This is a genomic window from Streptomyces sp. NPDC047017 (assembly GCF_040644175.1).
Taxonomy (GTDB): Bacteria; Actinomycetota; Actinomycetes; order Streptomycetales; family Streptomycetaceae; genus Streptomyces.
The window spans coordinates 57,136-112,733 of the sequence record NZ_JBEYVW010000023.1; the positions used below are offsets into that span (position 1 = coordinate 57,136).

At 72.1% G+C, this 55,598-nt stretch carries 52 protein-coding genes and 1 riboswitch (2 of these 53 only partly in view); of the genes, 18 read left to right on the forward strand and 34 right to left on the reverse strand.

The genetic code is table 11. From position 1 onward, the window contains the following. The 12 genes from lanKC to ABZ858_RS31350 all read right to left on the reverse strand — a co-directional run. Positions 1–1,703 carry the 5' portion of a class III lanthionine synthetase LanKC gene (lanKC, locus tag ABZ858_RS31295; protein ID WP_361386168.1) on the reverse strand. It extends 811 nt beyond the left edge of the window, so the window shows 1,703 of its 2,514 coding nt (coding positions 1–1,703); the start codon lies at positions 1,701–1,703; its stop codon lies beyond the left edge, outside the window. A 38-nt stretch (positions 1,704–1,741) separates the two neighbouring features. Further along, complete coding sequence (mpaP, locus tag ABZ858_RS31300) at positions 1,742–3,397, reverse strand: daptide biosynthesis intramembrane metalloprotease (RefSeq protein WP_361386171.1); 1,656 nt, start codon at positions 3,395–3,397, stop codon at positions 1,742–1,744. Beyond that, positions 3,394–4,137: an ABC transporter permease gene (locus ABZ858_RS31305; RefSeq protein ID WP_361386174.1), complete on the reverse strand. Its 744-nt coding sequence runs from the start codon at positions 4,135–4,137 to the stop codon at positions 3,394–3,396. The genes mpaP and ABZ858_RS31305 overlap by 4 nt, the downstream gene beginning before the upstream one ends. Next, entirely contained in the window at positions 4,130–4,864 is a 735-nt protein-coding gene (locus ABZ858_RS31310) for an ATP-binding cassette domain-containing protein (protein ID WP_361386177.1), read from the reverse strand. Before ABZ858_RS31310 ends, ABZ858_RS31305 begins: the two co-directional genes overlap by 8 nt. Continuing rightward, entirely contained in the window at positions 4,861–5,058 is a 198-nt protein-coding gene (locus ABZ858_RS31315) for a hypothetical protein (protein WP_361386180.1), read from the reverse strand. Before ABZ858_RS31315 ends, ABZ858_RS31310 begins: the two co-directional genes overlap by 4 nt. A 92-nt stretch (positions 5,059–5,150) precedes the next feature. Then, the gene (locus tag ABZ858_RS31320; protein WP_361386183.1) at positions 5,151–5,315 is read right to left on the reverse strand and encodes a daptide-type RiPP; all 165 of its coding nucleotides are present in this window, start codon (positions 5,313–5,315) and stop codon (positions 5,151–5,153) included. Positions 5,316–5,333: 18 nt separating this feature from the next. Next, positions 5,334–5,504, reverse strand: a complete 171-nt coding sequence (locus ABZ858_RS31325) for a daptide-type RiPP (RefSeq protein ID WP_361386186.1) — start codon at positions 5,502–5,504, stop codon at positions 5,334–5,336. Between the two features lie 86 nt (positions 5,505–5,590). Beyond that, positions 5,591–6,769 (reverse strand): daptide-type RiPP biosynthesis dehydogenase, encoded by a 1,179-nt coding sequence (mpaC, locus tag ABZ858_RS31330; RefSeq protein ID WP_361386190.1) that lies wholly within the window; start codon positions 6,767–6,769, stop codon positions 5,591–5,593. After that, entirely contained in the window at positions 6,766–8,034 is a 1,269-nt protein-coding gene (gene mpaD / locus ABZ858_RS31335) for a daptide-type RiPP biosynthesis aminotransferase (RefSeq protein WP_361386193.1), read from the reverse strand. The genes mpaC and mpaD overlap by 4 nt, the downstream gene beginning before the upstream one ends. Beyond that, positions 8,031–8,837, reverse strand: a complete 807-nt coding sequence (mpaM, locus tag ABZ858_RS31340) for a daptide-type RiPP biosynthesis methyltransferase (RefSeq protein ID WP_361386196.1) — start codon at positions 8,835–8,837, stop codon at positions 8,031–8,033. The genes mpaD and mpaM overlap by 4 nt, the downstream gene beginning before the upstream one ends. A gap of 5 nt (positions 8,838–8,842) precedes the next feature. After that, positions 8,843–9,931 carry a daptide biosynthesis RiPP recognition protein gene (mpaB, locus tag ABZ858_RS31345; RefSeq protein ID WP_361386199.1) on the reverse strand — a complete coding sequence of 363 codons (1,089 nt, stop codon included), beginning with the start codon at positions 9,929–9,931 and terminating at the stop codon, positions 8,843–8,845. Between the two features lie 30 nt (positions 9,932–9,961). Continuing rightward, positions 9,962–10,930, reverse strand: a complete 969-nt coding sequence (locus ABZ858_RS31350) for an LLM class flavin-dependent oxidoreductase (protein WP_361386202.1) — start codon at positions 10,928–10,930, stop codon at positions 9,962–9,964. 260 nt (positions 10,931–11,190) lie between these two features. Between ABZ858_RS31350 and ABZ858_RS31355 the strand changes: the two genes are divergently transcribed. Beyond that, positions 11,191–12,288: a glycosyltransferase family A protein gene (locus tag ABZ858_RS31355; RefSeq protein ID WP_361386205.1), complete on the forward strand. Its 1,098-nt coding sequence runs from the start codon at positions 11,191–11,193 to the stop codon at positions 12,286–12,288. A gap of 51 nt (positions 12,289–12,339) precedes the next feature. Next, complete coding sequence (locus tag ABZ858_RS31360; protein ID WP_361386208.1) at positions 12,340–13,266, forward strand: Cof-type HAD-IIB family hydrolase; 927 nt, start codon at positions 12,340–12,342, stop codon at positions 13,264–13,266. 98 nt (positions 13,267–13,364) lie between these two features. On the opposite strand, the gene cydD is transcribed toward ABZ858_RS31360, so the two are convergent. The 3 genes from cydD to ABZ858_RS31375 are packed head-to-tail and all read right to left on the reverse strand — an operon-like array spanning position 13,365 to position 19,465. Beyond that, positions 13,365–16,883 carry a thiol reductant ABC exporter subunit CydD gene (gene cydD, locus ABZ858_RS31365; RefSeq protein WP_361386215.1) on the reverse strand — a complete coding sequence of 1,173 codons (3,519 nt, stop codon included), beginning with the start codon at positions 16,881–16,883 and terminating at the stop codon, positions 13,365–13,367. A 50-nt stretch (positions 16,884–16,933) separates the two neighbouring features. Further along, on the reverse strand, positions 16,934–17,938 hold the full coding sequence (cydB, locus tag ABZ858_RS31370) for a cytochrome d ubiquinol oxidase subunit II (protein WP_361386218.1): 1,005 nt from the start codon (positions 17,936–17,938) through the stop codon (positions 16,934–16,936). Positions 17,939–17,956: 18 nt separating this feature from the next. Then, the gene (locus ABZ858_RS31375; protein ID WP_361386221.1) at positions 17,957–19,465 is read right to left on the reverse strand and encodes a cytochrome ubiquinol oxidase subunit I; all 1,509 of its coding nucleotides are present in this window, start codon (positions 19,463–19,465) and stop codon (positions 17,957–17,959) included. A gap of 212 nt (positions 19,466–19,677) precedes the next feature. On the opposite strand from ABZ858_RS31375, the gene ABZ858_RS31380 reads away from it, so the two are divergent. Then, on the forward strand, positions 19,678–20,052 hold the full coding sequence (locus ABZ858_RS31380) for a cyclophilin-like fold protein (RefSeq protein WP_361386224.1): 375 nt from the start codon (positions 19,678–19,680) through the stop codon (positions 20,050–20,052). Between the two features lie 72 nt (positions 20,053–20,124). Here ABZ858_RS31380 and hisC read toward each other — a convergent pair whose 3' ends face one another. After that, complete coding sequence (hisC, locus tag ABZ858_RS31385; protein WP_361386227.1) at positions 20,125–21,204, reverse strand: histidinol-phosphate transaminase; 1,080 nt, start codon at positions 21,202–21,204, stop codon at positions 20,125–20,127. 419 nt (positions 21,205–21,623) lie between these two features. Here hisC and ABZ858_RS31390 point away from each other — a divergent pair, with 419 nt between their 5' ends. From ABZ858_RS31390 to ABZ858_RS31400, 3 genes are all read left to right on the forward strand, one after another. Further along, positions 21,624–22,736 carry a LacI family DNA-binding transcriptional regulator gene (locus ABZ858_RS31390; protein WP_361386230.1) on the forward strand — a complete coding sequence of 371 codons (1,113 nt, stop codon included), beginning with the start codon at positions 21,624–21,626 and terminating at the stop codon, positions 22,734–22,736. A gap of 198 nt (positions 22,737–22,934) precedes the next feature. Continuing rightward, the gene (locus ABZ858_RS31395) at positions 22,935–24,038 is read left to right on the forward strand and encodes a metallophosphoesterase (protein ID WP_361386233.1); all 1,104 of its coding nucleotides are present in this window, start codon (positions 22,935–22,937) and stop codon (positions 24,036–24,038) included. A 182-nt stretch (positions 24,039–24,220) separates the two neighbouring features. Further along, positions 24,221–25,093: a hypothetical protein gene (locus tag ABZ858_RS31400; protein ID WP_361386236.1), complete on the forward strand. Its 873-nt coding sequence runs from the start codon at positions 24,221–24,223 to the stop codon at positions 25,091–25,093. Between the two features lie 99 nt (positions 25,094–25,192). Here ABZ858_RS31400 and thiC read toward each other — a convergent pair whose 3' ends face one another. Next, positions 25,193–26,995 (reverse strand): phosphomethylpyrimidine synthase ThiC, encoded by a 1,803-nt coding sequence (gene thiC / locus ABZ858_RS31405; RefSeq protein WP_361386239.1) that lies wholly within the window; start codon positions 26,993–26,995, stop codon positions 25,193–25,195. Continuing rightward, a riboswitch (TPP riboswitch) is annotated at positions 26,988–27,165 on the reverse strand. It overlaps the preceding gene by 8 nt. A 71-nt stretch (positions 27,166–27,236) precedes the next feature. Here thiC and ABZ858_RS31410 point away from each other — a divergent pair. Further along, positions 27,237–28,652: a YibE/F family protein gene (locus tag ABZ858_RS31410; protein WP_361386242.1), complete on the forward strand. Its 1,416-nt coding sequence runs from the start codon at positions 27,237–27,239 to the stop codon at positions 28,650–28,652. Between the two features lie 98 nt (positions 28,653–28,750). Here the strand turns inward: ABZ858_RS31410 and ABZ858_RS31415 are convergent, their stop codons facing one another. The 4 genes from ABZ858_RS31415 to ABZ858_RS31430 all read right to left on the reverse strand — a co-directional run bounded on the left by ABZ858_RS31415 (position 28,751) and on the right by ABZ858_RS31430 (position 31,090). Then, complete coding sequence (locus ABZ858_RS31415; RefSeq protein ID WP_361386244.1) at positions 28,751–29,188, reverse strand: SsgA family sporulation/cell division regulator; 438 nt, start codon at positions 29,186–29,188, stop codon at positions 28,751–28,753. 98 nt (positions 29,189–29,286) lie between these two features. Beyond that, positions 29,287–30,081, reverse strand: a complete 795-nt coding sequence (locus tag ABZ858_RS31420; RefSeq protein ID WP_361386419.1) for a helix-turn-helix domain-containing protein — start codon at positions 30,079–30,081, stop codon at positions 29,287–29,289. Between the two features lie 300 nt (positions 30,082–30,381). Further along, positions 30,382–30,594, reverse strand: coding sequence for a DUF5326 family protein (locus ABZ858_RS31425; RefSeq protein WP_361386247.1), 213 nt, complete (start codon positions 30,592–30,594; stop codon positions 30,382–30,384). Positions 30,595–30,772: 178 nt separating this feature from the next. Beyond that, positions 30,773–31,090 (reverse strand): cupin domain-containing protein, encoded by a 318-nt coding sequence (locus ABZ858_RS31430; protein WP_361386422.1) that lies wholly within the window; start codon positions 31,088–31,090, stop codon positions 30,773–30,775. A 46-nt stretch (positions 31,091–31,136) separates the two neighbouring features. Between ABZ858_RS31430 and ABZ858_RS31435 the strand changes: the two genes are divergently transcribed. From ABZ858_RS31435 to ABZ858_RS31450, 4 genes are all read left to right on the forward strand, one after another. Next, complete coding sequence (locus ABZ858_RS31435; protein ID WP_361386250.1) at positions 31,137–31,514, forward strand: phage holin family protein; 378 nt, start codon at positions 31,137–31,139, stop codon at positions 31,512–31,514. 41 nt (positions 31,515–31,555) lie between these two features. Continuing rightward, positions 31,556–32,737, forward strand: coding sequence for a cystathionine gamma-lyase (locus tag ABZ858_RS31440; protein WP_361386253.1), 1,182 nt, complete (start codon positions 31,556–31,558; stop codon positions 32,735–32,737). Between the two features lie 256 nt (positions 32,738–32,993). Further along, on the forward strand, positions 32,994–33,899 hold the full coding sequence (locus tag ABZ858_RS31445; RefSeq protein WP_361386256.1) for a LysR family transcriptional regulator: 906 nt from the start codon (positions 32,994–32,996) through the stop codon (positions 33,897–33,899). Positions 33,900–33,964: 65 nt separating this feature from the next. Further along, positions 33,965–34,447: an NUDIX hydrolase gene (locus ABZ858_RS31450; protein WP_361386259.1), complete on the forward strand. Its 483-nt coding sequence runs from the start codon at positions 33,965–33,967 to the stop codon at positions 34,445–34,447. Between the two features lie 55 nt (positions 34,448–34,502). Here ABZ858_RS31450 and ABZ858_RS31455 read toward each other — a convergent pair whose 3' ends face one another. Then, positions 34,503–35,135, reverse strand: a complete 633-nt coding sequence (locus ABZ858_RS31455) for a haloacid dehalogenase-like hydrolase (RefSeq protein WP_361386262.1) — start codon at positions 35,133–35,135, stop codon at positions 34,503–34,505. A gap of 159 nt (positions 35,136–35,294) precedes the next feature. On the opposite strand from ABZ858_RS31455, the gene ABZ858_RS31460 reads away from it, so the two are divergent. Next, the gene (locus ABZ858_RS31460; RefSeq protein WP_361386265.1) at positions 35,295–36,158 is read left to right on the forward strand and encodes a GNAT family N-acetyltransferase; all 864 of its coding nucleotides are present in this window, start codon (positions 35,295–35,297) and stop codon (positions 36,156–36,158) included. An 82-nt stretch (positions 36,159–36,240) separates the two neighbouring features. Here the strand turns inward: ABZ858_RS31460 and ABZ858_RS31465 are convergent, their stop codons facing one another. Beyond that, on the reverse strand, positions 36,241–37,461 hold the full coding sequence (locus ABZ858_RS31465) for an MFS transporter (protein ID WP_361386268.1): 1,221 nt from the start codon (positions 37,459–37,461) through the stop codon (positions 36,241–36,243). A 150-nt stretch (positions 37,462–37,611) separates the two neighbouring features. Here ABZ858_RS31465 and ABZ858_RS31470 point away from each other — a divergent pair, with 150 nt between their 5' ends. After that, positions 37,612–38,076 (forward strand): MarR family transcriptional regulator, encoded by a 465-nt coding sequence (locus ABZ858_RS31470; RefSeq protein ID WP_361386271.1) that lies wholly within the window; start codon positions 37,612–37,614, stop codon positions 38,074–38,076. Between the two features lie 60 nt (positions 38,077–38,136). Then, positions 38,137–38,589: a GNAT family N-acetyltransferase gene (locus tag ABZ858_RS31475; RefSeq protein ID WP_361386274.1), complete on the forward strand. Its 453-nt coding sequence runs from the start codon at positions 38,137–38,139 to the stop codon at positions 38,587–38,589. Positions 38,590–38,719: 130 nt separating this feature from the next. Here the strand turns inward: ABZ858_RS31475 and ABZ858_RS31480 are convergent, their stop codons facing one another. The 5 genes from ABZ858_RS31480 to dnaB all read right to left on the reverse strand — a co-directional run bounded on the left by ABZ858_RS31480 (position 38,720) and on the right by dnaB (position 44,342). After that, positions 38,720–40,108 (reverse strand): serine hydrolase domain-containing protein, encoded by a 1,389-nt coding sequence (locus ABZ858_RS31480; protein WP_361386277.1) that lies wholly within the window; start codon positions 40,106–40,108, stop codon positions 38,720–38,722. Positions 40,109–40,257: 149 nt separating this feature from the next. After that, a complete protein-coding gene (locus ABZ858_RS31485) occupies positions 40,258–41,040 on the reverse strand; it encodes an oxidoreductase (RefSeq protein ID WP_361386425.1) in 783 nt (260 codons plus the stop codon). A gap of 77 nt (positions 41,041–41,117) precedes the next feature. After that, positions 41,118–41,696, reverse strand: a complete 579-nt coding sequence (locus ABZ858_RS31490) for a TetR/AcrR family transcriptional regulator (protein WP_361386280.1) — start codon at positions 41,694–41,696, stop codon at positions 41,118–41,120. A 706-nt stretch (positions 41,697–42,402) separates the two neighbouring features. Next, positions 42,403–42,693 carry a barstar family protein gene (locus tag ABZ858_RS31495; protein ID WP_361386283.1) on the reverse strand — a complete coding sequence of 97 codons (291 nt, stop codon included), beginning with the start codon at positions 42,691–42,693 and terminating at the stop codon, positions 42,403–42,405. Between the two features lie 170 nt (positions 42,694–42,863). Continuing rightward, positions 42,864–44,342 (reverse strand): replicative DNA helicase, encoded by a 1,479-nt coding sequence (gene dnaB, locus ABZ858_RS31500; protein WP_361386286.1) that lies wholly within the window; start codon positions 44,340–44,342, stop codon positions 42,864–42,866. 461 nt (positions 44,343–44,803) lie between these two features. On the opposite strand from dnaB, the gene ABZ858_RS31505 reads away from it, so the two are divergent. Next, a complete protein-coding gene (locus ABZ858_RS31505; protein ID WP_361386289.1) occupies positions 44,804–46,141 on the forward strand; it encodes an MATE family efflux transporter in 1,338 nt (445 codons plus the stop codon). A gap of 162 nt (positions 46,142–46,303) precedes the next feature. Here ABZ858_RS31505 and rplI read toward each other — a convergent pair whose 3' ends face one another. The 4 genes from rplI to rpsF all read right to left on the reverse strand — a co-directional run bounded on the left by rplI (position 46,304) and on the right by rpsF (position 48,056). Next, positions 46,304–46,750, reverse strand: coding sequence for a 50S ribosomal protein L9 (gene rplI / locus ABZ858_RS31510; RefSeq protein ID WP_361386292.1), 447 nt, complete (start codon positions 46,748–46,750; stop codon positions 46,304–46,306). Positions 46,751–46,767: 17 nt separating this feature from the next. Next, positions 46,768–47,004 (reverse strand): 30S ribosomal protein S18, encoded by a 237-nt coding sequence (gene rpsR, locus ABZ858_RS31515; RefSeq protein ID WP_003949403.1) that lies wholly within the window; start codon positions 47,002–47,004, stop codon positions 46,768–46,770. A gap of 84 nt (positions 47,005–47,088) precedes the next feature. After that, positions 47,089–47,688 carry a single-stranded DNA-binding protein gene (locus ABZ858_RS31520; RefSeq protein ID WP_361386295.1) on the reverse strand — a complete coding sequence of 200 codons (600 nt, stop codon included), beginning with the start codon at positions 47,686–47,688 and terminating at the stop codon, positions 47,089–47,091. Positions 47,689–47,765: 77 nt separating this feature from the next. Next, on the reverse strand, positions 47,766–48,056 hold the full coding sequence (rpsF, locus tag ABZ858_RS31525) for a 30S ribosomal protein S6 (RefSeq protein WP_019324683.1): 291 nt from the start codon (positions 48,054–48,056) through the stop codon (positions 47,766–47,768). 310 nt (positions 48,057–48,366) lie between these two features. Between rpsF and ABZ858_RS31530 the strand changes: the two genes are divergently transcribed. The 3 genes from ABZ858_RS31530 to ABZ858_RS31540 all read left to right on the forward strand — a co-directional run bounded on the left by ABZ858_RS31530 (position 48,367) and on the right by ABZ858_RS31540 (position 51,145). After that, positions 48,367–48,690, forward strand: coding sequence for a hypothetical protein (locus ABZ858_RS31530; protein ID WP_361386298.1), 324 nt, complete (start codon positions 48,367–48,369; stop codon positions 48,688–48,690). A 210-nt stretch (positions 48,691–48,900) separates the two neighbouring features. Continuing rightward, complete coding sequence (locus ABZ858_RS31535; RefSeq protein ID WP_361386301.1) at positions 48,901–50,022, forward strand: peptidoglycan bridge formation glycyltransferase FemA/FemB family protein; 1,122 nt, start codon at positions 48,901–48,903, stop codon at positions 50,020–50,022. 91 nt (positions 50,023–50,113) lie between these two features. Then, on the forward strand, positions 50,114–51,145 hold the full coding sequence (locus ABZ858_RS31540; RefSeq protein ID WP_361386304.1) for an alanine racemase: 1,032 nt from the start codon (positions 50,114–50,116) through the stop codon (positions 51,143–51,145). 144 nt (positions 51,146–51,289) lie between these two features. On the opposite strand, the gene ABZ858_RS31545 is transcribed toward ABZ858_RS31540, so the two are convergent. Together ABZ858_RS31545 and ABZ858_RS31550 are read right to left on the reverse strand one after the other, a co-directional pair. Continuing rightward, positions 51,290–52,825, reverse strand: a complete 1,536-nt coding sequence (locus tag ABZ858_RS31545) for a glycosyltransferase 87 family protein (protein WP_361386428.1) — start codon at positions 52,823–52,825, stop codon at positions 51,290–51,292. A gap of 111 nt (positions 52,826–52,936) precedes the next feature. Next, positions 52,937–55,598: the 3' portion of a transglycosylase domain-containing protein gene (locus ABZ858_RS31550; protein WP_361386307.1), read on the reverse strand. It continues 41 nt past the right edge of the window; the window shows 2,662 of its 2,703 coding nt (coding positions 42–2,703); the start codon falls outside the window, past its right edge; its stop codon occupies positions 52,937–52,939.

The following is a 55,598-nucleotide window of genomic DNA, read 5'->3' on the forward strand; positions in this document are numbered from 1 at the left end:
GCCGGGTCCCGGGCGGTGCGCGCCCGCTCGGCCAGCCAGTCGAGGTGGCCGGCGCCCGCGGTGGCGCCCGCCCGGTCCAGCGCCCACAGCACGCCGGCCGCCCCGTAGGCGAACCCGGCGCCGCCCAGGGGGGTGAAGAACTGCTCCGCGTCGCCCGGGAAGAGGCGGTCCGTGCGTTCGGGGGAGGCACCGGCGAGGACGCCCTGGACCAGCTCCGCCCGCAGCGCGGGCCAGTCGCCCGCCCGGGGCGCGGTCCACACCGGCCGGCCCGGGTCGTCCAGGCCGAGGTCGGCCCGCACCCGCCCGGCGAAGCCGGCCGGCACCGGGAAGTGCCCGGCGATCATGTCGAGCAGTTCCTGCGCCCTGCCCGGTGTCCACGGCACCGCTGCCGCGAGCGGGGCGAACAGCGCCAGTCGCAGGCACCCCAGCGCGTACCGGTCCACGGCGCGGCCCATGTACCCGGCCGGTGCCATGAAGCCGACCGCGCCCATGTGCTGGACCGCCTCGTCGGCCGCGTCGCTGGCGGTCTCGAAGTCGATGAAGGTGACCTCGGCGCCGTCGTCGCCGGGGCCGATGAGGATGTTGCCCGGGTGCAGGTCGCCGAAGACCACCCCGCGGTCGTGCAGGCCGCGCACGCCCTCCTCGATCCTGGCCAGGACCCGCAGCGCCCAGTCGGTGTAGGCGGCGAACACCTCGGGTTCGGCGGCGGAGTCGCGGCCCCGCAGCAGCGGGTTGCGGTCCAGGAGTTCCTTGGACAGGGCCCGGCCCTCGACGTAGGCGCGGACCAGGAAGTAGTGCTCGTGCCCCTTGCGGTAGTCCAGCAGTTCGGGGACGCAGGGCAGGCCCTGGAGCCGGTCCAGCGCCCAGTGCTCCTGCCGGTGCCGGGCGACCGCGTCCCGTCCGTCGGCGTCCAGCCCGGCGTGCGGGCGGGCCTCGCGCAGCAGGACGTCGGCGCCGGTGCGGGTGTCGACGCCGCGGTAGACGCCGCCGCCGTTGGAGAAGTGCAGGGCGGAGGTGACCCGGTAGGGGAAGTCGCCCAGCGTGCCGGAGTCGCGCGCGGCGACCGCCTCGGCGAGGCAGTCGGGCAGCGTGACCCACTCGGGCGGGCGGAAACCGGGGCCGCGGCGGTCGGGCACCAGCTCGCCCTGGGGGTCCTCGATGCAGTAGACCAGCTCGCCGTTCTCGGCGCGGACCGCCTGCAGCACGAACCCGCCGTAGCGCACGTACAGCGGTCCGCCGCGCCAGCGCAGGTCGCTGAGGATGTACGGGCCCTCCTGGCCCTCCAGCAGGCCGCCCAGCTCGTCGAGGACCCGCGCGAGATGGCCGTCGTCCACGGGATACACGGTGACGAACTTGCCGCTGGCGCTGCGGTCGCCGTACTTGCTGTTGCGGCGCTTGAGCACCCCGGGTCCGCGCAGGTACTTGAACATCACGCCCTCGGCGACGCAGTACCGGTGCACCACGTCGAGGATGTGGCCGGCGTTGCCGAGGGTCGCCGAGACGTGGATCTTCCAGCCCTGCCGGGGCAGGCCGGCGTTCGGCGGGGTCATCACGACCCACTCGGCGCCCGGGGCGCGCGTCCAGCCCTCCGGCAGGTCCTGGCTCGTGGCCGGGAAGTCGTCCTCGTGCGCGGCCGCGGTGGCGGGCAGGTCGAAGTACGGCGTGCCCGCGGGGCAGTAGCCGAGGTGTCGCATGATGTCCATGGGTGGTCCTCTTCTGGGCGCTTCCGGGCTCTTCCGGGTCAGCGCCAGGCCGGAGCGAGGTAGGTGAGGTAGAGCCACTCGCCCAGCGGGCGGGTGCCTGCGGCCACATGGGCCGTGCCGGTGCCGTCGGGCAGCGCGCCGCGCACGGTCACCGGGACGCGGTAGGCCGGTACCGGGACGCCGTCACCCACCCGCACCGGGACGAACGCCGACAGCGGCGCCGTACCGCGCACCGCGTGGGCGTCGTCCACCCGCGCGGTGCCGATCCGCTCCCGTGTGACCATGCCGCGCCGCACGAGGGCCACCTCGGCGCCCGCGCGCAGCGCCTGCCGGTCCGCGGCGTCGGACAGCACCAGCGTGGTCCGGCCGTGCTCGCGCACATAGCCGCCGGTGACCTGGTACGGCACGGTGACCAGCGTGGCGGCCGCGGCCGCCGCGCCCGCCAGCAGCAGCCACACGGCGATCAGCCGTCCCCGGCGGGCACCCGCCGCGGTCGCCTCCCGCACCAGGGCGCGCCCGCCGGCCCACGCCCGGTACGCGAGCCAGCCGGCTCCGGCCACGACCAGGGCGGCGCCGACGAGACCGGTGCCCTGCAGCAGGTCGAGCCAGAGCGCGCAGGCCAGCGCGACGAGGTACAGCGGGAAGGCCATGCAGGCCAGTCCGAACGGCACCGACCAGCGCAGCCGCGGGAGTTCGCGCCGGTAGGCGCCGCCGCCGAAGAGCAGCCGGGCCAGGAAGCGGCGGGCGTCCGTCATCGTCCGGTCCCGCAGATGCGGCACGTCCAGGTGGGTCATCAGCGCGATGTAGCCGTCGAGCTTGACGAACGGCAGCGCGTTGAGCAGTGATGTGACGTACGTCGACGCCGCGAACACCAGGGCCGCGTCCCGCACCCCGGGCGAGGGCACCACGGCCGCGGCGAGCGCCGCCGAGCCGGCGATCACGGTCTGGGTGACGATGCCGGCCAGGGCGACCTGCACCCGCTGCCTGCGGTGCGGCAGCCGCCAGCCGTCGGAGACGTCGCAGAAGAAGGCGGGCGTGAGGTAGAAGAGCATCACGCCCATCCGGCTGGGCCGCCCTCCGTGGTAGGTCAGGACGGCGCCGTGGCCCATCTCGTGCAGGGCGGTGGCCACCACCGAGGCGCAGGCCAGAGCGAGCAGCACCGTGAGCGGCAGCGGCTCGCCCAGCGCCCGGTGCGCCGCGGGTGCCTGCACCGCGAGGGCCACCAGTCCGCCCACGGCGAGCAGCAGCCCGAGGACGGCGCCGGAACGGCCGGCGAGCAGGCCGATCGGCCCGGCCAGCCGGCGCAGCAGCCGCTCCGGCCTGAGCACGGTGAACTGGAAGGTCAGCGGCGGCACGAACTTGAACCAGGTGCCGCTGTGCCGGCGCGGGATGCCGTCGTCCAGCAGTTTCTTCTGCCGCAGGCTCGCCACCGCCACGCCGACGTGCCCGGCCGTCCACGGCGGTCCGAGGGTCTCGGCCAGTCCGGCGTGGTCGTGCGCGCCGTCCAGGACGCGCAGCAGCCGCACCATGTCGCCGCCGACCCGGATGTACTGCTGCGCGCCGCGCTGCACCACCCAGGGCGCGCCCTCGGTGATCGGCTCGTGCAGCCGTACGTCCGGGGCGAGGCGGGGCCGTTCGAGCAGTTCCGGGCGCGTGGGCGCCGGGGCCGCACGCTCCTTCAGCAGGGATCTCACAGCACGTCCCGGGAGAGGAACACCTTGCGGGCGACGGCGTACGCGGCGGCCAGCCAGGCCGCGATGACGACGAACGCCCACGGCTCGGAGAGCAGTTCGGGCTTGCCGTCGCGGTAGACCGAGCTCATGGCGATGGTCAGGGTGAACCTGCCGACGGCCGGCAGCACGCGCAGCAGCGCCTCGTCCACGAACAGCGTCAGCCCGAGCAGGGTGGACACGGCGGCGGCCTGGTTGCGGATCGCCCAGCCCAGCAGCACGCCCCAGGGCGCGCCGAGCACGGTGACCACGAACACCCCGGCCAGGGTCAGGGTCGTCTCCCGCGTCCACACCGGGTGATGCTCCGTCCCGGCGAGGAACACCCAGGGGGACACGGCGGCGCAGGCCACCGCGAGCAGGCCGAAGAGCACACCCGCCGCCGTGCCGGCGGCCAGCTTCGCCGTCAGCAGCCGGGATCGCCCGCCGCCGAGCAGCACCGAGCGGCCGATCGCCCCGGACTGGTACTCGCGGGTGACGCACACCGCGCCCAGCAGGGCGGAGAACAGCAGCAGCATGAACCAGGAGCGCACCAGCTGGTCGGTGACGGCCGACGCGTCGGTGGTGCCCTTGGCGATGTCCTCGTCGGCGGTGGCGGCGAAGCCGCTGCTCGCCAGGACGCCGAGGGCCACGCCGATCAGGGCCAGGGACCACCAGGCGCGGCCGGTCCAGGTCTTCGCCCACTCGGCGGCCAGCAGATCACGCATGGACGGCCTCCCCGCCGTCGGCCCCGGCCAGCTCGAAGAAGCGGTCCTCCAGCCGGACCTCACCGCCGCGGGTGAGGTCGGCGAGGGGGCCGCTGTAGCGCAGGGACTTCTGGATGATGACGACGTCGTCGACGGTCTGCTCGACCTCCGCGAGGAGGTGGCTGGAGATCAGTACCGTGCGGCCCTCGTCGGCGAGCGACCTGAGAAAGACGCGCAGCCAGCGGATGCCGTCCGGGTCGAGGCCGTTGGCGGGCTCGTCCAGCACCAGCAGTTCGGGGTCGGCGAGCAGCGCGGACGCCAGGGCGTGCCGCTGCTTCATGCCGGTCGAGTACCCCTTGATCTTCCGGTCGGCCCGGTCGCCGAGGCCGACCCGTTCCAGGACCTCGTCGACCCGGCGGGCGGGCAGCCCGAGCATGCCGGCCCAGATCTTCAGGTCCCGGCGTCCGGTGACGCCGGGCAGCGCTCCGATGCCGTCCATGCTGACGCCGATCCGGTGGGCGGCTTCGGGCAGTTCGGCGTAGGGCCGGCCGAAGACGGTGGCGCTGCCGGCGGTCGGCGCGGCCAGGCCGAGGAGCATGCGCAGTGTGGTCGTCTTGCCGGCGCCGTTGCGTCCCAGCAGTCCCACGACGCGGCCGGCCCGTACGTCGAAGGTGACGTCCTCGACGGCGGTGACCGGGCCGTAGGTCTTGGTCAGCCCCTGGCATGCGGCGACGGCGGCGCCGCTCATGACTTCCTCGACGCGAGGACGTTGCGCGTGATCGCGGCGACGCAGCCCAGCAGGCCGAGCGTGCACACGCCCTGCCCGACCAGGGCCGCCGTCCCGTGCAGGGAGAGCTGGCTGAGGGAGAGACCGACCACCAGAAGCGGAATCAGGTAGGCGATCTTCTGGTTGGAGTTGAACCATGCCTGGGGGTTCGACATTGTGTTCCTTCCGGAAAAGCCCGGTTCCGGGCGGTCAGCTGCCCGCCCGGAACCGGTGATGATGTCCTGCTGATTCCGGTTCGGTGACCGGATCAGGTGACGGCGACGGCCGAGGCCACACCGCCGTACACGGCACTGACGGCGACCGAGACGGTCACCCCGTCCTTGAAGTTGGACCAGAACCCGGGGGCCTCCATGGCCTCCAGCTCCTGCATGTCCAGCTCCAGCGCGGACAGGTCCTTCAGGTTGTCCTGCATGACTTCACCTCCTTGTGATCACGTGATGACGGTGGCGACGACGCTGTACGTCACCGCACCGCCGACGCCTGCGCCGCTGATGTAGCCGGTGACGGACCAGAAGCCCGGGGCCTCCATGGCCTCCAGCTCCTGCATGCCCAGCTCCAGCGCGGGCGCGATGTCCTGCGTGGTGGTCTCCATGGCCTGCATGTCGATTCCCCCCTTTCCCCGTGTCGTCGTGCGTGGTGGCATCCGGTGCGCTCCGCGGACGGAGGCGCCGGAAGTCTGTGTGCCGCTCAGGCGGCGGCCGGCCGCGGTGTGCGGACGGCCTGCCGGATCAGGTCCGCCAGGTCCGCCGCGGACAGTCCGTCCAGCATCGGCAGGCCCGCCCCCCAGGCCCGTACGGCGCGGGCGGCGACGGCGTCCGGGGCGGTGGCGTCGGCGGTGATCCGCCGGTCCACTCCCCAGGCGTCGATCAGCGCGGCGATGCCCGCCGCCGGGTCCGCGGGCAGCCCGGCCGGTCCCGCGGTGCGCAGCAGGCTCCACAGCCGGGCCAGCCGCCGCGCCGATCCGAGCCGGGTGTCGCCGGCCGCGACGGCCCGCCACAGCGGCGGCCACAGGGCGGCGATCGCGGTCATCTTGCGCAGCCCCAGGGCCGACGAGAGCTCGTTGGCGAGGTACCAGCCCTTGCCGGCGTACGGCGCCCGTCCCAGCACCACCCAGCCGGCGTGGCTGAGTCCGCTCACCTTGGCGATCTCCGCGCGCACCGCGTCGCCGGGCGCCCGGACGAGTTCGTCGCCGAGCCGCACCGTGCGCAGGGCCAGCGCCTCGGCCAGCGCGTCCTCGGTCGGCAGGTCGCGGTGGTCCCCGACGTACAGTCCGGCGATCCGGAACAGGACCTCCAGCACGCCCTCGGCCCTCAGCCCGTCCGGCAGGGAGGCCGTCGCGACCGGGTCGACCACGGCGGCCTCCGCCCGGAGCACGCCGCCCATGACCAGCCGCTTGCCCTGCGGGGTGTCCAGGCAGGCCACCGCGCTGGTCTCCGACCCGGTGCCCAGGGTGGTGGGCACGGCGACCAGCGTCGGCCGGGGCGCCGCCGCGGGTGGCAGCAGGATCAGTCCGCTGCGCTGCGGCACCTCCAGCCGGGCCCGGGAGCGCGGGTCCGACCGCAGCAGGACCGCCAGCTTGGCCCGGTCCAGCAGGGAGCCGCCGCCGACGGCCACGACCAGAGCGCCGAGGCGGCCGGCCAGCCCGGTGAGGCCGGGCAGCCCGCCGGGTCCCGTCACGACGACGGTGCCGGTGTCGGCGCGCCCGGCGCGGGCGAGCTGCTTCCGTATCCGCGCGACGATCTCGGCGTCCGCGACGGCGGGGTCCACCAGCAGGGTCGTGGAGCGCTCGGACCGCCCGGTGAGCCAGGGGGCGAGGCCGTCGCAGCCGTACATCATCAGCGTCGGGCTGTGCCAGCCGGAGGTCATGCCCGCACCCCCGCCCCGAGGAAGGCGTCGAGTCCGGCCCGTACGCAGCCCATCAGTTCGCGCAGTTCGCCGTCGGTGCAGACGAGGGCCGGGAAGAGCTGGACGCCGTGCAGTCCCGGGTGGACGAGGGCGCCGGCGTCGCGGATCGCCGACACCAGGCCGGGCACCTCGCCCTGGGGGAGCGGGCCGCCGTCCGGGCCGGCCACGCGCACCGAGCGGAAGCAGCCGAGCCCCGTCGTCGCGGTCACCCGGTGGTGCTCGGCCACGAGCCGGTCGAGTTCCCCGTCCAGCAGACCGGCGAGCCGGCGGCCGCGGGCCACGGCGTCCAGGCGGCGCATCTCGTCCATCGTGGCCACGATGGCCGCGCAGGTCACCGGCGTACCGGCCTGGGTCTCGCCGTGCGACAGCACCGCCCCGGCCTCGTCGAACACCGCCGCCACCGCCCGCGAGACGACCGCGACGGCCGCCGCGGAGGTGCCGTTGGTCAGTCCCTTGGAGGCGATCAGCACGTCCGGCGGTGCGGGCCAGCGGTCGGAGGCGAAGAAGTCGCCGGTGCGGCCGAAGCCGGTGGCGACCTCGTCGGCGACCAGCAGGAAGCCGTGCTCCTCGCGCAGCCGCAGCAGTTCGGCGACGTACGCCGCGGTCAGCGGTACGGCGCCGGTGCCGAGGACCGGTTCGACGACCACGGCGGCGATCTGCCCGCCCTGCCGTGCCAGGAGTGCCGCCAGCTCGGCGGGCTCGTTGGGCGTGACGTGCCGGACCAGGCGCTGGTCGACGCCGTACAGCTGCTGCCCGAGGTCGTCGCCGGTCAGCGCGAAGCCGCCGAACGTCAGCCCGTGGTAGCTGCCGCGCAGGCCGACCACGACCTTGCGCCGCTGCTCGCCGCGCAGTGCGTGGTGGTGCCGTGCCAGCTTCATCACCAGGTCGTTGGCGGCACCGCCCGAGGTGGAGAACAGCACCCGGCTGTAGTGGTCACGGCCGCACACGTCGAGCAGGGCCTCGGCGGCCCGGCGGGCGTAGGCGTTCTCGTAGCGGAAGACGCTCAGGTAGGAGGCGTCCCGCAGGGCCTGCGCCGCGGCGTCCGCGATGACCGGATTGCCGTAGCCGAGGTGGGTGTTCCACAGTCCGCTGGAGCCGCACAGCAGTTCCCGTCCGTCGGCGAAACGGACCCGGACGCCGTGCGCGGCCACCGCGCACAGGTCGTCGCGGCCGTGGTCGGCGGGGCCGAGCAGCGAGGGCCACAGGGCGGTCGCACGGTGGTTCATGCCGCCGCCTCCGCTTCCAGCAGGACGTCACGGTGGCGCCAGCCGCCGGCGGGCAGCGGGTGGCGGGCCGTCACCGGCAGCCCTGCGGCGGCCAGTTCGGCGGCCAGCCGGTCGGCGGGCAGCACGCCCACCGACGTGGTGCACACGCTCACGGGTCCGCTGTCCGGCAGTTCGGCCGGGAAGACGGTGACCACGCGGGTGGGGCCGCCGGGCGGCCAGTGCTCGTGCATCCGGTAGCCGCGCCCGCTGGCGCCGACGACGTCGATCACGGCCTCGGCCTCGGTGCCGCCGTCGGCGAGGTCGTCGACGGTGGAGAGCAGGAACCGTCCGCCGGGGGCGAGATGGTCCCGCACACAGGCGTACAGGCCGGCCCGGCCCGCCGCGTCGAGCAGGGAGACCGAGGTGGTGCCGAGCACGACGACAGCGAAGCGGCGGCCGAGGTCGAAGGCGCTCATGTCGGCCCGCACCGGCGTGCACGCGTTCCGCAGCCGGGCCGGCGCCTGCGCGAGCCGGTCCCCCAGCAGCGCGAGCATCCCGGCCGACAGCTCCAGCGCGGTGACCTCCCGTCCCAGCGCGAGCAGGGGAAGGGTCAGGCGCCCCGAACCGGCCGCCAGCTCCAGCACGTCACCCGGCGTCCCGCGGACCAGGCCGACCAGCTCGCGCACCTCGTGCGTGTCGCGTACGGACACATCGTGGTACACGGACGCGCCGACCTCGTCGTACACATCGTGCAGGACGGCCCTGTCGCCCAGGCCGGCCAGCAGCGCCCCGGCCCGCCCGGGCACCCGCACCGCGGTCCTCACGGCGGTCACCTGCCCGCACCGGCGAGTTCGCCCGCCACCAGCGGCACACCGGCACCGGCGAAGAACGCGGCCACCTCGGTGAGCGGGCCCTCCGCCACGGAGGGCGCGGCAGCCGCCTCGGCCGGCGAGCCGTGCACCAGCAGGGCCTCGGCCAGGCGGCCGGCGGCGAGGCTCACCTGGAAGGTGCGGCCGGCCAGGGGGCTGTGCACGTACGCGGCGTCCTCGGTCCACAGCAGCAGCGGCAGCCGGGCGTCGGCGAGATCGCGGCCCTCGGTGTCGAGGCCGGGCAGGAGGCGGCCGCCGAAACCGGAGACGCGGACGTCCCCGACACCGCGGGCGCGCAGTTCGCGCACCGCGTCCAGCGCGGCCAGGCAGCGGCCGGCCCAGGGCCGGCCGGCCAGGGCACGGGCCCGTACGTCCTCGGGCACCGCGCCGCCGAGGGCCACGGCGCAGGGCGCGGCGCTGCGCGCGTTCGCCTGTTCCCAGCCGGCCACCACGTCCGCGAAGCCGTCCCCGAGGGCGCCCAGGGGCAGTCCGGCCGGGGAGAGGGACAGTGCCCCGTCCGCCGTGACGTACAGCCGGGTCCCCGGCCCGTCGCCGTCCGGGCCCGCGCCCAGTGCGCCGACGTCGGCCGGCTGAACGGCGGGGTCGGTGGCGAAGGACGGGAAGACACCCTCGGCGCGGGCCCGGTCGGCGTCCGCGAGGAACGCCTCGAAGTCGGCCTCCTCGAAGATCCGGACCAGGGTGGCGCCGATCACCGACATGTAGGCGGAGGTGGCGTAGTCCTGGGACTGGAGGAAGAAGGAGTCGTCCAGGGAGAGGTCGCTGCCGGGTTCGGCGAGCGAGCCGTCGTAGCCGATGACGAGCGGGCCGGTGCCGCGCTCCTGGTCGTACCGGCCCGGGACGAACACCACGGAGTCCGCGTCCACCAGGTCCGAGGCCAGGAGGTCGCCGAGGTGTCCGGCGTCCTCCAGGACGACGGTCGCGGTGGCCGTCCGGCCCGCCGCGCCCGTGCCCGGCCCGCGTCCCGTTCCCCAGGACATCAGGCTCCGCCGTGCCCGGGAAAGCCGGGCCGCGTTCGCGTTCTCTGTCATCTCCGCCCCCTTGAAGTCACGAGTCACGAATCACGCGGGTCGGGCGACCGCGGCCAGAATCGTCTTGAGATCGTCCATGGCGGCCTTCGCTCCATGGGCATTGAACACACCGGTGAGATTGAGGATGATTTCGTCCACCCCCGCCTTCCGGTATTCGTCGAGCCGCGCGACGATGTCCCCGACATCGCCGTGCGCGAAAGCACCGCCCTCGACCATGCGCCGGGCCGCATCCGGCAATTCCATTCCGGCGATGTCGATTCCCGCTTTGCGCAGCATGTCGATGTAATGCGGTGCCCGCATGTGCGGGGAATTGCTGGCGAGCACCATCTCGTGCGCCTCGCGCTCCGGCCGGGCCAGCGCCACCGGCACGATCGCCGCGAGCCGCGGCACCGGGCGCTCCCCGGCCGCCGCGCCCTCCCGCAGCGCGGGCAGCACCGTGCCCTCCAGGTAGGAGGCGGGTGTCAGCCAGGTGATGGCCACGTCCGCGATCTCCCCGGCCAGCCGTGCCATGGCGGGACGCAGCACCCCCAGCCCCAGTTCGACGCGGGGTGCCACGGCCGGGGTCATCCCGGCCCGGCAGGAGTAGTACTCCCCCTGGAAGTCCACCGTCCGCCCGGCGAGCAGCTCCCGCACCACGGTCAGGTACTCGCGGACCGCGGTCAGCGGGCTGCGGTACGGCGCGCCGAGCAGACTCGCCTGGAACGACCGCCCGCCCGGACCGAACCCGGCCACGACCGGCTCCCCCGTGGCCATCGCCAGCGAACGCGCCTGGTGCGCGGCCTCATAGGGATGGCGCAGCGGCATCAGCGTGACACCCAGCCCGGTCGGTATCCGGAACCCGGCACCGGCGGCGGACACGAACCCCTGGAAGGGCTCGATGTTCATCGCCTGCCCCTGCCACAGCCGACGGGCCCCGGTCCATTCCACCAGAGCGGCGTACGGCAGCAGCTGTTCCGGCCGGCGCGGCAGGAACGGCATGAGCACCGAGTACTCGGTCATGTGTCCCCCGAATTCGTTCACATTCCGTGCCGGGCTGCTCGGACCCGGCACGGAAAATACTGCTGACTTCTCCCGGGAAGCGCCTCCCTCGCGGGGCGGGAATCGCCCCCGTCCCGGGTCGGGGACCGACCTGGACGGAGGGGGAGGGAACGAACGGCACGGAATTCCACCGGCCCGCTGCGCATACGATCCGGAGCCACGGCCCGGCACCTGCCGCCCGGGTCCCCCGCCGCCCGTCCACCCGAGCGAAAGGCTCCGCCATGCCGCGCGTCACGGTGATCTGTCCGACGTACAACCGGAGCACCGCCCTGCGGCGGACCCTGGACTCGGTGCGCTGCCAGTCGGTCCGCGACTGGGAGCTGCTGGTCGTCTCGGACGGCAGCACGGACGACACGGACGCGGTGGCCCGCGCGGCGGCGCGCGAGGACCCCCGGGTCCGCCTGATCCGCACGGAGCGCCACGGTCACCCCAGCGGGCCGCGCAACGCCGGCCTGGCGGAGGGCCGGGGTGAGGTGGTGGCCTACCTGGACCACGACGACCGGTGGCGTCCGGACCACCTGCTCACCGTCCTGACCGCCGTGGGCACCGGGGCGGAGCTGGTGGCCACCGGACACCAGTCGCACGACCGGCACGGCAGGGTCACGGCGGTGTCCGAGCCGCTGGGCCTGTGCTGGCACCCGGAGTTCCAGGTGCTGGCCCCCATGTTCGAGCCCTCGCGCGTGGCCCATCTCCGGGGCCTGGCCGAGCGGGCCGGCGGCTGGCGCGCCGGCCCCGGCCTGGAGGACTGGGACCTGTGGGTGCGGATGGCGGACAGCGGTGCCCGCTTCACGACGGTCACCGCGCCAACGGCGCTCCTGCTGGACGACACGGCCACCCGGCGCCATCGCACGGCCCGCCCGCACCGCCTGCCGCTGGCCGAGTTCGACGATCCGCGCCGGGCGCGGGCGTTCGTGTCCCAGCTGAACGATCCGCTGCACGACGAGGAGTTCCGCGCCGCCTGCGAGGCCGACCTGCGGGCGTGGTTCCGCCGTCTCCTGGACACCCCGGACTTCGTCCTCCCGCTCGACCGGCCGGACGTCCGGGACACCGGCGTCCTCGACACGGAGATCGCCCGCCTGGTCCGTGCCACGGCTCCGCTCTGGCCGGATCTGGTCGTCGTGCCGCGCCGGGGCGGCGCCGTCGTGGCCCAGCGGCTGTGGTGCGCCACGACCGCCCACGCCACGCGGATACGGGAGCTGGCCCGCCGCAGCCATGCCCGGCAGTTCGCCCTCCTCGCCGAGCTGGCGGTACGGCCCGCCCGGGACTCGGCCCCCGACGGGGGGCTCGCCGTGGAAGCCACCGCCCGGCCGACGACGTGACCGGGACGGACCCCGCCGGAAGTACGCGGTCCCGCACACCCGTGCGGGCATATGCGGAACAATGACCCGGTGACCTCAGTGACCCGACAGCCCGAGCCCCCGGCCTCCCCCCAGCTCGCGACCTCGCCGGCTCCGGGGGGTGCCCCTTCCGTGCCGCCGCGGCTGATCGCCACCGATCTTGACGGAACGTTGCTGCACGACGACCAGTCGGTCTCGCCCCGCACGGTCGCCGCGCTCGCCGCCGCCGAGGAGGCGGGCATCGAGGTCTTCTTCGTCACGGGCCGCCCGGCCCGCTGGATGGGGGTCGTCAGCGACCATGTGCACGGGCACGGCCTGGCGATCTGCGGCAACGGCGCCGCCGTGGTCGACCTGCACGGCGGCCCCGGCGCCCACCGTTTCGTGAAGGTGCGCGAGCTGGCCCGGGAGAACGCCCTGGAGACCGTGCGGCTGGTGCGCGAGGCGGCGCCCGGCACGGTGTACGCGGTCGAGCAGACGTACGCCTTCCACCAGGAGCCGGACTATCCCCGGCTGCACATGGAGGTGCCGGACACGCTCGCGCCCGCCGCGGAGCTGCTGGCACCGGACGGTGCCGCCGCCGCGCAGCCGATCCTGAAGATCCTCGCCTCGCATCCGACGCTCGACCCCGACGCGTTCCTCACCGTCGCCCGCCTCGCGGCCGGCCCGCGCGCCACCATCACCCGGTCCAGCCCGAGCGCCCTGCTGGAGATCAGCGGCCCGGAAGTCTCCAAGGCCAGCACCCTCGCCCTGTGCTGTGCCGAGCGCGGTATCTCGCACGAGGAGGTCGTCGCCTTCGGTGACATGCCGAACGACGTCGAGATGCTCACCTGGGCCGGCCAGTCCTACGCCATGGGCAACGCGCACCCGGCCGCCGTCGCCGCGGCGACCGGACGGACCGCGGCCAACAACGAGGACGGGGTCGCACTCGTGATCGAACGGCTCCTGGGGGAGCGGCGGTAGTTCCGGCGGTGGCGCCGGCTGTGTAGGCCCAGCGTGGTACTTCCGCGCCACCGCGTCCATCGGCATCTCCGCTCCCGCTGCTCCCACCAGCCCCTCCGCTACCGCGCGCCCACCAGTCCCTGGGACGCCGCCTCCCGTTCGGCCGTCCGTCGCAGCGGGCCGTCCACCGCGGCCAGTTCCGCGTACGGGCCGCGCTGCACCACCCGGCCGCCGTCCAGCACGATCACCTCGTCCACGGCCTCCAGGCCGGCCAGCCGGTGCGTGATGAGCAGGGTCGTACGGCCCTCGGTGGCGGCCAGCAGGTCGGCGGTGAGGGCGTCGGCGGTCGGCAGATCGAGGTGCTCGGCGGGCTCGTCGAGGACCAGGACGGGGAAGTCCGCGAGCAGCGCCCGGGCCAGGGCCAGCCGCTGGCGCTGGCCGCCGGACAGCCGCGCGCCGTGCTCGCCGATCAGGGTGTCCAGCCCGTCGGGCAGGGTGTCCGCCCAGTCCAGCAGCCGGGCCCGGGCGAGCGCGTCCCGCAGTGCGGGCTCGGTCGCGTCCCTCTTCGCCAGCAGCAGGTTCTCCCGCACCGAGCTGTCGAACAGGTGCGCGTCCTGGGCGCACAGGCCGACGAACCGTCGTACGGCGTCGCCGTCCAGGGCGCGGGCGTCGGTGCCGCCGAGGGTGTACGAGCCGTCCGCCGGGTCGAGGAAGCGCAGCAGGACCTGCGCGAGTGTCGTCTTTCCGGCGCCGGACGCGCCGACCACGGCGACCCGGCGCCCCTCGTCGAGGGTCAGGTCGAGACCGGTGAGCGCGTCCCGGTCCTGCTCCGCGTGCCGGGCGGTCAGTCCCCGGACAAGGAGCGGGAACGGGGTCGCGGGCACCGGCCGTGCCCGTCCCGGTCCGGGCTCGCGGACCGGGACGGGGGCGTCCAGGACCTCGTGGACGCGCTGCGCGCTGCGCCGCACCCGCTGGCGGTACTGCGCGGCGAGCGGCATGCCGAGGACCGCCTCGAAGGCGGCCGGCGGGGTGAGCACGACCACGGCCAGGGCCACTCCGCTCAGCCGTCCGTCGAGCACCGCCCGGGCGCCGGCCAGGGCGGACGCGGCGACGGTCAGTCCGGAGAGCAGGGCGGTGAGCCCGTCGCCGAGCGCGGTGGCGGTGGCGGCGCGTGAGGCGATCCGGGTGAGCACCGCGTCGGCCTGCCGGGTGGCCCCGAGGCGGGCGGGCAGGGCGCCGGCGACCGTCAGCTCGGCGGTGCCGGTGAGCAGGTCGGCGACGCGGGTGGCGAGGACACCGCGCGCGGGGGCCAGCCGGTGTTCGGCGCGCCGGGCGACGGCACCGGTGACCAGCGGGACCCCCGCGCCGGCCGCCAGCAGTCCGGCCGCGAGCACCGCGCCGGCCTCGGGCAGCAGCCAGGCCGTGAAGGCGACGGAGGCGGCGGACACCATCACCGCCGTCCCGGCGGGCAGCAGCCAGCGCAGCCAGTAGTCCTGCAACGCGTCCACGTCCGCGACGAGCCGCGACAGCAGGTCGCCCCGGCGCACCCGGCGCAGCCCGGCGGGCGCCAGCCGCTCCAGCCGCCGGTAGACGGCCACCCGGGTGTCGGCCAGCATCCGCAGCACCGCGTCGTGCGACACCAGCCGTTCCCCGTACCGGAAGACGGCCCGGCCGATGCCGAAGGCGCGGGTCGCCGTCACGGCGACCATCAGATAGAGCACGGGCGGGTGCTGCGAGGCCCGCGAGATGAGCCATCCGGAGGTGGCCATCAGCCCCACGGCGCTGCCCAGGGCGAGGCTGCCCAGCAGCAGGGCGAGGGCGAGGCGGCCGCGCCGGGGACCGGACATCGCGCGGACCCGGGCGAGGGTGCCGCGTACGGCCGGCGCGGTGGCGCTCCCGGGGCCTACCGGGGGCGCGACGGCTGCCACCACCGGCGCGCCGGTCCCGTACGGCCGGGTGTCGCCGGGCACGGCCGCCGCACCCGCCGCGCGGGCCGGCTCCGTGCCGTCCAGCCGCACCACCCGGTCCGCCAGGTCCAGCAGGGCGGGCCGGTGCGCCACGAGCAGCACCGTGCGTCCGGCGGACAGCCGCCGTACCGCCTCGACGACCTCGGCCTCGGTCGCCCCGTCCAGGGCCGCCGTCGGCTCGTCGAGCAGCAGGACCGGCCGGTCGGCGAGGAAGGCCCGGGCGAGCGCGAGGCGCTGGCGCTGCCCGGCGGACAGCCCGGCTCCGTCCTCGCCGAGCACGGTCAGCGTCCCGGCCGGCAGGGCGTCGACGAACTCCAGCGCGCCGGCCCGGTCCAGCGCCTCGCGCAGCGCGGCGTCGTCGGCGTCGGGCCGGGCCAGCCGTACGTTCTCGGCGATCGTCCCGGCGTACAGGTGAGGGCGCTGCGGCACCCAGGCGATGCGGGAGTGCCACTGCGCCAGGTCGGCGCCGGCCAGGTCGGCGCCGCCGACGCGGACCCGGCCGGCGGTGGGCCGGACGAAACCGAGCAGCACGCTCAGCAGCGTCGACTTGCCCGCACCGCTCGGTCCGACCAGGGCCACCGTCTCCCCCGGCCGCACGGCGAAGGACACCTCGGTGACGGCGTCGGCGGACCGTCCCGGGTAGCGGACGCTCACGTCCTCGAAGGAGAGGGTCCCGGTGGGGACGGCTTCCGTACCGGCCGGCGGCACCGGAGTCTCCAGCACGGCGAAGATCTCCTCCGCCGCCGCCAGCCCCTCCGCCGCCGCGTGGTACTGCGCGCCCACCTGGCGCAGCGGCAGATACGCCTCGGGCGCGAGCACCAGGACGATCAGGCCGGTGTACAGGTCCATGCCGCCGCTGACCAGCCGCATGCCGATGGTCACGGCGACCAGGGCCACGGACAGCGTGGACAGCAGCTCCAGCGCGAAGGACGACACGAAGGCGATCCGCAGCGTGCGCAGGGTCGCGCGGCGGTACTCGTCGGTGATGCGCCGGATCGACTCGGCCTGCGCCTTGGCCCGGCCGAACACCTTCAGGGTCGGCAGGCCCGCCACCACGTCCAGGAAGTGCCCGGAGAGCCGGGACAGCAGCCGCCACTGGCGGTCCATGCGGGACTGCGTGGCCCAGCCGATCAGCATCATGAAGACGGGGATGAGCGGCAGGGTGGAGACGATGACGGCCGCCGACACCCAGTCCTCGGTGACGATCCGCGCCAGCACCGCCACCGGGACGACCACCGCGAGCCCCAGCTGCGGCAGGTAGCGCGAGAAGTAGTCGTCCAGGGCGTCGATGCCCCGGGTGGCCAGCGCGACCAGCGAGCCGGTCCGCTGTCCGCCGAGCCATCCGGGACCGAGTCCCGCCGCGCGCTCCAGCAGCCGGCCGCGCAGCTCGGACTTGACCGCCGCGCTCGCCCGGTGCGCGGCCAGTTCGGTGAGCCAGGACACCAGTGCCCGGTCGCAGGCCACGGCGACCAGCAGCAGGAGCGGTGTGCGCAGTGCACCGGCCGTCATCCGGTGCTGGAAGGCGCCGACCACCACCTCGGCGACGAGCATGGCCTGGGCGACGACCAGGCCGGCACCGACCGCCCCGAGGCCGACGACGGCCAGCAGGAAGAACCGGGTGGCCCGGGCGTGACGCAGAAGACGCGGATCGATCGGTTTCACGTGAAACATGCCCTTCGGCCCAGGGGGTGTGTTTCACGTGAAACACACCCCCGGTGGACTCAGTGTGCGGTCTCGGCGAGGTGCTGGGTGCCGATCCGCTTGCGGAACACCCAGTAGGTCCACGCCTGGTAGAGGAGCACGACCGGGGTGGCGATCCCCGCGCACCAGGTCATGATCCTCAGCGTGTACGGGCTGGAGGAGGCGTTGCTGACCGTCAGGCTCCAGTCGGCATCGAGTGTGGAGGGCATGACGTTCGGGAAGAGCGACAGGAAGAGCATCGCCACGGCGGCCACGATGGTGAGACCGGACAGCGCGAACGACCAGCCCTCGCGCCCGGCCTGATTGGCCACCAGCGCGGCGACCAGGGCGGCGACCGCCACGACCAGCGCCACCAGGCTGCGGCCGTTGCCCGACTGGGCCTGGGTCCACAGCAGGAAGGCCAGCGCGAGGACCGCCGTCACCAGGCCCAGACGCAGGGCCAGCCGGCGCGCCCGTTCCCGGATCTCACCGACGGTCTTGAGCGCCGTGAACACCGTGCCGTGGAAGGTGAACAGGGTCAGCGTGACCAGGCCGCCCAGCAGCGCGTACGGGTTGAGCAGGTCGCCCAGGCTGCCGGCGTACTCGAAGTTCCGGTCGATCTTGACGCCTCGCACGATGTTGCCGAAGGCCACACCCCACAGGAACGCGGGGATCAGCGAACTCCAGAAGATCGCCGTCTCCCAGTTGCGCTGCCAGTTCTCCTCGGGCCGCTTGGCGCGGTACTCGAAGGCGACCCCGCGCACGATCAGGCAGACCAGGATGGCCAGCAGCGGCAGGTAGAAGCCGGAGAACAAGGTGGCGTACCACTCCGGGAAGGCGGCGAAGGTCGCGCCGCCCGCGGACAGCAGCCAGACCTCGTTGCCGTCCCAGACGGGGCCGATCGTGTTGATCAGCACCCGCTTCTCGGGCCGGTTCCGGGCGAGCAGCTTGGTGAGGACGCCCACCCCGAAGTCGAAGCCCTCCAGGAAGAAGTAGCCGGTCCACAGGACGGCGATCAGGACGAACCAGACGTCGTGCAGTTCCATGACGGTGTCTCCCTCGGCCTAGTAGGAGAAGGCCATCGGCTTGTCGGCGTCACGTGCCTCGCCGCCGATCTTCGTGGGCGGGTTGAGGTCGGCCTCGGTGAGTTCGGGCGGGCCGCCCTTGACGTACTTGGCCATCAGCCTCACCTCGATGACCGCGAGCACGGCGTAGAGCAGGGTGAAGACGGTCATGGAGGTGATGACCTCGCCCTGCGAGACACCGGGGGAGACCGCGTGCCGGGTCTGCAGCACGCCGTAGACGGCCCACGGCTGGCGGCCCGTCTCGGTGAAGATCCAGCCCCAGGAGTTGGCGATCAGCGGGAAGGCCAGGGTCCAGACGGCGACGCGCCAGTACCAGGTGGTCAGCCACGGGCCGAGCGCCTTGTTCCGGAACAGCACCAGGTGCGGCACCTCGTCCTCGCCGACCCGCAGGTGCTGCGGCAGCAGAAACTTCTTGCGGGTGAGCCAGAGCCCGGCCAGGCCGATGGCGAAGGACGCCATGCCGAAGCCGATCATCCAGCGGAAGCCCCAGAAGGCGACGGGGATGTTGGGCCGGTAGTCGCCGGGTCCGAACTTCTGCTGCTCGGCCTTGTTGACGTCGTTGATGCCGGGGACGTAGGAGCTGAAGTTGTCGTCGGCCAGGAAGGACAGCAGGCCGGGTATCTCGATGGCGACCGAGTTGTGGCCCTTGTCCACGTCGCCGTAGGCGAAGACGGAGAACGGCGCGGGCTGCCGGCCGTCCCACAGGGCCTCGGCGGCGGCCATCTTCATCGGCTGCTGCTTGAACATGACCTTGCCGAGGGTGTCGCCGCTGATCGCGGTGAGCAGGCCGGCGGCGACGACCGTGACCAGGCCCAGCCGCAGCGAGGTCTTCATCACACGGATGTGCTTCTTGCGTGCCAGGTGGAAGGCGGCGATGCCGACCATGAAGGCGCCACCGGTCAGGAAGGACGCGGAGAGGGTGTGGAACGCCTGGCTCAGGGCGGTGTTCTGGGTCAGCACGGCCCAGAAGTCGGTGAGCTCGGCGCGCCCCTTGGCCTTGTTGATCCGGTAGCCGACGGGGTGCTGCATCCAGGAGTTGGCCGCGAGGATGAAGTACGCCGACAGGATCGTGCCGATCGAGACCATCCAGATGCACGCCAGGTGGATCTTCTGGGGCAGCTTGTCCCAGCCGAAGATCCACAGGCCGATGAAGGTGGACTCGAAGAAGAAGGCGATCAGCGCCTCGAAGGCGAGCGGGGCGCCGAAGATGTCGCCGACGAAGCGTGAGTAGTCCGACCAGTTCATGCCGAACTGGAACTCCTGCACGATGCCGGTGACGACACCCATGGCGATGTTGATCAGGAAGAGCTTGCCCCAGAACTTGGTCGCTCTGAGGTACTTCTCCTTCTCCGTGCGCACCCAGGCGGTCTGCAGCCCGGCCGTCAGCGCGGCCAGCGAGATCGTCAGGGGAACGAACAGGAAGTGGTAGACGGTCGTGATGCCGAACTGCCAGCGCGCCAGTGTCTCCGGCGCCAAAGCCAGGTTCACGTCGTCACTCTCCTTACGTCGCCGGATCGGACGGCGGCGGTTTGCCCTGATGTGTCCTGCACAACAAGGCAACAATCGGACTCGCTTGTGAACGCGTTCACATTCACAAGCAATTATGACGTACCGATTCTCAGCCCGGCACCGGGGGGTCCCCCTTCGCCTTCGCGTCAGCCTCTTGGCAAGAACTTCAACAGCTTGTTGAATTGCGCGGCATGCAGATACGGATCTCCTGGCCCGCCGGCCAGCTCATCGCGCAGCTCGACGACACCCCCACCACCCGGGCCCTCGCCAAGGAACTGCCGCTCGTCTCCACCGCCCGCACCTGGGGCGAGGAGGTCTACTTCGACACCGGCGTCCCGGTTCCACGGGAAACCGACGCCCGGCAGGTCGTCGAGCCCGGCACGGTCGTCTTCTGGACCGACGGCGACGCGCTGGCCCTCCCCTACGGCCCCACGCCCATCTCGCAGGCCGACGAGTGCCGCCTCGCGAGCCCGTGCAACGTCCTGGGCCGGATCGACGGCGACCCCCGCCGCCTGGCGACGGTCCGCGACGGCGACCCCGTCCGCGTCGAGCCGGTGAACGACTGAGGGCCCGTCCGGCGGGCCGGGTCACGAAAAGACCACACCGCCGGACAGGCCCCGAAGGAGCGCGGAGGCCGCTCACCCCTCCTTGCGGAACACCTCCGCCGCCTTCAGGAAGATGTCGTTCGCCTCCGCCTCACCGACGGTCACCCGCACACCCTCACCCGGGAACGGCCGCACGACCACGCCCGCCTGCTGACAAGCCTGGGCGAAGGCGACCGTGCGCTCCCCCAGCCGCAGCCACACGAAGTTGGCCTGCGTCTCGGGCACCGTCCAGCCCTGCGCGCGCAGCGCGTCGACCACGCGCGTGCGCTCGCACACCAGCGAGCCGACCCGGCCGAGCAGCTCGTCCTCGGCGCGCAGCGAGGCGATCGCCGCCTCCTGCGCCAGCTGGCTCACGCCGAACGGCACCGCCGTCTTGCGCAGCGCCGCCGCCACCGGCTCATGGGCGATCGCGAAGCCCACCCGCAGCCCGGCCAGCCCGTACGCCTTGGAGAACGTGCGCAGCACACACACATTGGGCCGCTCGCGGTAGAGCATCGCGCCGTCAGGCACCTCGGGGTCGCGGATGAACTCGCGGTACGCCTCGTCCAGCACCACCAGCACATCGCCGGGCACCCGGTCGAGGAAGCGTTCCAGCTCGGCCCGCCGCACCACCGTGCCGGTGGGGTTGTTGGGGTTGCAGACGAAGATCAGGCGGGTGCGGTCGGTGATCGCGTCCGCCATCGCGTCCAGGTCGTGCACGTCGCCCGGCGTCAGCGGCACCTGCACCGAGGCCGCCCCGCTGATCTGGGTGATGATCGGGTACGCCTCGAAGGACCGCCAGGCGTAGACGACCTCGTCGCCGGGTCCGCTGGTGGCCTGGATCAGCTGCTGGGCGACGCCGACCGAGCCGGTGCCGGTGGCGATGTGCGCGGCGGGCACCCCGAACCGCTCGGCCAGTTCCTCGGTCAGCTCGGTGCACGCCATGTCCGGGTACCGGTTGAGGGAGGAGGCGGCGGCCGTCACCCGCTCCATGACACCGGGCAGCGGCGGGTAGGGGTTCTCGTTGGAGGACAGCTTGTACGCCACCGGGCCGCCGGCCGTGGCGGGCCTGCCGGGCTTGTAGCTGGGGACACCCTCCAGCTCGGCGCGCAGCTTCGGGTTGGTCTCGCTCACCGCAGTCCTCCTCGTGAACACCACCGTCTTCAATACTGCATACCTTATGAGGATTGAGCGCCGCTGCGTATGGGCCGGGAGCGATCGAACCGACGAGCACCGACCCCCTCGGACACTCCGGCATCCGGGGCATCACCGTACGAATCCGAACGAACAAGGGGGCGCGACTCACATATATCTACGCGCCGGTGGCTCGCGCCGTGGCGCGCATCCCCCGTGCAGGTGAGTTGAGACCTCTTCGAGACCTCGGGGGCTCGGCAGGCACGCGGGCGCCCCCACATCACCTCCTAGTGCTACATCACCTAACTAGCTTGATTTCTTAGGCAGTTGGACCCCTATGACCATGCAGAAACGTGCCTGTCAACGCGTGCATATGCGTCCGCACTACCCCACTGCGGGAGCCCTACTATCGGCTCGCCATGACAGCAGCAGGGAAGCATCAGGTGAGCCGCGCGGAAACCTCTCGTCGAGGCAGCCGGCCGAGCCGGGCGGGCATCAGAGACGTGGCCGCCGCCGCCGGGGTCTCCATCACAACCGTCTCCGACGCCCTCAACGGCAAGGGCCGGCTCCCGGACGCCACCCGCCGCCATGTCCGCGAGGTCGCCGACCGGCTGGGGTACCGCCCCTCGGCCGCCGCCCGAACCCTCCGTACCGGCAAGTCGGGCCTGATCGGCCTGACCGTCACCACGTACGGGGATGAACCTTTCACCTTCACCGAGTTCGCGTACTTCGCCGAGATGGCCAGGGCCGCCACCTCGGCCGCGCTCGCCCGCGGCTACGCGCTCGTCATCCTGCCCGCGACCTCGCGCCACGACGTGTGGTCGAACGTCGCCCTGGACGGCACGGTCGTCATCGACCCCTCCGACCAGGACCCGGTCGTCAGCGAGCTGGTCCGGCAGGGACTACCGGTGGTCAGCGACGGCCGCCCGGCCGGCGCGCTCCCGGTCACCGCCTGGGTCGACAACGACCACGAGGCCGCCGTCCTCGACATCCTCGACCACCTCGCCGAGGCCGGCGCCCGCCGCATCGGCCTGCTCACCGGCACCACGACGGACACGTACACCCATCTGTCGACCACCGCCTACCTGCGCTGGTGCGAGCGCGTCGGCCAGGACCCGGTGTACGAGGCCTATCCCGCCCACGACCCGTGCGCGGGCGCCGTCGCCGCCGACCGGCTGCTGGCCCGCCCCGACCGGCCGGACGCCGTCTACGGGCTGTTCGACCCGAACGGCACCGACCTGCTCGCCGCCGCCCGCCGCTACGGGCTGCGCGTCCCCGAGGACCTGCTGCTGGTGTGCTGCAGCGAGTCCACGGTGTACGCCAACACCGAGCCCCCCGTCACCACGCTCTCCCTTAAACCGCGCCGCATCGGCACGGCGGTGGTCCAGCTCCTCATCGACGCGATCGAGGGAGTCGACTCGGACCACCCGGTCGAGCAGGTCATACCGACCGAGCTGATCGTGCGCACGTCCTCGCAGCGGCGCCCGCCCCGCACGACCGTCAGCCCCCCGCGCTCACCCGAGGAACAGTAGCGACGGCCCGTCGTGCGACCGCCGAAGACTGCCCAATCGGGGCGAAAGCCGCGGTGAACCAGGGTCCCGTTCCGATTCACCACCCCTGGGTCATCACACGGCGCGATCCGCATTCCTATGATGGGCGCACGACACCGCGGGCCGCTGCGACCAGGCAGTCCGAAGCGGTGCAGAGGCGGCGCGATGGTGGAGGGGTCGATGACTCAGGGGGCCGGTCAGGGACCCGAGGTGGAGCGGACGGCGACGCTGCGCGACTTCCGGGTGCCCGCGTATGTGAACGAGGCCGGTCCGTACCCCGCCGGCCCGCCCTCCGCCCAGACGGTGCCACCACCTCTAGAGGAGGGCGGCCCGGCGGTGGACGAGGGCTATCCGGACGCGTACACGCCCACCCAGCGCGACCTGCCGGTCCTCCAGCGCGCGGACACGGTCCAGGTGGCCGTGGACCCGGCCCCCGCGCCCGTCCAGCAGCAGCCCCCGGCCGGTCCCGGCCCGCTGTACGTCGTCGGTGACGTGCACGGCTATATCGACCAGCTGGTCGCCGCGCTCCAGGAGCAGGGCCTGGTCGACGCGGCGGGCCAGTGGTGCGCGGGCACCGCACGGCTGTGGTTCCTCGGCGACTTCACCGACCGCGGCCCGGACGGCATCGGCGTCATCGATCTGGTGATGCGGCTGTCCGCCGAGGCGGCCGCGGCCGGCGGCTACTGCAAGGCGCTCATGGGCAACCACGAGCTGCTGCTGCTCGGCGCCAAGCGGTTCGGCGACACGCCGGTCAACTCCGGCGCGGGCACCGCCACCTTCCAGGCGGCCTGGCTGCTCAACGGCGGCCAGAAGTCCGACATGGACCGCCTCCAGGACCACCATTTGCAGTGGATGGCCCGCCTCGACGCGGTCGAGGAGGTCGACGGCTATCTGCTCGTGCACTCCGACACCACCGCCTATCTCGACTACGGCGACTCGATCGAGGCGGTCAACGACACCGTCCGCGAGACCCTCACGCGCAACGACGCGGACGAGTGCTGGGACCTGTTCCGCAAGTTCACCAAGCGCTTCTCCTTCCGCGACGAGGGCGGCGCCGACGCCGTGCGCTCGCTGCTCGATACGTACGGCGGCACCCGTATCGTTCACGGCCACAGCCCCATCCCGTACCTGCTGGGCGAGGTCGGCTCCGAGGAGGGCGACGAACCGGCGGCCCCGGTGGTGGAGGGACCGCACATCTACGCCGACGGACTGGCCATCGCCATGGACGGCGGTGTGACCATGGCCGGAAAGCTGCTGGTCCAGCAACTTCCCCTGGACGCCTGACCGTTCCCCGAGCAGGCTGGTGACGCCGGGCCCGCGCGCGGCTCCGCCGCCAATTTGTGAAAACCCCCTGTCACCGCGCGCCGTCGCGGCTCTACCATCGGCTTACCCGTAGCAGGCTCCCCTCCGTTTCTGCCCGACGGCTCGCCGCCGTGCGAGCCCCAAGCCCTACGGAGCATCGGGGGATGCACATGAACAGCGTTCCGCAGCACCTGCTGAGCGAGGACCGCCGGGAATTCGAGCGGATCCTCGATGAGGCGCTGCGCTCCGCCCCGTACCGTCCGGAACCGGCCGCGGTCGGACAGCGGCTCACCACCGAGCAACTGCGCACCATGGCACTCAGCGCGACCGCCCTGATCACGGCGGCCGCGGCGACCGAATACCAGCACTACGTCGAGGTCCGCGAGGAATCACGCCGCCCGGCGCCCGCCGTCCCGTCGGCCGCCCGCGACGCCACGCCGGACGGTACGGCCGGTGCGGCCGGTGCGGGGACGGAACCGGCCGCCGGCCCGGAGGAGACCGGCGGGGCCGACGGCGCGGGAGCGGCCGCCGTGGTCGCGGTCCTCGCCCCCGTCCTCGCCGGGATCGCGGCCGCTGTCTTCCTCCTCGTCGGCTACCTCCTGAAGTTGCTCGACCCGGCACCGGCGTTCGCGCGGACCCTGATCACCGCGGGCTGGGTGTTCGGCGCCGTGACCGCGGCCGCGATCCTCATCGCCGGCGGCGGACTGCTGGCCACCGCCCTGCGCAACCACCCGGCGCCCGGCACCGGTCCCTACGGCGCGCTCGGCGAGGAACTCGCCCGGGCCAGGGACGCCTGGCACAAGGCGCTGCTCGAACGCGGCATCCTGCCCTTCCTGCACGACGCGCTCGCCGCCCCGGGACCCGCCCCCGCGCACCGCGCGGACCCGGCGGCGCCCGACGGCCGCATCCCGCACCTCGGCTACGGCCGCCCCGGCTTCAGCAGCCCCGACGCCGGGGCCCCGGGCCCGCGCCCGAGCTTCTCCAGCCCCGACTTCAGCAGCCCGGACTTCGGGGGCCCGGACCACCGGCCGGAGTGAGCGGTCCACGCCCCCGTGCGGAAGCCGGACCTGACGGCCGGCGCCGAGCGCCCCCGCCCTGGAGGGGGGTCGCTCAGCGTGGGTCCGCCGGGCCGGTGATCAGTCGGCCAGCGGGAGGTACACCCGGTTCCCGCCGGCGGCGAACTCCTTCGACTTCCGCAGCATCCCCTCGGCGATCTCGTCGGGGGAGGCCCCCTCGGCCACCGTGCCGCCGAACCGCTCGTTGATGCTCTGACTGATCTTCATCGAGCAGAACTTCGGACCGCACATCGAGCAGAAGTGGGCCGTCTTGGCGGGCTCCGCCGGAAGCGTCTCGTCATGGAACTCCCGTGCCGTGTCCGGGTCGAGGGCCAGATTGAACTGGTCCTCCCACCGGAACTCGAAGCGGGCGTCGGACAGCGCGTCGTCCCACTCCTGCGCCCCGGGGTGGCCCTTGGCGAGGTCGGCCGCGTGGGCGGCGATCTTGTAGGTGATGACACCGGTCTTGACGTCGTCCCGGTCGGGCAGGCCCAGGTGCTCCTTGGGCGTGACGTAGCAGAGCATGGCCGTGCCCCACCAGGCGATCATCGCGGCACCGATGCCGGAGGTGATGTGGTCGTACGCCGGAGCGACGTCCGTGGTCAGCGGGCCGAGCGTATAGAACGGAGCCTCATCGCAGATCTCCTGCTGAAGGTCGATGTTCTCCTTGATCTTGTGCATCGGGACGTGCCCCGGGCCCTCGATCATGGTCTGTACGTGGAAACGCCTGGCGATCGTGTTGAGTTCCCCGAGCGTGCGCAACTCCGCGAACTGGGCGTCGTCGTTGGCGTCCGCGATCGAGCCGGGCCGGAGTCCGTCGCCGAGCGAGTACGTGACGTCATAGGCCGCGAGGATCTCGCACAGCTCCTCGAAGTGCTCGTAGAGGAACGACTCCTTGTGGTGCGCCAGACACCAGGCCGCCATGATCGAGCCGCCGCGCGAGACGATGCCGGTCTTGCGGTTCGCGGTGAGCGGCACGTACGCCAGGCGCACACCGGCGTGCACCGTCATGTAGTCCACACCCTGCTCGGCCTGCTCGACGACCGTGTCCTTGTAGATCTCCCAGGTCAGCTCCTCGGCCCTGCCGTCGACCTTCTCCAGTGCCTGGTAGAGCGGCACCGTGCCGATCGGGACGGGGGAGTTGCGCAGCACCCACTCGCGGGTGGTGTGGATGTTGCGGCCGGTGGAGAGGTCCATGACCGTGTCGGCGCCCCAGCGGGTGGCCCACGTCATCTTCTCGACCTCCTCCTCGATGGAGGAGGTGACCGCGGAGTTGCCGATGTTGGCGTTGACCTTCACCAGGAACCGCTTGCCGATGATCATCGGCTCGATCTCCGGGTGGTTGATGTTGGCCGGCAGCACCGCGCGGCCCGCGGCGATCTCCTCGCGGACCACCTCGGGGGACACGTTCTCCCGGACCGCCACGAACTCCATCTCCGGCGTGATCTCCCCGCGGCGCGCATAGGCGAGTTGCGTCACCGCCTGTCCGGCGCGGCCCCGGCGCGGCTGGCGCGGGCGGCCGGGGAACACCGCGTCGAGGTTGCGCAGGCCACCGCGCGGCGAGGTGTGCTTGATCCCGTCGTCCTCGGGGCGGACCGGACGGCCCGCGTACTCCTCGGTGTCGCCGCGGGCGATGATCCAGTTCTCCCGCAGCGGCGGCAGGCCCCGGCGGACATCGGTGTCGACGAGCGGATCGGTGTACGGGCCCGAGGTGTCGTACAGCGTGACCGACCGCCCGTTGGTGAGCTGCACCTGACGGACCGGCACCCGCAGGTCGGGGCGTGAGCCCTCGACGTACGCCTTGTGCCAGCCGATGGACTTCCCGGCCTCCTGGGACTGCTCGTCCCGGACGGAGACAGGCGTGCGTGCGTCCTTGTTGGTCATGAGACCTACTCCCTACGCCGGCATTACCCGGTAACAGGTTCGGCGGTCGACGCAGCGGTGTCCGTCTGTCGGCGTCTCCTGCGGAACGGCGTCCGTTCCACGTGAAACATCGCGAAGACGAAGGTCAGCGCCCTCTCAGCCCGGTGCTCCGAGCTCCCGCGTGTGCAAAGGTGCCTCCACGCTAGCGTCATCGGCGGTGGGATGAACAGTGGGCCTCCGCGGTTCTTGCGATGATCGGGCGGTGACCACCACACAGCAGTCCCCCGACCCGCCGCCCCGTCCCGGACGCGGGCGAGGCCACGGGAACGGCTCCGGACCCGGGCACGGCCATGGCCATGGACACAGCCACAGCCACGGGCCGGCCGCTCCCGTCTCGAAGCACCTTCGCCGGGTCATCGCCGCCGTGCTGATCCCGTTCGCCGCCGCGGTCGTCGTCGGACTCGTCGTCCTGTGGCCGGGCGGCGCCCCCGCCCACACCCGCACCGGCGTGGGCTTCGACCGCCAGACGCAGCAGGCCACGGTCACCCGGGTGACGGAGGTGAGCTGCACGTCGGTGAACGCCTCCGGCGGAGCGCCGGCCGACGCCACCCCGGCCGCCCCGGGTTCCGCCGGGCCGGCCCGGCCGTCCGGCACCTGCAAGAAGGCCACGGTCCGCGTCGGCACCGGCAAGGACAAGGGGCGCACCTTCACCGAGATCGTGCAGCCGGACCAGCCACGGCAGTTCCACCAGGGCGAGAAGCTCGTGGTCGCCTACGAGCCCTCCGCGCCGCGGGACCTGCAGTACTCCGTCTCCGACGTCGACCGCCGCTTCCCGATGGCGCTGCTGGCCGGGATCTTCGCCCTCGCCGTCGTGGTCGTCGGGCGGCTGCGGGGCGTCATGGCCCTGGTCGCGCTGGCGATCAGCTTCCTGGTGCTGGAGCTCTTCATCCTGCCCGCGGTGCTACAGGGCTCGAATCCGCTGGTCGTGGCGGTGGTCGGGGCGAGCGCCATCATGCTGATCGCGCTGTACCTGTGCCACGGCCTGTCCGCGCGCACCTCGGTGGCGGTGCTCGGCACGCTGATCTCCCTGGTGCTGATCGGCGTGCTGGGCTCGCTGTTCATCGGCTGGGCCGCGCTGACCGGCAACACCGACGACAACACCGGGCTGATCCATGGCCTGTATCCGTCGATCGACATGAGCGGTCTGCTGCTCGCCGGGGTGATCATCGGTTCGCTCGGTGTCCTCGACGATGTGACGGTGACGCAGACGTCCGCGGTCTGGGAGCTGCACGAGGCCAATCCGGCCATGGGCTGGCGCGGGCTGTACCGCGCGGGCATCCGCATCGGGCGCGACCACATCGCGTCCGTCGTCAACACCCTTGTCCTCGCCTACGCGGGCGCCGCGCTGCCGCTGCTGCTGCTCTTCTCCATCGCGCAGAGCAGTGTGGGCACCGTCGCCAACAGCGAGCTGGTGGCGGAGGAGATCGTGCGCACGCTGGTGGGCTCCATCGGCCTGGTCGCCTCGGTGCCGGTCACCACCGCTCTGGCGGCGCTCGTCGTCTCGGCCGACCGCGCCGGTGCGTCGGCGGCTCCGGGTCCTGGGGCTACGGGCCCGGCCGCCCCGGCTGCTCCGCTCGCGCCGACGCGCGGCAAGCGGGGCCGGCGCCGTAAGCGGTGAGCCGGCCGGCGCGCAGGGGAGCCTTCCGGCGCCGTGTGCGCGGGCGGCGTACGCGGTGAAGCGTCACGCCACCCCGTGCGCCCCGGTGCAGAAACGCTTCATCCTGCGCTCTGTTCTTCCGCGAGGATGCGGTCCAGGGCCTCGTCGAGGTGGGCGTCGAAGTCGGCCAGAGCGCCCTCCTGGCCGAGCGGCACCAGTTTGTCCGTACGGTCCAGGAACGCCACGAGGGGCGCGGTGGAGGAGCGGAACAGCGCCCGGTCACTGCCGACCTGAAGGCGGATCAGCACCTCGGCCAGGGAGTCGTCGGCGGCGGGAGCGATCCGCACATCGCCGTCCCCGCACGGCCGGCCCACCCCGTCGATCAGCAGCTCACGGCCGAAGGCCCAGGTGACGGGGGCGTCGCCGGGCAAGTGGAAGGTCAGCCGTACGGCGTAGGGATCACAGGTCTCGTACCGCAGTTCCACCGGAATGCGGAAGGAGAGCTCCTCGGAGACGAGAAAGCTCATCATGACCTCTGCCTGTACGGACTCGCGCATCGCTACCCCGTCATCTGCCGTCGACTGGCCGGGAATCACCCAGAAAATACTGGTGGCATCTTGCTGAACGTATATGGCAGATCACAAGGAGTGAGTTTTCAGATACTGATAGCGAGCGCCAGCGACCCGACACGCCGCCCCACCTCGCTCTCCAGCCGCCGTGCCGCGGGCAGCAGCCGGTCGGCCTGGTGTGCGGGAAGGGAAAGGGCCATCGTGGCGGCCGTGTCGCCCAGGGTGATGGGGACGGCCGCGCAGACCGCGCCCAGCGCGTACTCCTGCCGCTCCGTCACCGGCCGCATCCGCACCGTCCGGTCCAGCCGCCGCAGCAGCGTGTGATCGTCACGGACGGTGTACGGGGTGAGGGAGCGCACGGGGTAGCGGGCCAGGTGGTCGCGGCGGGCGTTCTCGTCCAGCTGCGACAGCAGGCACTGGCCGACGGCGTGCGCGTGGCCCGTCTCCCGGAAGTCGGCCCACTCCTGGACCGCCGGGCTGCCCGGGGTGTCGGAGACGCACATGACCTCGATCTCCCCGTCCCGGTACATCGCGTAATAGATGGGCGCACCGATCAGATCGCGCCATTGTGCGAGCGCGTCGACGATCGTGGTGCGACGTTTCTGCGCGGCGCCGCTGCTACTCAGCCGCTCGGCCGCCTTCCCGAGGAAGAACAGGCCCCTGTCGCGGTGCAGATAGCCCTCGTGGACCAGGGTCCGCAGCAGGTGGTAGGCGGTGGGCAGGGCGAGGCCGGTCTCGCGGGCCAGCTGCTTGGCCGGGGCTCCGTGCTCGTGTTCCGCGACGGTCTCCAGCAGGCGCATCGCGCGCTGCACGGACCCGATGAGGGTCTGGGAGGGCTGGGCGGGCGGCTGCTCCGGGACGCCTGCGCGGGGCCGCTCCACCGGCGGCGCGGAGCGCGGCTGCACGGGCAGTGCCGTGGAGCGGGAGGGCGTCCGGGGGGCCGGGGGGCCGTGTGGTTCTGCGGGTGCGGTGTCAACCGTGGCCAAGGGTCACTCCCGTAGCGCGAGGGGGCAGCCCGTGCGGGGAGACACGGGTGGGGGTTCGCTGCCCGCGGGGGCCGGCCCCGCGTCGATTCCCGGACCCTATCGGCCTGTCACCGCTCCAGGCCGTCCCAGCGGGGAAACTTCCCTCCCGCGAGGGAACCGGCGACACCTGTCACCGGTCGCCGGGTCCCCGTGTGCTCACCAGTCGCCGCGTGAGGACGAGCCGGCCATGAACTTGCGCACGATGTAGATCAGTCCGCCGACCAGCGCCACGAAGATCAGCAGCTTGAACAGCAGTCCGATCACGAAGCCGACCACGGTCGCCAGCAGGCTGCCGAAGACGACCAGGGCGATGACCGGCACCGCGATCCACTTCACCCACCACGGCAGACTCGTGAAGATCTCTCGCATCGCCTTCGTCCTTACCTCTCCGCCGGCCCTGCGCCGGGTCCCGTCGACCTCCCGCACCGTCGTGGCGGGTTCTGTCGTTGTCCTGCACCCGATGCTATGGCCGCGAAGGGCCCGGTGGGGGGCCTGGCATCCCTTGTCCTCCCCTGACCGATCCCCTAGGGAACCCTGAGACGGCGGCTCAGGCTTCCGGGGGAGAGAACACCACCAGGACCCGCAGGTCCTCGCTGATGTGGTGGAACTTGTGGGCGACCCCGGCCGGCACGTACACCACGCTGCCGCGCGCCACCTCGGTCGTCTCCAGGCCGACCGTGATGGAGGCCCGGCCGCTCACCACGAAGTACACCTCGTCCTGGCCGTGCGGGTCCTGCCGGTCGTGCTCGCCCGCGTCCAGCGCGTACAGCCCCACCGACATGTTCCGCTCCCGCAGGAACTGCAGGTAGGCGCCGTCATTGGCGGCCCGCTCCGCCTCCAGTTCGTCCAGCCGGAATGCCTTCATCGCCTCGCCCGTACTCGTCGCCGATCCGTCTGCCACGATCAGACACATGATGAATTTCGTAGTCAAGACGCTCGCCAACGCGGGGGCCCTGGCCGTCGCCGTCTGGCTGCTCGACAAGATCACGCTCACCGGCGACAGCACCGCCAAGAAGGCCGGCACGCTCATCGCCGTCGCCCTGGTGTTCGGTGTGGTGAACTGGCTGGTCAAGCCGGTCCTGAAGGTGCTGACCTTCCCGCTGTTCGTCCTGACACTGGGCCTGTTCACCCTGGTCGTCAACGCGTTGTTGCTGCTGCTGACCTCCTGGGTGTGCGGCAAGCTCCAGCTGAGCTTCCACGTCGAGGGCTTCTGGACCGCCGTCGTCGGCGGCCTGATCGTCTCGGTGGTCTCCTGGGCGCTGCACCTGGCCCTGCCGGACGAGGACTGAGTGCCCGCCATGGCACGAGAGCGTGTGAAGGGACGGACGGCATGAGCGATCCGGCCGCGGACGGCACGGACAGCGGGCCCGGGCGGGCCGGTCTGCCGGCCGGCGCCGGTGACGGCACCCGCGCGGTGCGCGCCGGACTGCCCGAACCGGTCAAGCACGAACCGACGCTGCCGGGACCGGTGTTCGCCGCCCACTTCCACCTGCCGGGCGACCCCACGGGTCCCTACACCTACGGCCGCGACGAGAACCCGACCTGGACGCTGCTGGAGCGGGCCATCGGCGACCTGGAGGCCCCGGGGCAGGACGGTGTCGAGACGCTGGTGTTCGCCTCCGGCATGGCGGCCATCTCCTCCGTGCTCTTCTCCCAGCTGCGCGCGGGGGACGCGGTCGTCCTGCCCGACGACGGCTATCAGGCCCTGTCCCTGGTGCGCGCCCAGCTGGAGGCGTACGGGATCGAGGTGCGCACCGCGCCGACGGGCCGCGACGCCCAGCTGGAGGTGCTGGACGGCGCCCGGCTGCTGTGGATCGAGTCCCCCTCCAACCCCGGGCTCGACGTGTGCGACATCCGGCGCCTGGCCGAGGCGGCGCACGCGCGGGGCGCCCTGGTCGCGGTCGACAACACCCTGGCGACGCCGCTCGGGCAGCGGCCGCTGGACCTCGGCGCCGATTTCTCGGTGGCCAGCGGCACCAAGCAGCTCAGCGGGCACGGCGACATCCTGCTCGGCTACGTCACCGGACGCGGCCGCGAGGCCATGGCGGCCGTACGCCGCTGGCGCAAGATCGTGGGCGCGATCCCGGGGCCGATGGAGTCCTGGCTGGCCCACCGCTCGATCGCCACCCTGCACCTGCGCGTGGACCGGCAGGCCGCCTCCGCGCTGGCCGTCGCCGAGGCGCTGAGCGGACGGCCCGAGGTGACCGGGCTGCGCTACCCGGGGCTGCCCGGCGACCCCTCGCACCCGGTCGCCTCGCGGCAGATGCGGCGCTACGGCTGCGTGGTGTCGTTCACGCTGCCCACGCGCGCGCGTGCCGAGCGCTTCCTCGGGGCGCTGCGGCTCGTGGACGACGCGACGAGTTTCGGCGGGGTGCGCTCCACGGCCGAGCGGCGCGGCCGCTGGGGCGGTGACGCGGTGCCGGAAGGCTTCATCCGGCTCTCCGTGGGCGCCGAGGACCCGGCGGACCTGATGGCCGACGTGCTGCGCGCACTGGACGAGTCGGCGCGCTGACCGCGTCGCGGACGCCATAACCGGTGTCCGGTTCTGTGCGGTGAACACTGTCCGGTTCCGTACGGTGGACGGTCCGAGCCTCCCCCCTCGTGGCTCGGACCGCCCTCGGTTCCACGCGCGAAGAACCGCTTGACCAAGGCTAGTTGACTGTGAGTCAGTGTCCAATCACGGTAGCGACAGAGACCTATCGCCATATTTATGGTTGGCGTCCTACGGGCTTCGGACAGACGGCCCGGAGAAGAGGGGTGGGCATGCCATGGATCTGGCATTGCTGCGTACCTTCGTGACCGTCCACCGGGCCGGTTCCTTCACCCGGGCCGCGGCGCTGCTCGGCCTCTCGCAGCCGGCGGTCACCTCCCAGATACGCACCCTGGAACGGCAGCTGGGCCGTCCCCTGTTCCTGCGCCAGGCCCGTGGTGTGACGCCGACGGCCATGGGCGAGGAGCTGGCCCACAAGGCCGCGCCTCATCTGGACGCCCTGGTGGAGATCGCCGAGGCCGGGCTGGACGACGAGGCCGCCCCGCGCACCCTGCACCTGGCCGGACCCCCCGAGTTCACCGCCGAACGGGCCCTGCCCGCGCTGAGCGGGCTGACCGGCGACGACGGACAGGGCTTCGATTTGCGGGCCTCCTTCGGCAGCACCGAGGACGTCCTGGAGGGACTGGCCGCCGGCCGCCACGACCTGGCCATCAGTACGGTCCGGCCGCGCGGCGCGCTGCTCACCGCCACCCCGCTGTGCGACGAGGAGCATGTGCTGGTCGCCGCCCCGCGCTGGGCCGACGTGACCGGTTCCGCGCGGCGGCAGGGCAGGGGCGCGCCCGTCCTGGAGGCGGTGCCCGTGGTCGAGGTCCACGAGTCGCTGCCGTTCGTCTCCCGCTACTGGGGCTCGGTCTTCGACTCCCGGCCGGCCGGTTCCGGCACGGTGGTCGCGCCCGATCTGCGCGCGGTGCTCGCCTGCGCGGTGGCGGGCGCCGGGCTCGCCGTGCTGCCCCGCTATCTGTGCGCCTCCGCGCTGGCGCGGGGCGACGTGGTGGCCCTCCACGAACCGGCGGTACCGCCCCTGCGCACGTATTTCCTGGTGGCGCGCGCCGGCACCCTCGCGCTGCCGCACATCGCCCGGGTCCACGAGTGGCTGCTGCGGGCCGCGTCCGACTGGTGCTGAGCCGATGTTTCACATGGAACCAACCGGGCCACATTTCTCCCATGACCGTCCGACCCGTGTCTTCCATGCCCGTCCGACCCGTGGTCAAGCGCACCGCCCGCGCCGTTCTCCTCGACGGTGACGACCTGGTCCTGATCAAGCGCACCAAGCCGGGCGTCGATCCCTACTGGGTCACTCCCGGCGGCGGGGTGGAGCCGGGGGACCCGACCGTCGTCGACGCCCTGCACCGGGAGGTGGACGAGGAGCTGGGCGCGAAGATCACCGATGTGGTGCCCTGTTTCGTGGACACCGTGGAGCACATCGGCGCGGACGGGGGCGCGACCGGCGTGAAGGTGCAGCACTTCTTCGTCTGCCGGCTGGCATCGATGGACCTCTCCCTGCGCCACGGCCCGGAGATGGACGAGCCGGCCGGTGAGTACGAGATCGTGCGGGTGCCGTTCACCCGGGTGGGCATCGCCTCGGTCCACCTCGTCCCGCTGTCGCTGCGACACTACCTGGACGGGAACATCGAGGGCGTCCGGGCCCTGCACGCACCCGACCTGGGCTGACGCCTGCGGCGAGGGTGCGGCGGCGAGGGCGCGGCGGTCCTTCGTGCCGCGGCCGTCAGGGGCTGCCGGACACCAGCGCGTAGGCGTCCCACAGGTCCCGTCCGGTGTAGGCGTGGGTGGCGAGGCCGGACAGCTGCTGGTCGGCGTTGACCGCGACCGAGACGGGCACCACGCCGAACAGCTCCCGGTCCGACGAGGAGTCCCCGTAGGCCACGCAGTCCGCCCTGCGCACCCCGAACTCCGCGCACAGCCGGTCGGCGATCCGCACCTTGGCCGCGGCGTTCAGCACTCCGGCGGGGTCCACCGGCTCGGTGAACGGCACGGCGGGAAAGAGCGACCCGTGGGCCGCGTGCGCGCCCCAGGCGGTGAGCCGCTCCACGAAGAAGGAGGGGGAGAGGGACACGACGGCGCAGTACTCCCCCCGCTTCCTGATCTCCGCCCAGACCTCGCGGATACGGGCCAGCCACGGCGCCCCTTCGAAGGCCGCCGTCACGTGCGCCTCGGTGAGCCGCGCCCACAGCGTGTGCACCCGCCGGGCGTACTCGGGCGGTTCGATGCGCCCGGCCGCGATGGCCCGGTCGAGCGCCACCGCCTCCGCTTCCAGGCCGAGCTGACGGGATATCTCGACCGGCGCGGTGGTTCCCGGCAGCAGCGTGCCGTCGAGGTCGAAGAGGTGAAGTCTCGCCATGCGCCCTGATCGTAGGGCGACCGCCGTGTTTCACGTGAAACAGCGGCGGCGGCCCCCGCGCGCACGGGCTGCGCCGCGGGCCCCGGCATGGCCAAAAGCACGTATGCATGCCGGGAAACGGGTGGACGCCGACGGCACCGGTCGGACAGCCTGACCTGCGTGTCGACTCCTTCCCCCACCGCACCGCCCATCCGCCCGCTGACGCTCCGCGATCTCACCGCCTGCGCCGACCTGTCCGAGAACCGGGGGTGGCCGCGCGAGGAACACAAGTGGGGCCTCCTCCTCACCGCCGGGACGGGGTACGGCATCGACGACCCCGACGGAGGACTCGTCGCCGCCTGTGTCGTCACCGAATACGGGGCGCCGGGCCGTACGGACCTGGGCGCCGTCGGCATGGTGCTGGTCGCCGAGCGGCATGCGCGCCAGGGCATCGGCAGACGGCTGATGCGGTATGTCCTGTCGACCATGGGCACCGTCCCGCTGACCCTGCACGCCACCCCGAACGGCCGCCCGCTCTACGAGGAACTCGGCTTCAAGGTGACCGGCCGGGCGGAGATGCTGCGCGGGCGCTTCACCCCCGGGGCGACGGAGTCCCGTGTCGCCACGCGGGCGGTCACCGCCGAGGACCTGCCCGGCATCCTCCGGCTGGACGAGGAGGTGTTCGGCACCGACCGCACGCCCCTGATCACCCGGCTGCCCGCGTTCGCCGACCGGCTGCGGCTCGCCGAGGAGAACGGCCGGATCACCGGATACGCGGCGGCCTGGCCCAACACGGACACGCAGGTGGTGGGCCCCCTCATCGCCCGGGACACCAAGACCGCCAAGGCGCTCGTCGCCTCCCTCGCCGCCGGTACCGACCGCCCGCTGCGCACGGACATCGACGTACGCCACGAGGATCTGCGGAACTGGCTCAAGCGGCGCGGGCTCGCCTCGGTCGCCTTCAACGCGGTCATGACCCATGGCCTCCCGGAGCTGCCCGGGGACTGGACCCGCCGGTTCGCGCCGCTGACCGTGGCGGCGTGACCGGGCCGGTTCACCACGGCGCGCGGACAGCGTCGCCCCGGCCGTACGGCGGCCGGGGCGACGGTTGCGCGGGCGGTGCCGGTCAGCGGTGCGCCGGGGCCGGCCGCTCGGCCGGGGCGGCGCCGACGACGGTGCTCGCGACGACGGTGCCGGGGGCGCTCTGCCGGCGTTCCAGAGCGGCGGAGAGGACCGCGAGCACGAGGGCGCCCGCGGCCAGTGCGGCGCCGACCCAGTCGGGCGCGGTGTAGCCGTAACCGGCCGCGATCACCAGGCCGCCCAGCCAGGCGGACAGCGCGTTGCCGAGGTTGAAGGCGCCGATGTTGACGGCCGAGGCCAGTGTCGGCGCGCCGTGCGCCTGGTCCAGGACGCGCTTCTGCAGCGGCGGCACGGTGGCGAAGCCCAGGCCGCCGATCAGCACGAGGGTCACGACCGCCGCGATCTCGTGGCGCGCGGTGACCGTGAAGAGGGCGAGGACCACGGCGAGGCCGCTCAGGGCGACGTACAGGAGGGGCATGGCGGCGCGGTCGGCGAGCCGGCCGCCGACGAGGTTGCCGCCGAGCATGCCGAGGCCGAAGAGAGCCATCAGCCAGATGACGGAGCCGTCGGCGAAACCGGCGACGTGGGTCATCATCGGCGCGATGTAGGTGATGGCCGCGAAGACTCCGCCGAAGCCGAGCACGGTCATCGCCATGGCGAGCAGGACCTGGACGTTCTTGAAGGCGGCCAGTTCGTGGCGCAGGCGTACGCCTTCCTGCCGGGGCAGATCGGGGACGAGCAGGGCGACACCGGCCAGGCCGATGACACCGAGAGCGGCGACGGCGGTGAAGGTGACGCGCCAGCCGGCGGCCTGGCCGAGCAGGGTGCCGAGCGGGACGCCGAGGACGTTGGCGCCCGTCAGCCCGGTGAACATCGTCGCGATGGCACCGGCCCGCTTGTCCGGGGCGACCAGATCCGCCGCGACCACCGAGCCGATGCCGAAGAAGGCACCGTGGGCCAGCGAGGCGACCACCCGGCCGGCGAGCATGACGGAGAAGGCGGGAGCCAGCGCGGAGAGCAGGTTCCCGGCGATGAACAGGACCATGAGCAGCATCAGCATCCGCTTGCGGGAGATCCTGGTGCCGAGCACGGTCATCACCGGGGCGCCGAGCATGACACCCAGCGCGTAGCCGGAGACGAGCAGACCGGCGGTGGGGATGGACACCCCGAAGTCGTGCGCGACGTCGGGCAGCAAGCCCATGATCACGAACTCTGTCGTGCCGATCCCGAAGGCCCCGATCGCGAGGGCCAGGAGCGCGAGAGGCATGGGAGAGAACCTTCCGGAGAATGCGAGGGCGAGTGCAGATGCGCTTTACGATCGTCCACAATAATTGCAGGCGCGGGCTATAGGCAAACGAAGGCTATTTCATGGTTGCCCTATCCTGGAGGCAGCCGCCCCGGGATGGAGGAGACGCACATGACGGCGACGGACCCCGCGCTCACCGCCCTCTCCCAGGGCTGGTGCGCCCTGTCCCTGCTGCACGGCAGGATCGAGAGCCACATCGAGCGCGCCCTGCAGAAGAGCCACGCCCTGAGCGTGCGCGAGTACTCCCTGCTCGACGTGCTCAGCCGGCAGCACGACGGGGAGGGCGGCCATCTGCAGATGAAGCAGGTCGCCGACGCGGTCGTCCTGAGCCAGAGCGCCACCACCCGGCTCGTCACCCGGCTGGAGGACCGCGGGCTGCTGGAGCGGTACCTGTGCCCCACCGACCGCCGCGGCATCTACACCAACGTCACCGAGGCCGGCCTCCGGCTGCTGGCACAGGCCCGGCCCACCAACGACGCCGCCCTGCGCGAGGCGCTCGACCGGGCCTCGGACAACCCGGAGCTGGCCCCGCTGGTCAGGGCCGTGGAGTCACTGCACGCACCCGCGCCGGCCTGATCCCCGCCACGGCCCCGCACGGCCCGCCACCGGCCCGGACCGCCGCATAGGGTGCGGGACATGGCAGATCTTGAGATACGCCCGGCCACCGCCGAGGACGTCCCCGCGATCGTCGGCATGCTCGCGGACGACCCCCTGGGCGCCCGGCGCGAGTCGCCCGAGGACCTCACCCCGTACCTGGCCGCGCTGGAACGGCTCCGGGCCGACCCCAACCAGCATCTGATGGTCGCCGTGCGCGCGGACCGCGTCGTCGGCACGCTCCAGCTCTCGGTCATCCCCGGCCTGTCCCGGCGCGGCGCCACCCGGTCGGTCATCGAGGGCGTCCGCGTCCACGCCGACGAGCGCGGCAACGGACTCGGCACCCGGCTCATCGAGTGGGCGATCGACGCGTCCCGACGCGAGGGCTGCCAGTTGGTCCAGCTGACATCGGACCGGACCCGCACCGATGCGCGCCGCTTCTACGAGCGACTGGGCTTCGAGCCCTCCCACGTGGGCTTCAAACTCTCTCTGTGAGGAGGGTGGTGGAGGGGAGGGCGCGGTGCCGGCACGGGGGCCGTTTCACGTGAAACGCCCCACCGGCACCCACCGGCACCCACCGGCACCCACCGCCGGACCCTCCCGGCTGCCTCCGGCCTCCCGGCGGCTACCCGACGCCCCGCCAGCCCTCCGGGTCCACCCCGCCGGGCACCTCGGCACCCTCCTCGTAAGGCCGGCGCGTGAACACGAAGGACCCGAGGTCCAGATGGTCCACGGAGCCGTCCGGCCGCCGTACGGCCCGCAGCAGTTCGCCGGCGTAGTACCCCTCCAGCCCTGCCCAGGTCCCGTCGTCGTTCGCCCGGAACCGCGAACGACGGCCGGTGCCGGTCAGCGGCTCCAGGGAGAGGAGCCCGTCCGCGCCCAGCCGCAGGCCGAAGCCCTGCGTGCCCCAGTACCACGGGCCGGCCAGCTCCAGCACCGCCGGATCGATGTCCCGCAGCGGCCGCCAGGGCTCCGGGACGCGCGGCTCGGCCTCCGCGACGATCCGCACCAGATCGGCCCCCACCGTGCCCACCGGCACCCCGGAGGTGCAGTTGGCCAGCACCACGGCGGCCACGTCGTCCGCCACGGCGAGGGTGAGCGAGGCGGTGAAGCCGGGCAGCGACCCGGAATGTCCCACCAGCAGCCGCTCGCCCGACCGCTTCAGCTCCAGCCCCAGGCCGTAGGCGTATCCCGCCGTCACGTCGGTGGCCTCCGGCGGTGCCGCCGGACTCCGCATCTCGGCGAGCGAGCGGGCGCCGAGCACCCGGTCGTCCCCCTGCACGAGGAAGGCGGCGAACCGGCCCAGGTCCCCCGTCGTCGACCAGAGCTGTCCCGCCGGGGCCATCCGGCCGAGATCCTCGACGGGCTCGGGCAGCAGCACATCGGCCCAGGGATGCACGGCCCAGCCGCCCGCGTGCGGCGCCCGGGGCTGGGTGCCGGTGCTGGTCAGCTCCAGGGGTTCGAGCACTTCGCGCCGCAGGACGTCCTCCCAGGGAGCGCCGCGCAGCTTCTCGACGAGCGCTCCCAGCAGGGTGTAGCCGGGGTTGGAGTAGTGGAAGCGCCGGCCGACCGGATGGCGCAGCGGCGTGTCGCCCAGCACATCGGCCAGTTCGGGCCGCAGGGTCCCCGGCGTCCGCTCCCACCAGGGGGCGGGCGTCTCGGCGGCCAGTCCGCCCGTGTGCGCCAGCAGATCGGCGATCGTGGCCTCCCCCGCGCCGGTACCCGGCAGGTGCTTCTCCAGCGGGTCCCCGAGGCCGAGGGCGCCCTCGTCGCGCAACCGCAGGACGAGCACGGCGGTGAACGTCTTGGTGATCGAACCGATGCGGTACTGCGTGTTCTCGTCCGGGGCGTGGCCGTCCACCGAGGTCCGCGCCCCCTGCCAGACCGTCCGGCCGCCCCGCACGACGGACGCGACGAGCGAGGGCGCCCGCCCTTCGCTCTGGGCCACGGCGATCCGGTGCAGCAGGGCCCGGCGGGTGGCGGGCAGCAGCTCTTCCCGATGAGGTGTCGTCATGCCGGACAGTCCACCGGGTACGGCCGCGCACGTCGAGCCGGTTACGCCGGACCGGCCGGCACGGTCATGTCATCTCCCATGGCTGCGGAACAGGCGCCTCTCGTCCCGCAGCCATGGGAATCAGCCCCATCCCCGCGGGACTCCTTGGTTCAGAGCGTCTTGACGGTGCCACCGTCGATGACGTAGTCGGCGCCGGTGATGTTGCCTGCGACGTCGGAGAGGAGGAACGTGATCAGGGCCGCCACTTCTTCGGGTTCGGTGATGCGGCCGGTGGTGATGTTGAAGGCTTCCGGGATGTGCTGGAGGAATGCGGCGTGCTCCGCCCCGGCTCCGGCCGCCACCTTGCCACCGAATCCTTCGGGGTCCTCCCATATGGCGGTGCGGACCACTCCGGGCGAGACGGTGTTCACGCGCACGCCCCGGGGCCCGAACTCCTCGGACAGGGACTTGCCGAGTGCGGCGAGGGCCGCCTTGGCCGCGCTGTAGGCGACCGGACCGGCCGCGGGCAGACGGGAGTTGATGGACGCGACGTTGACGATCGCCCCACGGCGCTCGATCAGGCTCGGCAGAGCCGCCCGGGCGGCACGGACGGCACTGAGCAGGTTGAGGTCGATCACGCGGGTCCACTGGGAGTCGTCGGTATCGAGGAAGCCGACGGGCTCCACGTCGTCCCCGGCTCCGACGTTGTTCACCAGCAGGTCGATGCCGCCCAGTTCGATCAGGGCGCTGTCCATGAGCGCGGCGACGCCTTCGGCGGTGCTCAGGTCGGCAGACACCGTGTGCGCGCCGGTTTCCTTCAGCTCGGGCGTGATGGTGCGGGCAGCGCCGACAACGCGGACGCCTTCGGCCGTGAGGGTGCGGACAGTGGCGAGTCCGATACCACGGCTGGCACCGGTGACGACGGCCGTCTTGGCGGTGAGGTTGAGATGCACGACACTCCAATTTTTGAACTTCAAGTACAAAATGTGGGCAGCAGACACCCAGGCGGACCGAGTACCGCTGGTTCGGCTCAGAGAGAGTCGATCGTCGCGTCGATCACCCGGACGAGACGATCGGGGGTTTCGGCGACACGCGCCATGAGCCGCAGGCCGACGACCGTGTTCAGCAGCAGGCTCCCCCAGGCCGCGGGATCACGTTCCGGCGCGATCTCTCCGGAACGCCGCCCTTCTTCGATCAACGCGCGGAAGGCGTCCTCGGTCCGGGCGAACATACGCTGGACGAGTTCGGTCGCCACCTGGTCCGTGCCTGCGAGTTCCGCTGCGGTGTTCACGGCCATGCAGCCCCGACGGTCCGGGTCGGCGAGGTCCATCTCAGCGAGCAGCTTCAGCGTCCTGCGGAGGCGCACCTTGACCGGGCCGGGCTCCTCGACCATCTCGATGAGGGCGACGGCCTGGCTGTCGCGGTAGCGGCGAAGCGCCATCTCGAACAAAGCGTGTTTGCTGCCGAAGGTGTTGTAGAGGCTGCCCTTGCCGATACCGATCGCGTCGACGAGGTCCTGCGGCGTGGTCGCGGCATACCCCTTCCGCCAGAACACGTTCATGGCGTGCTCGACAGCGGCATTCGGATCGAACTGCTTGGGCCTTCCCATGACCAGAACACTACATTGTTCTTGACCTTGAGGTCAAGAACTGAGTGGGAGGGTCCAAGGCTGCTGTGGAGCGATCGAGTCGCTGACGCCCGCCGGCGTGCTCGCGCGAGCTGGCGCAGACGGGGCAGGCCGATGTGCGCCGGGTCCGCTCCGGAAGGGGAGAGGGAGAGCCCTGTCAGCAGGGCGGTGGGGGGTGTCAGGAGCGCGGCGCAGCGCAAGAACGCTGCCCGGAACTCCGCGTGGTCGAGACCTCCCTGGCCGTCGAGGGCCGGAATGGCTGACAGCGGGCGACGCGTCGGCGTCGGCCACTCCCCGGTGGGGTTCCGGCGCCGGCCGTAGTCGATGGGGACGTCGGCGGCGTCGAGGTGGTCGGCGAGCCGGTCCGGAGCAGTGATGATGCCCGGTCGGCGCGGAAGGCCGTCGAGTTCCCGGAGAACTCGTGAGACCTTGTGTCAGATATGCCATCGCCTGGCCGGCGTTCGTGAGATTCGGCCACGGAACCTGAGACCCCACAGGTGTAGGGTCTCGCGGCTCATGTCGGACGCTGAGGCTGTGACCTGCGGCCCCGTCCGCCGTCTCATGCTGTGTCGGATGCTCAGCGTCTCAGCTCCGTGTCGGAAGTCGATGGCGACGCCGGCCGCTTGCGGCGGCCCGACCCGCTTGACCCGTTTTGGCGAAGTGTGGCCGCTCGCCGCTGGACTCCACATCAGGTGAAACGCACGGTCAGCCTCTCGTTCGGCGCGTTCGACTCGTCTTCCGCGGCAGCCCGGACCAGGACGGACGCGATCGCCTCGAACGCTTCATCGCCCATGCGGCCACGACTGACTGCAGCGTTCTCCCAGACGATCTCGACCGGGCGCTCGACATCCCTGCTCAGACGGTCCCACAGGGCGCTCAGGTTGTGCCCGTAGTACGGACCGAAGTCCAGAGGCCCGGCAAGAAACCGGTGCAGGTCCGCCTGGCTTCCGATGTGCGCCCCGTCAATGGCGATCCGCATGCTTCCTCCACCCCTTCGGCCAGCCAAGCGACTCTACGAACCCCCAGCACCCCTGCGGGCACCGCGCCCCGCTGGACTGCGGTGTCTCACGGTCGATGTCGGATCCGACTTCCTTCCGACATCGACCGTGAGATTCCGACACGAAACTTGAGACCCTACACAGGCGCCGGTCAGGTCTGTGCCATGTCCACGAAGCGCGAGTAGTGGCCCTGGAAGGCGACCGTGATCGTCGCGGTCGGGCCGTTGCGGTGCTTGGCGACGATCAGGTCGGCCTCGCCGGCCCGGGGGGACTCCTTCTCGTAGGCGTCCTCGCGGTGCAGCAGCACGACCATGTCGGCGTCCTGCTCGATGGAGCCGGACTCACGCAGGTCGGAGACCATCGGCTTCTTGTCCGTGCGCTGCTCGGGGCCACGGTTGAGCTGGGAGAGCGCGATGACGGGAAGCTCCAGCTCCTTGGCGAGCAGCTTGAGGTTCCGGGACATGTCCGAGACCTCCTGCTGGCGGCTCTCGGCCCGCTTGGAGCCGCCGGACTGCATCAGCTGGAGGTAGTCGATGACGACCAGCTTGAGGTCGTTGCGCTGCTTCAGGCGCCGGCACTTGGCGCGGATCTCCATCATCGACAGGTTCGGGGAGTCGTCGATGTAGAGCGGGGCGGCCGAGACGTCCGGCATGCGGCGGGCCAGCCGGGTCCAGTCCTCGTCGGTCATCGTGCCCGAGCGCATGTGGTGCAGGGCCACCCGGGCCTCCGCGGACAGCAGCCGCATCGCGATCTCGTTGCGGCCCATCTCCAGCGAGAAGATGACGCTCGGCAGGTTGTGCTTGATCGACGCCGCCCGCGCGAAGTCCAGCGCGAGCGTCGACTTGCCCATCGCCGGACGGGCCGCGATGACGATCATCTGCCCGGGGTGCAGGCCGTTGGTCAGCGAGTCGAAGTCGGTGAACCCGGTGGGCACACCGGTCATCTCCCCGCTGCGCGAGCCGATGGCCTCGATCTCGTCGAGCGCGCCCTCCATGATGTCGCCCAGCGGCAGGTAGTCCTCGCTGGTGCGCTGCTCGGTGACCGCGTAGATCTCGGCCTGGGCGCGGTTGACGATCTCGTCGACGTCGTCGTCGGCCGCGTATCCCATCTGGGTGATCCGGGTGCCGGCCTCGACCAGGCGGCGCAGCACCGCGCGTTCGTGGACGATCTCCGCGTAGTAGGCGGCGTTCGCCGCCGTGGGCACCGTCTGCACAAGGGTGTGCAGATAGGAGGCGCCGCCCACCTTGTTGATCTCGCCGCGCTTGGTGAGTTCGGCCGCGATGGTGATCGGGTCGGCGGGCTCGCCCTTGGCGTAGACGTCGAGGATCGCCTGATAGACCGTCTCGTGCGCGGGCTTGTAGAAGTCGTGGCCCTTGAGGATCTCCACGACGTCGGCGATGGCGTCCTTGGACAGCAGCATTCCGCCGAGCACGGACTGCTCGGCGTCGAGGTCCTGCGGGGGGACCCGCTCGAACGACGGACCCGAGTCGTCCCAACCGCCGCCCTCCCGGCCGCGGTCGTGCTGCTCGCCGCGACCGGGACCGCCCTCGGAGCGGCGCCGGGAAGCGGGCAGACGGTCACCGGGTCCGCTGTCGGCCCACGGGTCGTCCAAGGGCTCGGAAATACTCACCGAGCGACCTCCTCCCGTCCGCCGAGCGGACCCTCGCCGTGCCCCTCTTTTGTACGGCACGGCACTGACAAACAGAGCGCCGGTACTCCGCTTTCCGGCGCGTCATTTTGTGACGGTTCGGAACTCGGTGGACGGAGCGGGCGCCGGACCACGGTAGGCCCCGCGGCACCGTCAGCCAATCTGGTTATCCACAGGGCATGTGGATGACGGCCCCGATGCTGTGGAGAACTCCGCGAAACCTGTGCACGACCCGGTGGACAGTGCTGTGAACAAGCCCTCGCCACTCTCCACAGGACCCGCCTGACCAGCGGGTTTCCCATCCACTGGCTGTGCAGGAGAAAAACTTTCCCGCTCAGGCCAAGATCGCTTCGAACGGTACGCACATGTGCACAGCTCACGACGCCTAGTAAGGGTCGTTTGGCCATTGCATCACTTACCTGTGGACGATTAGATTGGCCTCCATGACCCAGGCCCCCGCGCGCCCCGCGGCCACCCGGCGCCGGCACGACCGAGAGATCGTCGCGCTCGCCGTCCCGGCCTTCGGCGCCCTCGTCGCCGAGCCGCTCTTCGTGCTGGCCGACAGCGCGATCGTCGGCCACCTCGGCACGGCCCAGCTCGCCGGACTCGGTGTCGCCTCGGCCCTGCTGACCACCGCCGTCAGCATCTTCGTCTTCCTCGCCTACGCCACCACCGCGGCCGTCGCGCGCCGCGTCGGCGCCGGCGACCTCCAGGCCGCGATCCGCCAGGGCATGGACGGCGTATGGCTGGCGCTGCTGCTCGGCGCCGCCGTCATCGCCGTCGTCCTGCCCACCGCGCCCGCCCTGGTGGACCTCTTCGGCGCCTCGCACACGGCCGCCCCGTACGCGACGACCTATCTGCGGGTCTCCGCCCTGGGCATCCCCGCCATGCTCGTCGTGCTCGCCGCCACCGGGGTCCTGCGCGGGCTGCAGAACACCAGGACCCCGCTGTACGTCGCGGTCGCGGGCTTCGTCGCCAACGCCGGGCTCAACGCCTGCCTCGTCTACGGCGCGGGACTCGGCATCGCGGGCTCCGCCTGGGGCACCGTCATCGCCCAGTGCGGCATGGCCGCGGTCTACCTCACCGTGGTCGTCCGCGGGGCCAGGCGGCACGGCGCCTCCCTGCGCCCGGACGCCGCCGGGATCAGGGCCTGCGCGCAGGCAGGTGTCCCGCTGCTCGTCCGTACGCTCTCCCTGCGGGCCATCCTGATGATCGCCACCGCGGTGGCCGCGCGTCTGGGGGACGCGGACGTCGCCGCCCATCAGATCATCCTGTCGCTGTGGAGCCTGCTCGCCTTCGCGCTCGACGCCATCGCGATCGCCGGGCAGGCCATCATCGGCCGGTACCTGGGCGCCGGGGACGTCGAGGGGGCCCGGGACGCCTGCCGGCGCATGGTCCAGTGGGGCATCGCCGCCGGGGTCGTGCTCGGCCTGCTGGTGATCGTGGCACGTCCGGCGTTCCTGCCCCTGTTCACCGACGACTCCACCGTGCGCAACGCCGCCCTTCCCGCCCTGCTGATGGTCGCGCTCTCCCAGCCGGTCTGCGGTGTCGTCTTCGTCCTCGACGGCGTCCTGATGGGAGCCGGTGACGGCCCCTACCTGGCCGGCGCGATGCTGGTGACCCTGGCGGTCTTCACCCCCGCGGCCCTGCTGGTGCCCGTCCTCGGCGGCGGCCTCACGGCCGTGTGGGCGGCGATGACGCTCATGATGGCCGTACGCATGCTGACCCTGTGGCTGCGCACCCGGTCGGGCCGCTGGCTGGTGACGGGCGCGACGCGCTGAGCGGACCGGCCCCCGTCCGGCGCGGTTTCACGTGAAACACGCCGTGCCACGGAGAGGCGGCGGCCGCCCGGAGCGCGAGGCGGCGAGCGGGAGGCAAGAGGAAGGGGCCGTACCCGACCGGGCACGGCCCCTTCCCCGGCTGACTCCAGCCGGACGCGGCGATCAGGCCGCGACGACCTCGAGGGCCACCGTGGCAGCGACCTCGGGGTGCAGACGCACGGACGTCTCGTGGGCGCCCAGGGTCTTGATGGGCGTACCCAGCTCGATGCGGCGCTTGTCGACCTCGGGACCACCGGCGGCCTTGATCGCCGAAGCGACGTCGGCCGGGGTGACGGAACCGAAGAGACGGCCGGCGTCGCCCGAGCGGACGGCCAGGCGGACCTTCACACCTTCGAGCTGGGCCTTGATCTGGTTGGCCTGCTCGATGGTCTGGATCTCGTGGATCTTGCGCGCACGACGGATCTGCGCGACGTCCTTCTCGCCGCCCTTGGTCCAGCGGATGGCGAACTTCCGCGGGATCAGGTAGTTGCGAGCGTAACCGTCCTTGACGTCGACGACGTCGCCCGCGGCACCGAGGCCGGAGACCTCGTGAGTGAGGATGATCTTCATGATTCGGTCACCCTCCCTTAGCGCGCGGTGGACGTGTAGGGCAGCAGCGCCATCTCACGGCTGTTCTTGACGGCCGTGGCGACGTCACGCTGGTGCTGCGTGCAGTTGCCGGTCACGCGGCGGGCACGGATCTTGCCGCGGTCGGAAATGAACTTCCGCAGCATGTTCGTGTCCTTGTAGTCCACGTACGTGACCTTGTCCTTGCAGAAAGCGCAGACCTTCTTCTTAGGCTTGCGCACAGGCGGCTTCGCCATGGTGTTTCTCCTGTGTGATCAAGAAGTGTGGGTACGGCCCGCTCCTCGACCCGGCCCGGCCCCGCGGGGGACCGGCGCGCAGGTCTAGAAGGGGGGCTCGTCCGAGTAGCCGCCACCGCCGCCGGAGCCGGAGCCGCCGCCGGAGCCGCCGCCCCAGCCGCCGCCGCCCTGGTTGCCACCGGCGGGAGCACCGGTGGCCCACGGGTCGTCGGCGGGAGCGCCGCCACCGCCCTGCTGGCCGCCGCCGGAGCCGCCGCCCCAGCCGCCGCCACCCTGGCCGCCCTGGCCACCGCCGCCGTAGCCGCCCTGGCCACCGCGGCCGGCGGTCTTGGTGACCTTGGCCGTGGCGTTGCGCAGGCTGGCGCCGACTTCCTCGACGTCCAGCTCGTAGACCGTGCGCTTGACGCCCTCACGGTCCTCGTAGGACCGCTGCTTCAGCCGGCCCTGCACGATGACGCGCATGCCTCGCTGGAGCGATTCCGCGACGTTCTCCGCCGCCTGACGCCAGACCGAGCAGGTCAGGAACAGGCTCTCGCCGTCCTTCCACTCGTTCGTCTGGCGGTCGAAGGTGCGGGGCGTGGACGCGACACGGAACTTCGCGACCGCCGCACCGGAAGGGGTGAAGCGCAGCTCGGGGTCGTCGACAAGATTGCCGACGACCGTGATGACGGTCTCGCCTGCCATGGGGGTACCTCTCGGCGGGTTTGCTGCTGGCTGCTGGTGCTGCTACTCGGATCCCGAGGCCGGCTGAGCCGAGTGGCTCAGTGGGTCTCGGGGCGGAGGACCTTGGTCCGGAGGACCGACTCGTTCAGGTTCATCTGGCGGTCGAGCTCCTTGACGACCGCAGGCTCGGCCTGCAGGTCGATGACCGAGTAGATGCCCTCGGGCTTCTTCTTGATCTCGTACGAGAGACGACGACGGCCCCAGGTGTCGACCTTCTCGACCTTTCCGCCGCCGTCACGGACGACAGAGAGGAAGTTCTCGATCAGCGGGGAGACAGAGCGCTCCTCGAGATCGGGGTCGAGGATGACCATCACCTCGTAGTGACGCATGTGGAACCCACCTCCTTCGGACTCAGCGGCCACGGTCGTTCCGTGGCAGGAGGGTTGTGATGCGTGCGCAATCGTGCTTGCCAGTAAATCAGCCGGCACTGACAACCAGGGTCGGACGGCGGATTCGCCAGGCGGTCCCAGGCCGGCCCGTGAAGGTTGACCTGTGGCCTGCCTGGGCAGACACGAGTGCAGACGGTACAGACTACCCGCACCCCCGCTTCCGGTTGAAATCGGGGCGCAGGACCCGGCAATCTGGACACCTCGGGTGTGCACGGCGCTACACAGCGCCGCCTTTCGCGGGAGGTGCCCCATGGCACAGACGTTGCGACCGAACACCGCCGCCAAGAACGGCCTCTTCGCCACGGACGGGAAGCCCCACCCCCTCCAGGACACGCTGCTCGCGGTGACCCTGGTGCTGGGCGTGGTCGCGTTCATCACCGGGCTCTTCTTCCACGGCCTGCACCTGCTGAGTTCCTGGGCCGGGCTGGCGGGCATCCTCACCGGCGCGTACGGCCAGTGGATCTCGGTGACCACCCGCGAGCGCTTCGGTCTGATCCTCGGACTGGGCGCCTCCGCGGTCGGCTTCTTCCTCGGCATGGCGCACGGCGGTCTCTTCGGCGGTCTCTTCGGCTGACGCCGGGCACCCCGGCCGTCCCGCGCGGACGGCGCCCGCCGCACCCCGCGGGCGCCGTCCGCGCGTACCGCGACGCGCCGCCGCCGGGTGACAGGCGGCGGCGAAGGTGGTGTGCGGCCAGTCTGCGCGCTCCCCTGGCGCAGTAGGCTTCGGCGCGAGAGCCGGAGCCCCTGACCCCATGGGGACACGCCAGCCCGAGGAGCGCCCCGAATGAGCCTGACCCTGGAGACCATCAGCCGCGAGCAGCATCTGGCCTACATCCAGAGCCTGCCGGCGGCGAGTCACATGCAGGTTCCGGCCTGGGCGGACGTCAAGGCGGAGTGGCGCTCGGAGCACCTCGGATGGTTCGACGCGCGCACCGGTCAGATGGTCGGCGCCGGTCTCGTCCTGTACCGCCAACTGCCCAAGATCAAGCGCTATCTGGCCTATCTGCCCGAGGGCCCGGTCATCAACTGGTTCGCGCCGAACCTCGACGACTGGCTCCAGCCGATGCTGGCCCACCTCAAGCGCCAGGGTGCCTTCTCGGTCAAGATGGGGCCGCCGGTCATCATCCGCCGCTGGAACTCCGAGACCATCAAGCGCGGCATCCAGGACGCGGACGTCAAGCGCCTGCGCGACATGGAGGCCGACTTCATCGAGCCGCGCGCCTTCGAGGTCGCCGACAAGCTGCGCCGCATGGGCTGGCAGCAGGGCGAGGACGGGGGCGCCGGGTTCGGCGACGTCCAGCCGCGCTACGTCTTCCAGGTGCCGCTGGCCAACCGGTCCCTGGAAGAGGTCCACAAGAACTTCAACCAGCTGTGGCGCCGCAACATCAAGAAGGCCGAGAAGGCCGGCGTCGAGGTCGTCCAGGGCGGCTACCACGACCTGGAGGAGTGGCAGCGGCTGTACGAGATCACCGCGGTGCGCGACCACTTCCGGCCGCGCCCGCTGTCGTACTTCCAGCGCATGTGGTCGGCCCTCAACTCCGAGGACCCCAACCGCATGCGGCTGTACTTCGCCCGGCACAACGGGGTGAACCTGGCGGCCGCCACGATGCTGATCGTCGGCGGGCACGTCTGGTACTCCTACGGCGCCTCCGACAACATCGGCCGTGAGGTCCGTCCCTCGAACGCGATGCAGTGGCGCATGCTGCGCGACGCCTACGCCCTCGGCGCCACCGTCTACGACCTGCGCGGCATCTCCGACTCGCTGGACGAGAGCGACCACCTGTTCGGCCTGATCCAGTTCAAGGTCGGCACCGGCGGCCAGGCCGCCGAGTACCTCGGCGAGTGGGACTTCCCGCTGAACAAGCTGCTCCACAAGGCGCTCGACATCTACATGTCGCGCCGCTGACCCCCCAACCCCCCACCGCGCGCGCCGTTCCCGTCGCGCGCGTCCCCACCTCTGATCCACCGCTGCCGCGAGAAAGGTTCCAGGTCCGGCCATGGCGCTCACGCTCTACGTCGACCCCGCGCGCTGGCGTGCGCACCACAAGCACGTACAGGAGCAGTTCCCGGGCCTGGTCCCGGTCTGCAAGGGCAACGGCTACGGCTTCGGCCACGAGCGGCTGGCGGAGGAGGCCACCCGGCTGGGCTCGGACGTCCTCGCCGTCGGCACGACCTACGAGGCCGCCCGGATCAAGGACTGGTTCGGCGGCGACCTGCTGGTCCTGACGCCCTACCGGCGCGGCGAGGAGCCCGTGCCGCTGCCCGACCGGGTGATCCGCTCGGTGTCGTCCATCGACGGGGTCTACGGCCTCGTCGGGGCCCGGGTCGTCATCGAGGTGATGTCCTCGATGAAGCGGCACGGCGTCAGCGAGCAGGAGCTGGCGCAGCTGCACGCGGCCATCGAGAACGTCCGCCTGGAGGGCTTCGCCATCCATCTGCCGCTGGACCGCACCGACGGCTCGGACGCCGTCGAGGAGGTCATCGGCTGGATGGACCGGCTGCGCGCGGCCCGGCTGCCCCTGCACACCATGTTCGTCAGCCACCTCAAGGCCGAGGAACTGGCCCGGCTGCAGCAGCAGTTCCCGCAGACGCGGTTCCGCGCCCGGATCGGCACGCGGCTGTGGCTGGGCGACCACGAGGCCACCGAGTACCGCGGCGCGGTCCTGGACGTCACCCGGGTGGCCAAGGGCGACCGGTTCGGCTACCGGCAGCAGAAGGCGGCCTCCGACGGCTTCCTGGTGGTCGTGGCGGGCGGTACGTCGCACGGGGTGGGCCTGGAGGCCCCCAAGGCGCTGCACGGCGTCATGCCGCGCGCCAAGGGCGTGGCGCGGGCCGGCCTGGCCACCGTGAACCGGAACCTCTCGCCGTTCGTCTGGGGCGGCAAGCAGCGCTGGTTCGCCGAGCCGCCGCACATGCAGGTCTCGATCCTGTTCGTGCCCTCGGACGCTCCCGAGCCGAAGGCCGGGGACGAGCTGGTGGCCCATCTGCGGCACACCACCACGCAGTTCGACCGGATCGTGGACCGCTGACCTGGCGTATGGCGCCTGGCGCCAGGTGAAAGGCCGTGCCCGGAGTCTTCCGGGCACGGCCTTTCACCTGCCCTTCAAGGGACGCTGTGCGGGCCTTCGCGGGGGTCCGGCCCACCCGTTCCGCCGCTCCGGACCGCTGTTCGCTCAGAGCGAACGCCCGTCGGACGAGCGCCCATCGGGTGCGGTCTCGGGGTCGCCGTCCCATTCCACGGGCTCCGCGTCGAACCGCGCCGCGCGACGGTACGCACGGTCCGCCGCCGCGCCGAGGACGAAGTCGTCCTCCGCGCCGTCGAGCACCCCGCCGGAGGGATCGTCCACCCCGCCCCGGCGCACCACGTCGTGTTCCGGTACGAGGATGTCGCGCACCACGACCGCGCACAGGTAGAGCGTTCCCGCCAGGTGCACGCCGATCGCCCAGAGGTATCCGTCCGACGGCAGCCCCTTGTGGGCGTCGCCGCTCGTCGTGTACGCGAGGTACATCCAGATGCCGAGGAAGTACGCCACCTCGCACGCCTGCCAGACCAGGAAGTCCCGCCACTTGGGGCGTGCCAGCGCGGCCAGCGGGACCAGCCACAGGACGTACTGCGGCGAGTAGACCTTGTTGGTGAGGACGAAGGCGGCCACCATCAGGAAGGCGAGCTGTGCGAAGCGCGGCCGGCGCGGGGCGGTCAGGGTCAGCGCCGCGATCCCGAGGAAGCTCACCACCACCAGCCCGGTGGCCATGGTGTTCACGAAGTCCGTGCTGAGCGGGCTGCCCGACTTCTCGGTCCAGATCAGCCAGAAGGAACCGAAGTCGATGCCCCGGTCGTGGCTGAACTTGTAGAACTGCCACCATCCGTCGCTCGCGAAGGCCATCACCGGCAGGTTCACGACCAGCCAGGCGGCGACGGCGCCGCCCAGGGCCCGGCCGAACTCCCGCCACCGGCCCGCCCGCCAGCACAGCACCAGCAGCGGTCCGAGCAGGACCACCGGATAGAGCTTGGCGGCCGTGGCGAGCCCGAGCAGGACGCCGAAGGCCAGGGGGCGGCCCCGTGACCACATCAGCAGGGCGGCGGCCGTCAGGGCGACCGCCAGCAGGTCCCAGTTGACGGTCGCGGTCAGCGCGAAGGCCGGTGCCAGGGCGACCAGCAGGCCGTCCCACGGGCGGCGGGCGTGCGTCCGCGTCACGCACACCGCGATGACGGCCGCACAGATCATCAGCAGTCCGGCGTTGGCCATCCAGTACCACTGCTCCTGGTGCTGGATGCTGCCGCTGTGCGGGGTCAGCCAGGAGGCCACCTGCATGAACAGCCCGGTCAGCACCGGGTATTCGAGGTACGGCATGTCGCCGGTGAGCTTGTCGAAGTACGGGACGAGACCGTCGGCGAAGCCGCGCCCCTGGTAGAGGTGCGGGATGTCCGAATAGCACGCCTTGGTGTACTGCGAGCTGGCGCCGAAGAACCAGGCGCTGTGGTAGCACGGCGCCTTCTGGACCAGGCCGAGGGCGAACATGCCGATCGCCACGAGCGCGACCACCCGCACGGGCGTCCACCAGGACGTCCCGAGCAGGGCGTGCCGCCCCAGGGGGCCGCCGATCACCTCGCTGCCGGCGCGGGCGACCGGGTCCTCCTCGGTCGGCCGCACCGGGCCGGGCTCGCGCGTGCTCGCTTGCGTCGATTCAGCACTGGGCATGCGGCACATCCTGCCGTATGCGTCCGGGAACACGCCGTGGGCCGCCACACCCGGTGGGTGCGGCGGCCCGTGTTTCACGTGAAACGGCGGTCCCGGGGACCGGCTCTTTGGCTGATCGCCCTAGCCGAGCCAGCCCCCGCCCCGGCTGGTGCCGACGCTGTCGTTGCCTCCTGGGCCGTTGCCGTGCGTCCTCGTCGGTGACGGCTGGCCTCCGCCGCCGGGACCTCCGTCGCCGCCGTCACCCCCGTCACCGCCGTCGCCCGCGCTGTCGCCACCGTCGTCGCAGCCCAGGATGCCGCAGTGGGTCGTGGACGGCGAGGGAGGCGGGGTGGTCTGGGTCTTGGTCGGCGAGGGGGACGAGGGCGGCGGGGTGGTCTGGTGGCTCTCCGTGACCGTGGGAGTGGGCGTGTGGCTGGGCGCGGCGTTGATGACCTCGCCGATGGGCTGGGGCTCCGGGAACGTCTCGACCTGCGTGCCCTTGAGCGCCTGCGTCATGTAGTCGCGCCAGATGTCGGACGGGAACGAGGCGCCGTGGATCTTCTTCTGACCGCCGGTCCCGTACATCTCCAGGAACGTGCGCGCCTTGTTGTTCGCGTCGTCGTCGAGGCGGAACATGCTGATCGCGGTGGACAGCTGCGGGGTGTAGCCGACGAACCAGGCCGACTTGTTGCCGTCGGTGGTACCGGTCTTGCCGGCCACCTCGCGGCCGGGCAGCTGGGCGTGGGTGCCCGTGCCCTTGTCGACCACGGTCTTCAGGACGTCGGTGACGTTGTCGGCGACCTGCGCGGTGAACGCCTGCTTGGCCTGGTTCTCGTGCTTGTAGACCTGGCCGTCCTGGTTCTGGATCAGCGAGACGGAGAACGGCTCGTTCTGCTTGCCGCTGGCGGCGAACGTGGCGTACGCGCCCGCCATGCGGATGGCGCTGGGGTCCGAGGTACCGATCGAGAAGGACGGGAAGGTGGTGCCGGCCAGGCTGTTGTCCTTGAGGCCCGCGTCGAGCGCCGCCTGCTTGACCTTGTCCAGGCCCACGTCCATGCCGAGCTGCACGAAGGCGGAGTTCACCGACTCGCGCATCGCCTCGCGCAGGTCGATCATGTAGTCCGGCGGGTCGCCGTAGGGCTGGTTGCCGTCATTGGTCTGCAGCCACTCGTTGCCGTTCTCGTCCTTCCAGACCGAGCCGTCGTACTTCTTGATCTTCAGCTTGTTCTGGCCGCTGAAGCGGCTCTTGGGCGAGACCGGGGTGCGCTCGTCCTGCGCCTGCGTCTCCGGGCCGTTCGGGCTGCGGACGCCGTCGCGCATGGCCGCCGCGAGCACGAAGGGCTTGAAGGTCGAACCCACCTGGGCACCGGTGGCGTCGGCGTTGTCGGTGAAGTGCTTGGTCCAGTCCTCACCGCCGTAGATCGCCTTGATGGCGCCGGACGCCGGATCCACCGAGGCGCCGCCGAACTGCACGTGGGTGTCGGTCTGCGGGCGCTTCTTGGGGTCGATGTTGGCCTTCTGGACCTTCTCCACCGCGGACTTCAGCTCGTCGACCTTGTTCTTCTCGAAGGTCGTGTGGATCTGGTAGCCGCCCTGCTGGAGCTGGTCGGCGGTGATCTTGGTGTTGTTGATGATGTAGGACTTGGCGAGGTCGACGAGATAGCCGACCTGGCCGCTCAGCCGGGTGTTGGACCGCGGGCTCTCCCAGTGCGGGAGGGCCGTGTACTTGGCCCGCTCGGTGGCGCTCAGATGGTGGTACTCGACCATCTTGTCGAGCGTGTCCTGCATCTGCGAGGTGATGCGCTTCGTGTTGGCCTGGGGGGTCGCCGCGGGGTCGATCGAGACCGAACCGGCCGGATCGAAGTAGGTGGCGCCCTTGAGCACCGCCGCGAGGAACGCGCACTCGCCGGCGTCCAGGCGCTTGGCGTCCTTGTTGAAGTACGCGCGGGAGGCCGCCTGGAGGCCGTAGGCCCCGCGTCCGTAGTACGACGAGTTGAGGTACCCGGCCATGATGTCGGGCTTGGGGACCTTCGCGCCGACCTTGATCGCGACGAAGATCTCCTTGAACTTGCGCGAGACGGTCTGCGACTGGTCGTCCAGCATCGCGTTCTTGACGTACTGCTGGGTGATGGTCGAGCCACCCTGGGTCTGCCCGCCGCGTGCCATGTTGAACAGGGCGCGCGCGATGCCCTTCGGGTCGACGCCGTTGTCCGTCTCGAAGGTCTTGTTCTCCTGGGAGATGACGGCGTACCGCATCTCCTTGGGGATGTCCGAGTAGTTCATGTTCTGGCGGTTGATCTCACCGCCCGTGCGCACCATCTCGCTGCCGTCGGCCCAGTAGTACACGTTGTTCTGGGCGGTCGCCGTCTTGGCGGGGTCCGGCACGCTCACCATCGCGTACCCGATGCCCGCCACCGCCACCATGCTGCCGACCAGGCCGATGAACAGGCCGGTCACCAGCTTCCAGGAGGGCATCCAGCGGCGCCAGCCGAACTTGCCGGCCCGCGGGTAGTCGATGAACCGCTTCTTGGCGGGCGGCGCCGTGCGGCCCCGGCCGCGCCCCGGTCCCGAGGGGCCGCCGGGGCCCTGGGAGTCGCCTCCCCGGCGCCGGCCGCCGCGCTGCGCCGCCCGGCGCGCCTCGGCACGCCCGCCGACGGGGCGCTCCTCACCTCCCGCGCCGTACGCGCCCGACCCATGGGACGTCGCCCCATAGGAGTCGGCGGCGGAACCGGTGGCGCCTCGCGGTGCCGCACGGCGGCCCGAGGACGAGCCGGACTGGCCGCGTCGGGCCGCGGCACGTCCG

What these genes read in the sequence shown, in the direction of transcription:
- ABZ858_RS31305 (WP_361386174.1), bottom strand. Translation starts at nt 4,137, where the DNA reads ATGCGTGATCTGCTGGCCGCCGAGTGGGCGAAGACCTGGACCGGCCGC.
- ABZ858_RS31310 (WP_361386177.1), bottom strand. Translation starts at nt 4,864, where the DNA reads ATGAGCGGCGCCGCCGTCGCCGCATGCCAGGGGCTGACCAAGACCTAC.
- ABZ858_RS31315 (WP_361386180.1), bottom strand. Translation starts at nt 5,058, where the DNA reads ATGTCGAACCCCCAGGCATGGTTCAACTCCAACCAGAAGATCGCCTAC.
- ABZ858_RS31320 (WP_361386183.1), bottom strand. Translation starts at nt 5,315, where the DNA reads ATGCAGGACAACCTGAAGGACCTGTCCGCGCTGGAGCTGGACATGCAG.
- ABZ858_RS31325 (WP_361386186.1), bottom strand. Translation starts at nt 5,504, where the DNA reads ATGCAGGCCATGGAGACCACCACGCAGGACATCGCGCCCGCGCTGGAG.
- mpaC (WP_361386190.1), bottom strand. Translation starts at nt 6,769, where the DNA reads ATGACCTCCGGCTGGCACAGCCCGACGCTGATGATGTACGGCTGCGAC.
- mpaD (WP_361386193.1), bottom strand. Translation starts at nt 8,034, where the DNA reads ATGAACCACCGTGCGACCGCCCTGTGGCCCTCGCTGCTCGGCCCCGCC.
- mpaB (WP_361386199.1), bottom strand. Translation starts at nt 9,931, where the DNA reads ATGACAGAGAACGCGAACGCGGCCCGGCTTTCCCGGGCACGGCGGAGC.
- ABZ858_RS31350 (WP_361386202.1), bottom strand. Translation starts at nt 10,930, where the DNA reads ATGACCGAGTACTCGGTGCTCATGCCGTTCCTGCCGCGCCGGCCGGAA.
- ABZ858_RS31355 (WP_361386205.1), top strand. Translation starts at nt 11,191, where the DNA reads ATGCCGCGCGTCACGGTGATCTGTCCGACGTACAACCGGAGCACCGCC.
- ABZ858_RS31360 (WP_361386208.1), top strand. Translation starts at nt 12,340, where the DNA reads ATGCGGAACAATGACCCGGTGACCTCAGTGACCCGACAGCCCGAGCCC.
- cydD (WP_361386215.1), bottom strand. Translation starts at nt 16,883, where the DNA reads ATGTTTCACGTGAAACCGATCGATCCGCGTCTTCTGCGTCACGCCCGG.
- cydB (WP_361386218.1), bottom strand. Translation starts at nt 17,938, where the DNA reads ATGGAACTGCACGACGTCTGGTTCGTCCTGATCGCCGTCCTGTGGACC.
- ABZ858_RS31380 (WP_361386224.1), top strand. Translation starts at nt 19,678, where the DNA reads ATGCAGATACGGATCTCCTGGCCCGCCGGCCAGCTCATCGCGCAGCTC.
- ABZ858_RS31390 (WP_361386230.1), top strand. Translation starts at nt 21,624, where the DNA reads ATGACAGCAGCAGGGAAGCATCAGGTGAGCCGCGCGGAAACCTCTCGT.
- ABZ858_RS31395 (WP_361386233.1), top strand. Translation starts at nt 22,935, where the DNA reads ATGACTCAGGGGGCCGGTCAGGGACCCGAGGTGGAGCGGACGGCGACG.
- ABZ858_RS31400 (WP_361386236.1), top strand. Translation starts at nt 24,221, where the DNA reads ATGCACATGAACAGCGTTCCGCAGCACCTGCTGAGCGAGGACCGCCGG.
- thiC (WP_361386239.1), bottom strand. Translation starts at nt 26,995, where the DNA reads ATGACCAACAAGGACGCACGCACGCCTGTCTCCGTCCGGGACGAGCAG.
- ABZ858_RS31415 (WP_361386244.1), bottom strand. Translation starts at nt 29,188, where the DNA reads ATGCGCGAGTCCGTACAGGCAGAGGTCATGATGAGCTTTCTCGTCTCC.
- ABZ858_RS31425 (WP_361386247.1), bottom strand. Translation starts at nt 30,594, where the DNA reads ATGCGAGAGATCTTCACGAGTCTGCCGTGGTGGGTGAAGTGGATCGCG.
- ABZ858_RS31430 (WP_361386422.1), bottom strand. Translation starts at nt 31,090, where the DNA reads ATGAAGGCATTCCGGCTGGACGAACTGGAGGCGGAGCGGGCCGCCAAT.
- ABZ858_RS31435 (WP_361386250.1), top strand. Translation starts at nt 31,137, where the DNA reads ATGATGAATTTCGTAGTCAAGACGCTCGCCAACGCGGGGGCCCTGGCC.
- ABZ858_RS31440 (WP_361386253.1), top strand. Translation starts at nt 31,556, where the DNA reads ATGAGCGATCCGGCCGCGGACGGCACGGACAGCGGGCCCGGGCGGGCC.
- ABZ858_RS31445 (WP_361386256.1), top strand. Translation starts at nt 32,994, where the DNA reads ATGGATCTGGCATTGCTGCGTACCTTCGTGACCGTCCACCGGGCCGGT.
- ABZ858_RS31450 (WP_361386259.1), top strand. Translation starts at nt 33,965, where the DNA reads ATGCCCGTCCGACCCGTGGTCAAGCGCACCGCCCGCGCCGTTCTCCTC.
- ABZ858_RS31455 (WP_361386262.1), bottom strand. Translation starts at nt 35,135, where the DNA reads ATGGCGAGACTTCACCTCTTCGACCTCGACGGCACGCTGCTGCCGGGA.
- ABZ858_RS31465 (WP_361386268.1), bottom strand. Translation starts at nt 37,461, where the DNA reads ATGCCTCTCGCGCTCCTGGCCCTCGCGATCGGGGCCTTCGGGATCGGC.
- ABZ858_RS31470 (WP_361386271.1), top strand. Translation starts at nt 37,612, where the DNA reads ATGACGGCGACGGACCCCGCGCTCACCGCCCTCTCCCAGGGCTGGTGC.
- ABZ858_RS31475 (WP_361386274.1), top strand. Translation starts at nt 38,137, where the DNA reads ATGGCAGATCTTGAGATACGCCCGGCCACCGCCGAGGACGTCCCCGCG.
- ABZ858_RS31480 (WP_361386277.1), bottom strand. Translation starts at nt 40,108, where the DNA reads ATGACGACACCTCATCGGGAAGAGCTGCTGCCCGCCACCCGCCGGGCC.
- ABZ858_RS31490 (WP_361386280.1), bottom strand. Translation starts at nt 41,696, where the DNA reads ATGGGAAGGCCCAAGCAGTTCGATCCGAATGCCGCTGTCGAGCACGCC.
- ABZ858_RS31495 (WP_361386283.1), bottom strand. Translation starts at nt 42,693, where the DNA reads ATGCGGATCGCCATTGACGGGGCGCACATCGGAAGCCAGGCGGACCTG.
- ABZ858_RS31505 (WP_361386289.1), top strand. Translation starts at nt 44,804, where the DNA reads ATGACCCAGGCCCCCGCGCGCCCCGCGGCCACCCGGCGCCGGCACGAC.
- rplI (WP_361386292.1), bottom strand. Translation starts at nt 46,750, where the DNA reads ATGAAGATCATCCTCACTCACGAGGTCTCCGGCCTCGGTGCCGCGGGC.
- rpsR (WP_003949403.1), bottom strand. Translation starts at nt 47,004, where the DNA reads ATGGCGAAGCCGCCTGTGCGCAAGCCTAAGAAGAAGGTCTGCGCTTTC.
- ABZ858_RS31520 (WP_361386295.1), bottom strand. Translation starts at nt 47,688, where the DNA reads ATGGCAGGCGAGACCGTCATCACGGTCGTCGGCAATCTTGTCGACGAC.
- rpsF (WP_019324683.1), bottom strand. Translation starts at nt 48,056, where the DNA reads ATGCGTCACTACGAGGTGATGGTCATCCTCGACCCCGATCTCGAGGAG.
- ABZ858_RS31530 (WP_361386298.1), top strand. Translation starts at nt 48,367, where the DNA reads ATGGCACAGACGTTGCGACCGAACACCGCCGCCAAGAACGGCCTCTTC.
- ABZ858_RS31535 (WP_361386301.1), top strand. Translation starts at nt 48,901, where the DNA reads ATGAGCCTGACCCTGGAGACCATCAGCCGCGAGCAGCATCTGGCCTAC.
- ABZ858_RS31540 (WP_361386304.1), top strand. Translation starts at nt 50,114, where the DNA reads ATGGCGCTCACGCTCTACGTCGACCCCGCGCGCTGGCGTGCGCACCAC.
- ABZ858_RS31545 (WP_361386428.1), bottom strand. Translation starts at nt 52,825, where the DNA reads ATGTGCCGCATGCCCAGTGCTGAATCGACGCAAGCGAGCACGCGCGAG.